The organism is Bradyrhizobium sp. Ec3.3, from assembly GCF_000472925.1.
GTDB lineage: Bacteria > Pseudomonadota > Alphaproteobacteria > Rhizobiales > Xanthobacteraceae > Bradyrhizobium.
The window spans coordinates 55809-110292 of the sequence record NZ_AXAS01000013.1 but is presented as its reverse complement, the minus strand read 5'-3'; the positions used below and the strand labels follow the sequence as shown (position 1 = coordinate 110292).

Sequence of the window (54484 nt, the reverse complement as noted above, 5' to 3'; positions counted from 1 at the left end):
CGAACGGCACCACGATCAGCGCCGCCAGCACCGGGCCCATCGACGTGCCGAAACTGCCCCCGAGCTGAAACACCGATTGCGCAAAGCCGTAGCGCCCGCCAGAGGCCAGCCGCGCGATGCGCGCCGACTCCGGGTGAAACACCGCCGAGCCGAGGCCAACCAGCGCGGCCGCAACCAGGATGATGAGGTACTGATGCGCGGCGCTGAGCAGCAGCAGGCCAAAGAACGTCGAGGCCATGCCGATCGACAGCGAGTAAGGCTGCGCCTTCTTGTCGGTGTAGTGCCCGACCACCGGCTGGAGCAGCGAGGCCGTGAACTGGAAGGCCAGCGTGATCATGCCGATCTGCGCGAAGTCGAGCGCGTAGGTGTCCTTCAGGATCGGATAGACCGAGGCGATCAACGACTGCATGGTGTCGTTGAGGAAATGCGAGAAGCTGATGCCGGCAAGCACGACATAGGCCGGGCCTGCGCTGGGCTTGCGCGCCGCAGCCGCCAATTCGGCCACGACGACGGGCTCGGTCAGCGTTTCCTCAGGTGCGACGACAGGCTTGTTCAAGGGATCGATTCCCGGCAGGCGCGGCGAACCGCCGCACCCGATCCCTACGATGGCAGGGATGCGGTGACCACTGTCAATCGCCGATGGCTGGGCTGCACTCGGTCACCTCTCCCATCGGGAGAGGTGGGGGCGTGCGCCAATGGCGTTGAGCTCAGGCCGCAGCCTGTCCGAGCGCGGAGACGATGGTGTCGACGACTTCCTCGACCAGGATGCGGTCCTCGCCCTCGCCCATCACGCGGATCACGGGCTCGGTGCCGGAGGAGCGGATCAGGAGCCGACCATGGCCGTTGAGCCGCTTCTCACCGTCGGAGATCGCCGACTTCACGTCGCTGTCGTCGAGCGGCTTGCCGCTCTTGTAGCGGACGTTCTTCAGGATCTGCGGCAGCGGATCGAAGCGATGGCAGACTTCGGAGACCGGACGGCGCAGCTTCTGCACCACCGCCAGCACCTGCAATGCTGCAACGAAGCCGTCGCCGGTGGTGGCGTAGTCGGACAGGATGATGTGACCGGACTGCTCGCCGCCAAGATTGTAGCCGCCACTCAGCATCTGCTCGAGCACGTATCGGTCGCCGACCGGCGTGCGCACGAGATCGAGCCCCTGCCCTTTCAGGAAACGTTCGAGCCCGAGATTGGACATCACGGTCGCGACGATGCCGGGCCGCGCCAGCCGTCCGTCTTCCTTCCAGCTCTGAGCGATCACCGCGAGCAGCTGGTCGCCATCGACGATATGGCCGCGCTCATCGACCAGGATGACGCGGTCGGCGTCACCGTCGAGCGCAATGCCGATGTCGGCGCGCATCTCGCGCACCTTCTTCGACAGCGCTTCCGGCGAGGTCGAGCCGCATTCCTTGTTGATGTTGAAGCCGTCTGGCTCGACGCCGATCGGCACGACGTCGGCGCCCAACTCCCACAGCGCTTCCGGCACCACCTTGTAGGCGGCGCCATTGGCGCAATCGACCACGACGCGCAGCCCGTCGAGCGACAGATCGCGCGGCAGCGTGCGCTTGGCGAATTCGATGTAGCGGTCATGCACGCCGTCGATGCGGCGGGCGCGGCCCAGGCTCGCACTTTGTGCGAGCTTCTTGTCGAGGGACTCGTCGAGCAGCTGCTCGATCTGCCTCTCGACGTCGTCGGACAGCTTGAAGCCCTGCGGGCCGAACAGCTTGATGCCGTTGTCCTCGAACAGATTGTGCGAGGCCGAGATCATGACGCCGAGATCGGCGCGCATCGACTTGGTCAGCATCGCGACCGCCGGCGTCGGCATCGGGCCGACCAGCAGCACGTCCATGCCGACAGAAGTGAAGCCCGCGACCATCGCATATTCGATCATGTAGCCGGACAGGCGCGTGTCCTTGCCGATCACGACCCGGTGGCGATGCTCACCGCGCTGAAACGCAAGGCCGGCAGCCTGGCCGACCTTGAGCGCGAGCTCCGGTGTGATCAGTCCGTTGGCACGACCTCGAATCCCATCGGTCCCGAAATATTTGCGGCTCATAATGAGTCCCCCACGCGGCAACCAGGATTCCCCAAAACAACTACCGGATGCCGTGCACGGCTCCGCCATTCCTGATTTCGCTGGCGTTCTTATAATGCCATCACAGCTAAGATGGCTTCAAGAAATATAATTAATCGTTACGGAACCCGGCCCGCCGCCGGCCTAACAACCTGTTGTTAACACTGGAACTCTTGCCCGAGAGGCCTCGAGAGGCTGGAACCTGCCCCTAATCGGAACGCTTCACGTGCTGGTCGCCGCGGGACGGAGGGGGCTGAGTGACGTTGACGGGATCGGAGGCAGGAAAAGTCTCCTCCAATCCTTCCTCGAGCGCCTCGTCGAGGCGATGCTTCTCATCGGCCTTGGTGGATTTCGGCGCGGATCGCGGTCTGGTCATGGCGGCCTCTTCGCAAACGATTTGGCTGTGCACCCATCCATGCTAGATGACCCCGAATTCCGTTGACGCAAGGACGGGCCGGGGAACGTCATGAAGCATATCACCTGCATCGAAGATCTACGTGCGCTGCACAAACAGCGCGTGCCGAAAGCGTTCTTCGACTATTGCGACCGCGGCTCCTATGCCGAGGAAACGCTGCGCGCCAATCGCGACGATCTCCAGCAGATCAAGTTTCGTCAGCGCATCCTGGTCGACGTCTCCAAGCGAGACACCTCGACCACGATCCTCGGCGAACCCTCGACCATGCCCCTGATCCTCGCGCCGGTCGGGCTGCTCGGCATGCAGCACGGCGATGGCGAGATCCACGCCTGCCGCGCCGCACAGGCTGCGGGCATCCCGTTCACGCAGTCGACGATGTCGATCTGCTCGATCGAGGATATCGCCGCCAATGTCGAGAAGCCGTTCTGGTTCCAGCTCTACGTGATGAAGGATCGCGGCTTCATCAAGGATCTGATCCAGCGCGCGATTGCCGCCAAGTGCAGCGCGCTGGTGCTCACCGTCGATCTCCAGGTGATCGGGCAGCGCCATGCCGACATCAAGAACGGCATGACGGTGCCGCCCGAGTGGTCGCTGTCGAAGCTGATCGATTTCGCGACCAAGCCGACCTGGGTCTCCGGCGTGCTGCGCGGCAAGCGCCGCACCTTCGGCAATATCGCCGGCCACGTGAAGAACACCGAGGATCTCAATCGCCTGGCGGAATGGACCGCCTCGCAGTTCGACACATCGCTGAACTGGAAGGACGTCGAGTGGGTCCGCGGCATCTGGCCGGGCAAGCTCATCATCAAGGGCATCCTCGACGTCGAGGATGCCGAGGAGGCCGCAAAGACCGGCGCGCAAGCCCTGGTCGTCTCCAACCATGGCGGCCGGCAGCTCGACGGCGCGCCGTCGTCGATCGAGGTGCTTCCCGAGATCGCGGATGCGGTCGGCGACAAGATGGAGATCATGTTCGACGGCGGCATCCGCTCCGGCCAGGACGTGATGCGCGCGCTCGCGCTCGGCGCAAAATCCTGCATGATCGGCCGCGCCTATGCCTATGGGCTGGGTGCCGGCGGCCAGGCCGGCGTCGCCAAGGCGATCGACATCATCCAGAAGGAGCTGCTGACGACGATGGGTCTGTGCGGCGTCAACAGGGTCGACGAGATCGACGATCACATCATCGCGGTCTAGGACCACCCGCGCCTGACGTACCGCGTCTTACCACCAGCCCTGTTGCGGCTGCCAGAACTGGCCGCCGCCGCGCCGGCGCGGATTGACGGGTTGCGGGTTCGGGTCACGCGGCTGGAAGAAGAAACCGAAGCCGCCGTTGTTGTCCCAACCATCACCACTCGCAACGGCCATGGGGGCCGTCGGCTTGCGCGTAATAAACCCGCCCTGTGGCTGGTTGTTCAGCACCGCGACGAACTCGGTGCGGTAGTTGGTCTCGCTGCTCAGCGGCTCGTCCGAGATGATGATCGAGGATCGCGGCACTGCGGTCGGCGCGACACGGTCGAGCACGTCCTGCGGGATGGTGATGCGGTCGAGCGCGTCCTTGGCGTCGTCGCCGTTGTCGATCGTGACGACGCTCCAGCGCAGGCCTGAATCGCTCTTCGCCATCGCCGTGAAAATATGAGTGCCGATCGGCCGCTCAGGATTGCGGATCGAGACGGGAACCTCGATGCTCGTATCGAACACCTCGCCGCCGCCGTCCGGCGCGGGCTTATGCGTATTGCGCCGCACGTAGAGCTTCTGCGTCGACCGGCTGATATAGACCGAGACCGGCTCGAGCGCGAGTTTCGCCTCGGTCGCCGCCTTGACGGCGTCGGCCTTTTTGGTCGCCGCCGCCTTGGCGGCATCCTTGGCGGCAGCGGCGGCGTCGCGCTTCGGCTGCGCGTTCGCCTTGGCGGTGTCGAGCTGCGTTGCCGCGTCAGCGGCCTTGGTGGCGGCTTTTTGCTTCAAATCCTCGGCCTTCGCCTTGGCCTGATCCGTCTTGGCGGCGGCGAGCACCTTGTCGGCGTAAGCGAGCTCGGCATCGGCGCTCTTCTTGAGCCGTTCCAGATTGCGCAGCGACGCCGGGAGCGACGCGGCCTCGCGTGCCGTCGACGTGGCAATTTTCTTTGTCTCGTCGGCCACCCTTATAGCCTCCTCGGCTTCGCGGGAGAGCGTATCGGCCCGCGCCGGGGCCGCCGCAATCGCCTCCTTCTTCGGCACGAACAGGGCCGGATGAGAGAAATCGACCGGGGTGGCGTCGTTCGGCGAGATGATCACCCGCATCCCGATGTTCGTCTTGTCGAACAGGTCCTCCGCAAAGCCGTACGGCATCCGCACGCAGCCGTGCGAGGCCGCATAGCCGGGCAGCGGCCCGCCATGCAGCGCGATGCCGTTCCAGGTGATGCGCTGCATGTTCGGCATCCAGGCATCGTCATACATGGTCGAGTGATGGTCCTTGTCCTTCTCGATGACGGCAAAGACGCCGGCCGGCGTCTCGCGTCCCGTGGTGCCGGTCGACACCGGCGCGCGCAGGATCCAGCCGTCAGCGTCGTAGAAAGTGACCTGCTGGCTCTTGATCGACACGATCGCCATGATCGGCTCGCCTGCCGCGCGCGGCGCAACCGCTTCGGCAGCAGGGCGCGCCTGCTTCGCCGCGGCGGCGTCGGTGGTCAGCGCCGTCAGCGCGGCCATCGCCGCGATCGTTACAAGGCCGGCAGGCCGCCAACGCCGCATCGCCACAGTGGATTGCGCCGTCGTCAATCGATTTGCCATGCCGTACCCCGGTTGAAACAGGCGCCTGCCCTCAGCGTCGACTTAAGGCCAGATTGCGATCTTCGGATTAAATAACTGTCGCCATCGCAATTGGCTCCCGAGCATTATCGGCAGCTTCGATGGCAAATCTCTGATATACGACGGCCCGCGCGGGCGGAAGGGTCGCTTTGGGCCAAAATGGACCGGCCGGGCAGCGCGCAAGGCTGCCGGCGCGCCCGCGGCCTTGCGGGCGACCCGGGCGTGGTTCGGCTTAGACGGCTCGCGGATGCCCGAACCCGGACACGAGCCGTGCCGCCCCGGAAATTGACGCCGGCAGTCACATCGGCGGCGTCACCCCGTCGCGGCCGACGTTGACGCGGCCAGCTTCGAGCGAACCGTCCTCCTTCTTCGCCGCGCCGAAGATGATGAGCCTGGCGCCCGGCTTCACCTCGGATTTATCGCTGGCGACGAAGGTGACGATCGGCGTGTCCGGCGGCACCACGATCTTCTTCTCGCCGTCCTTGTACTTGAGCAGGATGTTCTGGCCGTCGGTGCCCTTGACCGTCTCGGCCACTGTCGCATTCGTCATGGTCGAATTGGCGCGCGCATCCCAGGGACGGAAACCTTCGGCCGCGCCGCGCTGGTTCTCCGGGAAGATGTGCACGGCAATCGCCCGCTGCGACCCGTCGGGCTCGGGCATGCCGGTGACGCCGATATAGGAGCCCTCCCTGATCTCCGACAGCGCGGTCTTCACGACGGCGAACACGGCGACGTTGTCGGTCATGCGCACCTCTACGTCGCTGCCTTCGCGGGTCTTGATGCCGAGCATGTTGCCATCGACGGTCTCGATGGTCCCGCGGATACGGACCGTCGGCGCCTGCTGCGCCGACGCGACCGAAGACAGAATCGCAGACGACAGAATGATAGAAGACACAATGGCAATGGTAGCGAGCGAGGCCACGAGCACGCGTGGCCTCCAGGCGTTCAGTTCCTGCATGGCCTGTCCCTCCAGGGCGGTTGCGCCGGTCAATCATCGCAACCCCGGAGCTGGATCCCTATTCCGCTGTCCTGCGCTTTGTTGCGATCACGAAAATCGACGCGCGCATTGGGGGCGCCTCACATCGGCGGCGTCAGGCCATCGCGGCCGACGCTGACGCGGCTGGTCTCGAACGATCCGTCCGCAAGCTGCTTGACGAAGGCGATGATCTTGGCGCCCTCTTTCAGATCCGATTTCTCACCGGGCACGTAGGTGACGACCGGCGTCTCCGAGGAGACGAACACCTTCTTCTCGCCGTCCTTGTATTTGACCAGCAGCGTGTGACCGTCATTGCCGACCACGCTCTCGGCGACCGTCGCATTGGTCATGCTGGAGTTCGGCTTTAGGTCCCAGGGGCGCGAGCCTTCGCCGGTGCCGCGCATGCTTTCCGGAAAGACATGGACTTCGACGGCGTTCTGGCCGCCGTCCGGTCCCGGCACCGTGGTCGCGCCGACGAAGGAGCCGACCTTGATGTCAGAGAGTGCGATCTTGGTGATCCCCGCTACACGAAGATCGGAAGCAACACGCAGCTTGACGTCCTCACCGCTGCGCGACTTCACTGACAGCAGATCGCCGTCGACTTTTTCGATCGTTCCACGCACCCGCGTCGGAACAGGCGCCTGCTGCGCGACGGCATAGAGCGTGGATAGGCCCACCATCGCGACAGCGACAAGCGGACGTGTGAAAGTTGCACGTTGAACAGGCATGACAGTCTCCAAATTGTCCCACGAGGACAGGACCCCGGAGGCCGCGCCCTATTCTCTCAAGATTTTGTGAGATCGGTTTCGACCAGCGCGCGCAACTCCGCCGTCACCTGCGGCCGCTTGCCGAACCACAGCTCGAACCCGCGCACCGCTTGGTGCAAGAGCATGCCGAGCCCGTCGGCGGTCTTCAGCCCGCGCGCCTGCGCGGCCGCAAGCAGTGGCGTGATCAGCGGAACATAGACGAGGTCGGCAACGACCGCCTGTTGCGGCAGGCGCGCGATGTCGAGTTCGAGCGCCGGCTGGCCGCGCATGCCGAGGGAGGTCGTGTTGACGAGCAGCCTTGCCCGCGGCAGCACGTCACCGATTGCGTCCCAGGCCAGGGGCTGCACGCGCGAACCGAACGCCGTTGCAAGCACCTCGGCACGCGCAATGGTGCGGTTGGCGAGATGGACGCGACTGACGCCGCGTTCGAGCAGGCCGAACACGACCGCGCGCGACGAGCCGCCGGCACCGAGCACCAGAGCCTCCTCGGCTGCGTCCCACCCCGGTGCGCTGGCGTCGAGATTGTTGATGAAGCCTTCGACGTCGGTGTTGGTCGAACGCAGCTCACTTCCCGCAAGCCACAGCGTGTTGGCGGCACCGATCGCCTTGGCGCGCGCATCCGGCGTCGAGAGCGCGAGCACGTCTTCCTTGTGCGGGATCGTGACGTTGGCGCCAACGAAACCGTGCAACGACAGCCGCAGCACGAAGTCGCGCAGATCCTCCGGCGGCACCGCCTCGATCACATAGCCGCCCTCGATGCCGAGCGTGCGCAGCCAGTAGCGATGGATCAGCGGTGAGCGCGAATGCGCCGCCGGCCATCCGATCAGGCAGGCTACGGGCGTCTTAGACACGGTTTTCCTCGAAGGCGCAGGTTCGCAACGGTCCCTCCCGGGAGTTTCCCGGCGATCCATTTCGCGTCCGGCCCGCGCTGTCAAGCACGCGAGCGTCGCGCGCGGGCGCCAGCGCGGCGCCTGCGGCAAACTTGCGCCCAGGAAGGGGGGCACCAAGTCCAATGATTTGCAAAGAGGAACGCTGACGGCCGGCCTCGAGGCCGGCCGTCAAGTGAGTGCCACCATCACGCCGCGTCGCGATGTGCGGCGATGATCTGGTCGGCGGCGCGCCCCGTCACCTCGGCCATGTGGTCGAACTGGCGGGTGAAGCTGCCGGAGCCGGCGGTTGCGGAGCGCAGTTCGACGATCAGCTCGCCGATCTCGGCCTCCGGCATCATGGCGCGCACGCAGTCCCAGCCGCTCCAGCCGTCGCGGGTGTCGAAGCCGAGGATCTGGCCGCGCCGCGCCGATAAGATCGCGTTGATCTTGGCGGTCGCATCCGTCGGGCAGACGATCTCGACGACATGGATCGGCTCCAGCAGCACCGGCTGGCATTGCGGCAGGCCCTCGTTGAGCCCGATCCGCGCCGCCGTGCGGAACGCGAGATCGGAGGAATCGACGCTGTGATAGGAGCCGTCGGTCAGCGTCACCGCGACGTCGGTGACGGGGAAGCCGAGCGGGCCGCGCGTCAGGCCGTCGACGACGCCCTCCTCCACCGCCGGGATGTAGTTGCGCGGCACAGCGCCGCCGACCACCTTCTCGGCGAACTTGAACCCTTCTCCACGCGCGAGCGGCTTGATGTCGAGCACCACGTCGCCGAACTGGCCGTGGCCGCCGGACTGCTTCTTGTGCCGGCCGCGCTGGACGATCGGCTTGCGGATGGTCTCCTGGTAACCGATCGCCGGCGGATGAGACTTGACGTTGACGCCGAAGCGGTCACGCAGCCGCTCGCTGGCAACGCGCAAGTGCATCTCGCCCTGCCCCCACAGCACGGTATCGTGGGTCTGGGCGTTCATCACAATGACGAGCGAGGGGTCTTCCTCGTGCAGCCGGGCGAGCGCCTGGCCGAGCTTGACGTCATCCTTGCGGTCGGTGGCCGCGACCGATATCGCAAGCACCGGCGGCGTCGGCTCGACCGCGATCAGCTGAGACGGCTGGGTCTTACCGGTCGAGATCGTGTCGCCGGTCTTGATCGGATCGAGCTTGCCGAGCGCGATCGTGTCGCCGATCTCCGCCGACGGGCGCTTGGTATCATAGGCACCGTTGACGGCAAGAATGCCGGAGATGCGCCCCGCGCCGCCCGAGGCAGATTGCAGCGTGGCGCCGTCGTCGAGATGGCCGGCGAGCAGCCGCGTCAGCGACAGCTTTCCGCCATGCTGCGAATGCAGCGTCTTGAAGACGTAGCCGAGCGCATCCTTGCTGTCGGCCGCGCCAAGCCGCTTGGCGGTCTCGGCGATGCCGGGCGCCTCATGGCGCAGCGCCTTCATCAGCCGGAGCACGCCGTTCTCGCGTGCGGCGGCGCCGAGCAGCACCGGGCAGATCAGGCCCTCGCGCAGCTCGCGAGAGAGATCGTCGAACACGGAATCGCGCGGCGGCTGGATGTCTTCGAGCAATTGCTCCATCAGCGCGTCGTCGTGATCGGCGAGCTTCTCCAGCATCGAGAAGCGGGCTTCCTTCTCGCGGTCGAGATTGCCACCTTCGAGCGCGATGACCTCTGAGGCCTTATGCTCGCGATAGACGAAGGCGCGCTCGAGCGCGAGATCGACGAAGCCCTCGATCAGCTCGCCATTCCAGATCGGAATCTGGCGCAGCACCAGCGGCACGCGGGAGGCCGGCTGCAATGTCTCGAGCGTCTCGCGGATGCGCTTGTTGGCGCGATCGATCTTGTTGAGAAACAGGAAGCGCGGGATCTTCATCTCCTCCAGCTCGCGCAGGATGATCTGAAGCTGCGGCAGCTTCTTCTCGTCAGCCTCGCAGACCACGACCGCAGCGTCGACCGCGGGAAGCGCCGCGCGCATGTCGTGGGCGAACTCAACGGAACCCGGACAATCGAGGAAAGTGTAGCTGTCCCCCATGAAACTCGTGGTGGCAGCCGTCAGGCCCACAGTCATCTTGTGATGGCGGGCCTCTGGCGTGGCGTCGCCCACCGAAGTACCGGCGTCGACGCTGCCGGCACGCGGGACCGCGCCCGTTCGTGCCAAAATCGCTTCGAGAAGAGTGGTTTTACCGCTTTGGAAAGGGCCCACAAGCGCAATGCACCGTGGACCTCGGGGACTTCTGACGTCTTGTCCCATTCGCCGCCTCCTTCATGTGGAGCTCGGCCCGTGATTGGGTCGGCAAAGGTCGATGCTCTGCCGGTCCCTTCGTTTTGGCAAGCGCGAAACGTCGCTGCGGTGCGTCGTCGCTGAAACGTGTCTGACTGTTAGCGACCCGGCCGCAGTTCCAGGCTTTCGAGGCCCGCGGCGATGTTGAGTCCGACCTGGCCCTGCACGCTGAGCGGCTGAAGCGCGATCGAATTGTTGGAGCCGCCGACCAGTACGTTGCCTCCTAAGCCGACGCCGACCGACGCGCTGCCTTGCGCGCCGGCATAGTTGCCCGAGAGGTCGCCAGGCCCGAGGCGGTCGACCGGCGCGAACACACCCCACGCCAGCGCCGTCTCCTGGGTGATGCCGAGGTCGAGACCGACTTTGCGAATGGTCGCGACGTAGCGATCCTCGGGCAAGCCCTCGGCCCGCAGCACGCAGCCGAGATTGGTCACTGATCCAACCACGAAGCCGATGCTGGCGCCGCCGCGGCATTCGAGCACGCCGACCCGTACCATCCGCTGCTGCGCGCTCGCACCTGTGACAGACGCGACGAGGCCAAGCGCGGCAAGCCCGGCGAGGAGGAGTGAACGGCGCATGAAAGGTCTCCGGCTATGATGTGATGCGAGCAGAGAAGGCGCCGCACCCGCGGCGCGCGAAGCGTCTATGCCACAATAATCTTGGTGGTTCCAGATCGGACACATCTAAAACCGAATTCGCGGAGGGAGCCCCTCACCCCACCCTCTCCCCGTAAGAACGGGGCGAGGGAGCGAGAGAACCGTGCGCCCCTTACGGTGGAGAATAAGTAGAACGCGCCATCGGGCGCGACTTAATCTCTCCCCGCCCTTCAGCGGGGAGAGGTCGGATTGCGAAGCAATCCGGGTGAGGGGCAAGGCGCAATGCTGACCCAAGCAAGGATCCATCCGACTCGCATGCGAGCATTCGCCCTATCGTTCGAAGCACATAAAAAGGCCCGCCGAAGCGGGCCTTTTCTATTCTTGTCGCGATAGGCTTAGCGCAGGTTGCCGCAGAAGCGCTGGATGCGTTTGCAGGCGTCTTCGAGATCGGAGGTCTTGGTCGCGTAGGAGATGCGGAAGGCCGGACCGAGGCCGAAGGCCGAGCCCTGCACGACCGCGACGCCTTCGCTCTCGAGGAGCTCAGTGACGAACGCCTCGTCGTTTCCGATCACCTTGCCCGACGGTGCGGTCTTGCCGATCGTGCCGGCGCAGGACGGATAGACGTAGAACGCACCCTCGGGGCGCGGGCACTCGATGCCGTTCGCCTGGTTGAGCATGGAGACGACGAGGTCGCGGCGCTCCTTGAACACCTTGTTGTTCGCGGGGATGAAATCCTGCGGACCGTTCAACGCTTCCACCGAGGCCCACTGCGCAATCGAGCACGGGTTCGAGGTCGACTGCGACTGGATGGTCGACATCGCCTTGATGAGCTGCGCCGGACCGCCGGCATAGCCGATGCGCCAGCCGGTCATGCAGTAGGCTTTCGAGACGCCGTTCACGGTGAGCGTGCGCTCGTAGAGCTTCGGCTCGACCTGCGCGACGGTGGTGAACTGGAAGTCGTCATAGACGAGGTGCTCGTACATGTCGTCGGTCATCACCCAGACATGCGGATGCCTCACCAGCACGTCGGTGAGCGCCTTCAGCTCGGCCTTGGTGTAGGCCGCGCCGGTCGGGTTCGACGGCGAGCACAGGATGACCCATTTGGTCTTCGGCGTGATCGCACGCTCGAGCGCTTCGGCCTGGAGCTTGAAGCCGGCCGCGGCGGTGCAGACCACCGGCACCGGCTCGCCGCCGGCGAGCGCGACCATCTCGGGATAGCTGACCCAATAGGGCGCCGGGATGATCACCTCGTCGCCCGGATTGATGGTCGCCATCAGCGCGTTGTAGAGCACCTGCTTGCCGCCGGTGCCGACGATCACCTGGTTCGGCTTGTAGCTGACGCCGTTCTCGCGCTGAAATTTCGCGATGATCGCTTCCTTCAGCTCGGGGATGCCGTCGACCGCGGTGTACTTGGTCTTGCCGGCTTCGATGGCGCGGATCGCGGCCAACTTGATGTTGGCGGGCGTATCGAAGTCGGGCTCGCCGGCGCCGAGGCCGATGACGTTGCGGCCCGCCGCTTTCAGCGCGCGTGCTTTATCCGTGACCGCGATGGTCGCGGACGGCTTCACACGGTCGAGCGCAGCGGCAAGGAAGGACATCATCATCTCCTGGCGAGCGTCGTGAGCTCTTGGGCGTCACGACTCTGATTGTGGGAATGGATGTACCCTAGGACGGGTGCCGCTGCACCGCAAGAAACTTCGGCCCAATCCGGCAAAAGTTTACGGATCCGAGCCGGAGAGGCCCCGAATTTGGGCAATATTCCTAAACTTTGCTGCCGGAATCGCTTATATCCGGCAAGAATTGTCCTCCGAGCAATTTTGCTCTTTGCCGAACTGCAAGCTGCCATTTCGGCAAGGCCGTGCAACTTGACGATGCGAGGCATCCCGGATCGATTGCGCGGCTGATAACGCAACCATTCGATCCCGGCATGTCATCGCCGGCGCGCAGCGATCGCGGTCTGACGCAAGCGTGATGCGAATTGTTCTGTCGTGTTGAAATGATTTTTTGCGGCGTTGCAGTGCAGTAGCGATTTCAAGTTTTTCTAGCACGCGGCCCTTGCGGCGGATTCGCAACGGCATCATTGTTTAGCCGCGCTGCAGGGCAACAAGCGGCGCATCTTCCCGTCACCGGATCAGAACCTCTCGAATGTACAAGCTCTATTCGATGCAACGCTCCGGCAACAGCTACAAGGTCCGCCTTGCATTGGCGCTGTTGAACGTGCCCTACCAGGCAATCGAGATCGACATTCTGCGCGGAGAGAGCCGCACGCCGGATTTTCTTGCAAAGAATCCTTCCGGCCAGGTGCCGCTGCTCGAGGTCGGCGACGACCGCTACCTCGCCGAGTCCAACGCCATCCTCTGGTACGTGGCCGGCGGCACGCCGCTCGCGCCCGAGCAACGCATCGACCGCGCCGAGGCGCTGCAATGGATGTTCTTCGAGCAGCACGCGCTCGAGCCCAACATCGGCGCAGCCTATTTCTGGTTGTCGCTGGTCAAGGGCGGCCGCGACCTCCAGACCCACGCGCTGGAGGACTGGATGGAGCGTGGCTATGGCGCGCTCCAGGTGATGGAAAACCACCTCAAGACCGCCGAGTATTTTGCTGCGCGTCAGCTCACCGTCGCCGACATCGCGCTCTACGGCTACACCCATCTTGCCGACCGCTGCGACTTCGACCTCTCGACCTTCCCGGCGATCCGGGCCTGGCTGAAGCGGGTCGAGCAGGCGCCCGGCTTCGTGTCGATGGACTGGCGGCCGGCCGATGTCGACGATCCCGCGAGCATCGCCGCGAGCGCCTGAGCGGACTTTAGAATACCGGGCACAACGTTAACTTTTGCCACGATCTCGCCATGTTCGGCGCGATCGCTGCCCAAATGTTGCCGGTTGAAATTGTGACATTGGTTTGCGTCGCGGGTGATTCGCTCGCGCGTTGAAGGATTTAGACCATGGCTCGGGCGTCCGGCATGGTCGGCTTTCAGGGCCGACCTGCCCCCGTCGTCTCTTCCCGGCTGACAGGTGCCGTCGCGGCATCACTCGCGATCGCGGCGCTGTCGCTGTGCGTGATCGTCGCCCTGACGGTAATGACGACCCGGGCGACCATGGCGATGGGGCTTGCGGGCTGACCCTCGTTCCATCCCGGGCCACCACTCGGCACTTTCGTTGCCGGCCTGCGCAGACCGGCACCGCGACAGGACATTGATGAAGTCACCGGTGATCATCGTTGCAGCGACCCTGACCGCGGCCATCCTGGTCGCGGCATCGCTGTTGATTTTCGCCGGCACGCGCAAGAACACGGGCTCCTCGACGCTGAACATTCCGGCCGTGCACGGTCAGGTGGTGGCGTGAGGCGCGCACGCCAGCGTAGCGCTTGGTCAAACACGCGGCGACTTGGCTTAAAATCCGCAGAAAGCTCTGCGCGCCGCCGCAGCTACGCCTTAAGCATCGCAAGCGAAATCACACCGCAACGATGCAACGATCGGCCAATCTCCGCACGTTAGCTCGTCAGGGAGCAAGACAGGGCCATGCGGTTCGGATGGCGTACGATACCCGGTCCGGCGCTGACGGCAGCGACGGCGCTGCTGGCGCTCCTGCTCGATCGTTATCTTCCCGTCCCCGCACCCGCACCCCTGTTCGTCTGCATCGTTGCCTTTGCCGGCTCGCTCTCCGGCTTCGCCTCCGCCATGGTCAGTGCGACTGTTGCGGTGATAGGCACGGCGCTGTTCTTGCTCAATCACGGTGGCGTGCCGGGCTACACCACGACCGATCTCGTCCGGCTCGGCCTGCTGGCAATCACGGTAGCCGCCACCGCAGGGATTACCGGGCTGATGCGCGAGCGCCTGCTCGACGCCTTTGCGCTGGAGCGCCGGCACTACGCCACGGCGGCGCGCCTGTCGGCGGCGCTCGACCAGGTCGATATCGGCATTGTTTTGCTCGATGCAGAAACCCGCGCCGAGTTCATCAACCGCGCCTTCCGCGACTATTTCTCGCTGCCCGACGAGAAGGCCGAGAGCCGGCCGCCCTTCATCGCGCTGATGTATCACGGCCGCGATACGGGCGCCTTCGAGCTACCGGAAGACGAACTGAGCGCCTTCATCGCCGAGCGCATGGAGATGGTCAGGATCGGCGACGCCACGCCCATCAATATCAAGCTCCGCAATGGCGAGGTGCTGCGCTTCGTCTGCGCCGCGCTGCCCGATGGCGGGCGCATGCTGAGCTACACGCCGGTGACCGACCTCGTCCGCCACACCGATACGCCATCGCGCGCCGATTACTATCGCTCGCTGCGCGATCCCACCGGCCGCAACCTGATCCGTTATTTGCGCGTCGCTGAATAGCGCGATTGATCAGCGCGGCGAACATCCCGTATGAATGAAGGTACTGGCTTTTCGCCTCGCATTCCTCGATCGCGGAATTTTCTCATGTCCCTCACCATTCGGGCCGTCACCCAGCAAGATTACGATCAATGGCTGCCGCTGTGGGACGGTTACAACGCGTTCTACGGCCGCTCGGGTACGACCGCGCTCGCGGGCGAGATCACGCGCATGACGTGGGCGCGCTTCTTCGATGCCTATGAGCCCGTGCATGCGCTGGTCGCCGACAAGGACGGACAGTTGCTCGGCCTCACGCATTATTTGTTTCACCGCAGCACGACGGCGATCGAGCCGTCCTGCTATCTCCAGGACCTGTTCACGGCGGAAGCCGCGCGCGGCCAGGGCGTCGCCTCGGCGCTGATCTACGCCGTGTACGAGCGCGCGAAGGCCGCGGGCTCGCCCCGCGTCTACTGGCAGACGCATGAGACCAACCTCACCGCGCAGCGCCTCTACGACAAGGTGGCGGAGCGCTCCGGTTTCATCGTCTATCGCAAGATCTTCTGACCCGGGAATTTTGCAACCTGTGGATAAGTGAGGCTGTCACCCGCACGTAACATTGCGGGACTAGGCTCCCGCTTGCGCCTGATCAGGCCCCCCGTCACCGATCAAGCGCCCAAGCGGTCCCCGTCAGTCGCCGCGTCTGACCGGGGCCGCATTTTTTTGTGCGCATGGCAGCACCGCGGCCGTCGCCTTGCTGGTCGAGCGCACGGCCGTCAGAATGGGGCCTCGCCCGCACGTTCCTCTGACAGGACCTCTCATGGAAATCCGCAATCTCGGCGCCTCCGGCCTGCGCGTCTCCGCCGTCGGCATCGGCTGCAACAATTTCGGCCAGCGCACCGATCTGGAGACCTCGCGCAAGGTGATCCACCGCGCGCTCGATCTCGGCATCACCCTGTTCGACACCGCCGACATCTATGCCGGCATGGGCGGCTCGGAGACGGTCTTGGGCAACGTGCTCGGCGACCGCCGCAAGAACATCGTGCTTGCGACCAAGTTTTCCAAGCCCATGGCGAGCGACGGCACCAAGCAGGGTGCCTCGCGCCGCTACATCATGAGCGCCGTCGAGGCGAGCCTGAAGCGGCTGAAGACCGACTATATCGACCTCTACCAGCAGCATGATTACGACCCGCTGACGCCGCTGGAGGAGACGCTGCGCGCGCTCGACGATCTCGTGCGCCAAGGCAAGGTCCGCTATATCGGCAATTCGAACTTCCCGGCCTGGCGTATCGCAGAGGCTGAGTTCACCGCGCGTGCGATGAACGTCGGCCGCTTCATCTCTTGCCAGGACGAATACAGCCTCGTGGTGCGCGACATCGAGAAGGACCTGCTGCCGGCCGCGCAGGAGTACAAGCTTGGCCTCCTGCCGTTCTTCCCGCTGGCGAGCGGTCTTCTGACCGGAAAATACCAGCGCGGCGCGGCGGCGCCTGCCGATACGCGCTTTGCCAAGGCGCCGGCGTTGCGCGACCGCTACGTCACGCCGCGCAACGAGGATATCGTCGAGAAACTCCAGGCCTTCGCCAAGGCGCGCGGCCATACCATGGTCGAGCTCGCCTTCTCCTGGCTGGCGGCGCGTCCGCAGGTGGCCAGCGTGATCGCAGGCGCTACCCGCGTCGAGCAGGTCGAGGAGAACGTCAAGGCGATCACCTGGAAGCTTAGCACGGACGAGCTCGCCGAGATCGACGGGATCACCAAACGCTGACGCTTGGCACCGCGGCGCGCTAAAGCGCGATGAGATTAGGTTGAATCGTCATCGCGCTTTAGATTGTTGTTTGAGCGTTGATCTCCGCGCAAACGCGTACCGCGTTTGTCGCGAGGGAAAACCGCTCCACACTTCTCCGGATTATGTTCTATTTCGCGCCGCGCCCCACGGTCTGCATTACCTCAAAGCCTTCGAACTGGGGATGGCCGAGATAGAGCGGCTTGTTGTCGCCGGCTTTGTGATGCGCGGCGCGAAACGCCTCCGACTTGGTCCAGGCCTCGAACGCCGCATAATTCGCCCACACGGTATGCGAGGCATAGAGCGTGTGATCCTCGGCTTCCGGCCCTCTCAGCAGATGAAACTCGATGAAGCCCGGCACCTTGTCCAGATGCGTGTCGCGTGACAGCCACACCTGCTCGAAGGCCTTTTCCGACCCCTTGGCGACACGGAAGCGATTCATGGCGATGTACATTTTTTGATTTCTCCTGACGTAAGCGGAATTCGGCTCTCTCACTCCCTCTCCCCGTTCTTACGGGGAGAGGGTGGGGTGAGGGGCTGCATCCGCAAGTTCGGTCTGAATTGTACGCAGAACGCCGTCGATATTGCCGAGGACGTCGTTGTTCCAGAAGCGAAGAATCTTGTAGCCCTTCTCTCTCAGCCGTTCATCTCGGACGGCATCTGCTGCAGATTCATTGTGCTGCCCGCCGTCCACTTCGATGATGAGCCGCTTCTCGCGGCAGACGAAGTCGCAGATGAAGCCGATGATCGGCTCTTGCCGCACAAACTTGTTGCCGTCGATGCGGCGGCTGCGGATACGATTCCAGAGGACTGTCTCTGCGTCGGTCTGATCGACGCGTAGTCGACGTGCGAGTCGGATGGACTTCTGATCGTTGCTACGCATTGCCTTGCCCCTCACCCGGATCGCTGCGCGATCCGACCTCTCCCCGCGAAAGAGCGGGGAGAGGTTAAGAAACCAGCCCCCTCATCGGTCTTGCGCTGGCGCTGTCCGGGAACACGGTCTCGGCGAGCACGCGATCGTTCAGGCCGAACTGGTCTTGCAGCACGCCCTTGATCACGGCGCGCAGGTCGGTCGTCGGCTTGAGGTCGCGGCCCTCATAGAGGTTGGCGAGCTTCAGTCCCGGCCAGTCGGAGATCACACGGCCGCCTTTCACGGCGCCGCCGGCGAGCAGCGCGATGGTGCCGGTGCCGTGGTCGGTGCCGTCGGTGCCGTTGATGCGGGCGGTACGGCCGAATTCGGTTGCGACCACCACGACCGTGTCGCGCCAGCGATCCCCCAGGCCGCTTTCGAACTCGGCGAGCGCGCCGTCGAGGCCGCCGAGCAGGAATGCGAGCCGCCCAACCGCACCGCCTTCGTTGGCGTGCGTATCCCAGCCGTCGAACGCGAGTGCGGCGATGCGCGGGCCATCATCGGCCGCCATCAATTTTGCGGCGCCCTTCGCGACCAGGCGCATTTGCGCGACCGCGTTGCCTCCCTTCGGCTTCATGTCGTCGCCGCTTGCGGCCTTCTCGAGCTGCAAGCCTTGCGACAGCACGGATGCAAGCGCAGGATCGCGGTGACGATAGAGATCGACGAGCCGCATCGCGGTGTCGTCATCGGCCTGCGGCAGCGCGACCGGCGCCCAGCCGACGGTTGGCGCAGCCCCGCGCAGCACCAGCGGCGTGGTCGGTCCAACCGCGAGCCCGCTGGAGACGCGCTCGCCGCGCGGCAGCGCTTCCAGCGCGCGATTGAGCCAGCCGGACTGCACGCGGCCGGGCCCCGCATAGCCGCTTTCGAGCACGTCCTGGCCGTCGAAATGCGAGCGCTCGCGGTAGGGCGTCGACACTGCGTGGATGACCGCGGCATGCTTGTCGCGATACATGCGCGCGAATTCCGGCATCGACGGATGCAGCGCGAAGAACGAATCCAGCAGGAGTGCAGGGTGCTCGCCGTCGCGAGTCAGCGCGATCGAGCCGTGCAGGCCGGCATAATCGGGATCGCCGACCGGCGCGACGGTCGCAAGGCCGTCGAGCGCGCCGCGCAGGATCACTACGATCAGGCGGGGATCGCGACCGTCGGCCGCGCGCGCGAATTTCGGCAAGTAGGCCCAGGCGGCGAAGGAGGCGCCGCCAAGCAGTAGCGCGCGGCGCGAGGGGAGGAGCCGGTTCTCGGCACAATCCATCGTCATCTCCTCTGCAGTTCCGGCGACATCAGGAGCAGCGCCAGTGCCTGCTGGCGCGATTCCGCGCGCTCGATGGTCCGCCGCGTCTCGGTCGAAGCCGCATCCGCCGCGGCAAATTCCAGCAGATCGAGCGGGTCCATGTTGTTGCTGAGCCGCGAGCCGATCTGGACGGCGATGTCGAGGCGGAGCTTCATGCCCTCGGGCGCAGCCCAGGCGGCGTTGGTGTCGGGAAATCCGTTCGGCCCGGCCGGCGACCACAGCGGCTGTCCGAGCAGATTGAGGCTATTGAGATATTGTCCGGGATCTTCCGGCACGCGCGCGAGCAGCCTGCCGCTGGCGACCAGGAATTCGTAAGGGCTGCGCATCTTGGTCAGCGGCGCAGTCCACGCCTCGTTGGAATCGACGAGCGCCGTCGCAAGCGCCTTGAGGTCGCCGTCGGTCTTCGTGAATACGTCGCGCAGGCGCGCCACGAGCGCGGGCGGCGGATCGTCCGCAACGAAGTGCCGGGCGAACTTCGTGGCGATGAAGTTCGCGGTCGAGGGATGGCGCGCGATATCGGCGAGCGCCGCTTCGCCCTGCGCGAGCCCCGCCGCGTCATAGGTCTTGCCGAGCAGCCCCTGCGGTCCCGGCTGATGGGCATTGGCGTTGAACACGAAATTGCCGGGCTCGCCCAACCGGCCCTGCCGGCCCGCAAAAGTCCACCCCGTGATGATGCGCGCGAGCGAGGTGACGTCCTCCTGCGTGTAGCCGCCATTCACGCCGAGCGTATGCAGCTCCATGATCTCGCGCGCGAGATTTTCGTTGAGCCCGCGCTTGCGATTCTGGCCCGCGCGTGAATCCGGCCCCAGCGATTGCTGGTTGTCGAGGAAGAACAGCATCGCCGGATGCTGTTCGACAGCCTTCAGCATGTCGGCGAAACGGCCGAGCACATGGGGGCGGATCGCCTCGCGCTCGAACGAGCCGGCCCAGATCCGCGCCAGCTCGCCCTTGGCTGCCGAGATGCAGAAATGGTTGGACCAGAACGCAACCAGGCGCTCGGTGAAGCCGCAATCGGCGAGCGTGGCGCGTTGCAGCCGCGCCAAGGCCTCGGCGCGAAACGTCTTCTGGATCACATTCAGCGGCTGCGGCGCAGGCTTTGCGGCGGGCGGCGCCGCATTGGGCTGCATGGCATCAGCGGGTTTTGCCGCCGCATCAGACGCCTTCATCTGCGGCGACTGGCCGGCGATATCCATCGCAACCGCGTTGAGCGACAGGTTGCGGCGCGCTGCGGGCTTCTGATCGGCTGGCGTCGGCGGCGCGCCCTGGGTTTGCGGCGGCGGCCCTTCACCTGGTTTCGCTTCGCCAGGTTTCGATTCACCTGGTTTCGATTCACCTGGCGTGCCGGACTTGGCGGCGGCCTCGCGCGCCGCTTTCACCTGCGCCTGATATTCGAACACGGCCTGGCCGAGTTGCGGCGTCGATTGCAGGCCCGGCGCTTCCAGCCGCACGCCATTCGGCCGGCCCAGCTCCGACTTCACGAAACCGCGCGGGTCGGAGGCCGCATTGATGAAATCGCCGGATGCACCGCCGCGCGCGCCGAAACCGAACCGGTTGAGTGCAACGAGTGCGGCTTGCGAATCGCGGGCCATTGTTCTGTCCTTGCACTTCCTTGCGGCATGCGCGCCGACTACTATACCGCCGACAATGATGAACCCGGCATGAAAATGTCAGCGAAGCTTCGGCGCCAACGATGACAAATCGGAAAGAAATCCTCACCGCCCCCGCCGCACCTTTGCGTCAAATCGTGTGTTCCCGCTGCGGCACGGCGTTTTCATGCGCACTCTCGGGCTCTTGCTGGTGCGCCGAGGAGACGGCGCGGCTGCCGATGCCGACCGACGCCGAAGATTGCCTGTGCCGCGATTGTCTGCGCAAGGCAGTCAGTGAGACGGCGAAGGATTCTGGTCGCGAAAACTGATGTGGCCGCCTTAGAACTCCCTTTACCTTCGCCGGCTGGAACCCGCAGCTTCATGCATCTCTTAACCAGACACGGCTAGGTTGTGCGACGTCAATTCGAGTACGCCGCATGAGTCGTTTCATCCTGTTCACCTGCATGGCCTTCGTCACCGCCTTCGTCGGCGTCTCCTGGGCATTGCGTGGATTTCCCACCACCTCCTATTCGCCGATCGGCGAGTTGAAGCCGACGCTCACCGCAACATTCGGCGACGAGAGCGCGAAAGCGTATGAGCGCAAGGCGTGGGAGGCGGAGCACACCGCAATGAGCGACAAGGACCCGAAGCTCGACGCGCTGCGCATGGACGCCTTGCAGGCCGGCACCGCCTACGCCATGTCGCCTTGCGACAGGACGATGAAGGCCAATTTGATCGCGGCCACGTCGGCCTATGCGCGCGGCTACATGAAGATCTACGACTGCCCGAACCCGGCCATGGGTATGTTCTGTAGCGAACAGAAGCGCGACCAGGCCAACGCGGCGTATTCGACGCCGCTCGACGTGCGCGTCAAGGCGGCGCTCGCGGAAGCCTTCGAGCAGAAGGGCGTGGTCGAGGAGGATTTCCCGGAGGACATCCGTTTTGCTGTACTGGCATTCGCCGGCCCCGGCCTGTGGTCTGATCCCTCGCCCGTATGCCTGCCGCGGCAGCGCATGACAGCGAGCCCCAGATGAGCCGCATCTGGTTCGTCGTCTGGGCGATCGTCGTTGTGCAGGTCGCGGCGTGGGCGTTTGCGCCGGAGCCGAAGGCCCCGCAAGCACCCGCAAGCGACGGTCCAGGGTATGGCAGCAGCGAGAAATATTCGGTTGACGCCAGAGTGAGCCAGCGTGCCGACGCAATCGCTGCGCTGGAACGTCCCTATGGGGCTCGCTGCACAGACGACGGCCGCAAGCAGTTCATCGGCGGCCTCAACGAATACTACTATCAGCGCCAGAACCAGATGGAGCGCTATCCCGAAACATTCGGCAAGCCCGGCGCTGACTACATCGCCAGGCAATGGTCGACGGGAGAGGACCAGCGCATCGATCGACTGACCCAGGAAGCCTATGCGCAAGGCTATCTGAAGCTGTCGGACCTGAACAACGTCGCACGCAAGATGGTCGAAGCTGTCGTCAGGAACGAGCGCGTGATCGCGAAAGCCTGCGCGGGGTGACCGGCGCGGGTTCTACACCGGGTGGCCCGGCGAGTTGCGCGCCATGCCGTCGAACGCGTCGAGCAGCTTTTCGCGCCAGGCGTAGACGGGATCGTCAATCTCCAGCAGCTTGAACGGGCTCACCACGCGCGCCCATTGGAATCCGCCGAACACGATGTAGTCGGCATAGTTCGGCGCGCTGCCGCCGAGGAAGGCTTGCGTCTTCAGGGTGAGACGCATGATGTCGAGCGATTTGCGGAAGGCAACGACGGCGGTGTCGCGGCTCGCCATGATCTCCTCCAGCGGCTTGCCGAAGCGCGCTTCACGCGTCCGGCGGAAATAATCCGCATCGACCTGTGCCAGGTTCTTCGAAATGTCGGCGATGATCAACGGAAAGATGCCGCCGACGATCGCGATGTCGCCCCATCCGTTCAGCATCCGCGCCATGGCGCGGCCGCCCTCCCCGCCGAACAGCGACGGACGATCGGGAAAGGTGTCTTCGAGATAGTTGGCAATGGTCCAGGAATCGACGACCGGCCTGTCGTCGTGCAGCAGCACCGGAACCCTTTCCGAGCCGTGCGCCGTGATCGCGGCTTTCTCGGTGAAGCGCCAGGGCAGCGTGTCGGCGGCGAGACCCTTATGCGCAAGCGCCATGCGCGTGCGCCAGCAATACGGACTGAAGGGCCGCCCGGCGTCGGTGCCGACGAGTTCGAAGAGTTTGAGTGACATGAGTGGCCCCGCTGCTGTGATTAGCGGAGAGAGTAACCGTCACCGCAAGGAGCGCAAGTGAAGTAGCAATCCAGATTGCCGCGGCAGCGAAATTCTTGCTTCGCTTTACTCACTGCGCCGGCGTCACTGTGATGGTTCTGACTTCGGTCTTCTGCATGCTCCGGCCGAGCGCGCGCGCCGAGGTCACGGACTTGTCGGTGATCTTGCGCGTCATGCCGTCCTCGACCTCGAGCACAGCGCGCTCGTCGAGCGAGAGCACCATCTGCTTGACGATGTCGTCGATCTGCTGCGGCGTCGCGCTGTTGCCGGCGGCGGCCATCAGCTTCTTCATCAGCGACTGCGTGAACTCCTTCAACGCTGCGGCGTCGTAAGAGGTGGTGTTGACATAGGTGCGCTTGCCGGTGGCAGCATCCGCCTCGGTCAGCTCGAAGCTGGCGTTGGATTTCATCGCACCGCCGCCGAGCGGACTATCGACCGTATCGGTCGAGCGCCTGACCTCGCCCCGCTTCATGCCGGTCACCTGCGCTTTTGCCAGTTGCGGCAAATCTTCGACGTAGCTGGTCGCGGCCTTGTCGGCGTCAACTTCAACGAAGCCCGCCATGATCTGGTTGAGCAGGGCGACAAGCTGCGGCTTGTCCTTGTACGGCTCAGTGAGGCTGCCGGCCATCCTGCGCACGGCGGCCTTGGCCTCATCGAGATTGTCGACACGCACCGGCCTGCCGTGCACATCGGTGGTGACCTTGATCGGGACATCGTCGAGCGCCTTCGCGACGGAACGCACCAGCGGCAGCGTCGGATCGTTGCCCTCCGCCGTGGTGCCGCGATGGACATAGGTGATGCGAAAACCGTCGGCGACCTTCGCATCGAAGGTCATCTCGGCACGCGACTTGAGCAGCGAATTCCGCGTGCCGCCCTCCGCCCTGGCCTCGTCGGTGCTGGTTTCGGTTTCGATGATCCAGCGGCTGCCGACCGGCGGATCGAAGGGACGCTCGGGCGGCTCTGCGGCGCAGGCGGTGTGAAGTGCGAGGGCGGCGAACGCGGCGGCGAACGTCCCGGCACGGCGGATGGTGTCAAACTGCGGGTGTATCATGCGTCCCTCCAGCCCTTGGTGGTGGTGTGGAGGGAATGGGTTCAATTACCGTCCGTTCGCGCGCAGCAACTTCTCGCCGTCCTCCGTCACTGCGATGATCAGGCCCATGCCGGGCAGCGTCTCCCGCGCGACATAGCCGCGGTCGGCGGCGTCTTCCCAGATCGTCAGGCGCGGGCAGGAGGTCTTCCAGGTCGAAATCACCTCGGCATAGGCGCGCGGCTCGCGCGCGATCCATTCGACGAAATCGAGCACCAGCGGGTCTGCGCCGTCAGTCATTGCACACCTCCGTTCTCAAAGGCCGCCATCACGGGCGTACGGACCAGCAGCCAGCTTCCATAGGCGATGTAGTAGCAGGCGATCGTGGTGATCAGCCGCGTCGCCCAGACGCGGTATTGCTGGTCGGTCATCGCCTCCAGGAGGCGCCGCGCCAGCGAGGTGCCGAGCATCGAGGCCGCGATCGCGACCCCCGCGAGCACCGGATCGAGCGTCGCCGCCTGATCGATGATGCCGCCGAAATAAAGCAGCTTCGTGAAATGGCTCGCGACCTGGCAGGTCGCTTTCGTCGCCACGATCTCGCGCCGGCCGAACTTGCCGCCGAGGAAGAAGGTGTCCATCAATGGACCCGAAACGCCGGTCATCAGCATCAGGCCCATGCAGATCGAGCCGTAGAACGTGCCCTGCCAGATGCTGTCGGGGTTGGGCTTGATGCCTGCCGGCATCATCCGCGCCATGAACGGCGTCACGCCGAGCAGCAGCAGCGCGACCGGCTTGTCCGGCACGTAGCGCGTGATCGACCAGAGCGCCAAGGCCAGCGCGCAGCCGATCAGATAGACGAACACCGGCCGCCAGCGGATATGCGCCCGCCACAGGAATGCGCGCCAGCCGTTCGAGGCCATCTGCGTGATCGCATGCAGCACCATCGCGGTCGGCAGCGGCATCAGCGCCAGCAGCACGCCGATCAGGATCAGCCCGCCCGCCATGCCGAACAGCCCCGACAGGAACGCCGTGGCGACCATCAGTAATCCGAGGGCAGCGATCATGATGGGCGTCACGAGAAAATCTCCAGCGTTGGGCTCTGCGAGTAAGGGACGCAAATTGCTAGTTCTCCCTTGCCCCGCTGTCGCGAGGAGAGGGTGGGGTGAGGGGCTGCTTCCGCGAATTCGGCGCGAGAAGGACTCGCGGAGACTCCCCTCACCCGATCGCTTCGCGATCGACCTCTCCCCGTAAGAACGGGGCGAGGTGAAGTGCAGCACGCGTCGCGAAAATCGCCTTCAATTCTTGTGCCTCGCTTGTGGAACTCACGCAAACTGAGTTATCTTGGCCTGGCATCAGCTTTCCTGAGGGTACGGCGCTTGCGACGGCTGCTCTTTCTCAACGGCATCAAGGCATTCGAGGCAACGGCGCGGACCGGCAGCTTTGCCGCGGCAGGCGTCGAGCTGAGCGTCTCCGCCGCCGCGGTCAGCCGCATGGTGCACCTGCTCGAGGAGCGCCTCGGCGTCGCGCTGTTCGAGCGCAAGGCCAACAAGCTCGTGCCGACGCAAGCGGGCCGCGCCTATCAGAGCGGGCTGACACCGATCTTCGATGCGCTGGCAAGCCTCACTGCGCAGGTGACGGCACCCTCCAGCGTGCGCGTGCTCACCATCGGCGTCGGCCACACCTTTGCAATGCGCTGGCTGATCCCGCGTCTTTCCGAGTTCCGCAGCGAGGAGCCGGATATCGAGGTGCGCTTCACCACCGGCGGCGCGGCGGTGCCGTTCGGCGAGGACTGGAGCTGCGGCATCAAGCTCGGCACCGGTGACTGGCCGGGACTGGTCGCCGAGCCGCTGTTCGCCGGCGACCTCACGCCGGTCTGCGTACCTCGCCTGGCCACATCCCTGAAGCGGCCGGCCGACCTCAAGGGCCCGAGCCTGATCCGCGTCGCGCATTCGCCGGAGGACTGGCCGCTTTGGCTGAAGGCGGCGAATGTCAGCCGCGTCACCGCGCGCGGGCCCGAGTTCGAGTTCTACGGCCAGGCCTTGCAGGCCGCCGTCGACGGGCTCGGCATCGCGATGGGCATCCGCCCCTATATCGACGACGATCTCGCCGCCGGCCGGCTGGTGGCACCGTTCGACCTCTCGGTGCCCAAGGGCATGCGCTGGTATCTGGTGTATCGCAGCTTCCAGACCGAGCAGCGCGACTTTGCCGCGTTCCGCCGCTGGATCATGCGCACCGCCGCGGAACCTGCCGTGCGCCCACGCAAGGGCGCGCGCCTCGCCGCGCGCGCCTGAGGCGAAAAAGCCGCCTCCGTGTGAACGGCTTCACACGCGCTTTCGCGCGGACGTGGTCTCCTAACCCTCCAACGAGAAATTGGGGACTACGAATGACGACGCTTTACGACGGCTTTGACATCGAATCGTTCGAGGCTGGCAAGGGCCTGTGGCATGCCCGCATCCGGCGAGCCGACTTAAGCCTTCTCGCCATCGACGGCGTGCTGTTTCCGGCAATGGAGGTCGGTTTCGCCTGGCCCGATCCGGAAGCCGCGATCGCCGATGCCAAGCACCATATCGACCGCTTCCGCCGGCGGACGGAGCACGACGACGAGGGATTTTGACCGGGATATTTTTGACACAGCGCGCTGGCGAAACGAGGACTGAAGTCATGTCGCAGATCGAGTTCGAAGAGACGCAACCGCTGGCCCAATCCTGTCACCGATCCGTGCTGTCGAGCTGCCCGGAATGCGCCGGCGAGCTCGCCGTGCTCCGGGTGATCAGCGGCCGCGCCGACTGCGAGTACTGGACCATGCGCTGCACCCATTGTGGCGGGATCCATCTCGACATCGTCCCACCGCAAGCGCTGAGCGAAGACGGCGGCTCGCTGCCGGCGGCGTGAGCCTGCTGCCAACCTGCTGTCAGCAGGCTGACCCGAGCAGGGGCATTCGCCCTTTCCTGTGCGGCGGACTCGTCCCATATTCGGAGGATGGCGAAGAAACCTGCTCCCCCCGAAAAATCCGTCAAAACCCCGAAATCCAAAGCACATCGGCCCGACGTGCAGCCGATCGCGCCGGCACTGGCCGAACTGCTCAATCCCGCGATCAATCGCGGCGAGAGCGGCATCGGCTCGTCCACGGGGCTGCAGCCGCCGCCGGACAATTCGCGCGACCGCCGCGCCGGCGGCGAGGCCGCCGCACATCGCGCACGAGCGTCGACGCCGAAGGATTTTCCGGCCGATCGCCCCGCGGGGTTGGAGGAAGCGCCGCAGGCTAATTATGGCACCGCCGCGACCGTGCCGTTCCTCGATCCGGAACTGGCCCGTCAGCTCGGACTGCCCACGGAGGAGGATGACGCGGAAGCCCTGGCGCGTCCCCCGCGCAGCAAGATGGAGGCGCTTGGCGTCAAGGCCACCGCGGACGCGCTGGAGACGCTGATCCGCGAGGGACGACCGGAGTTCCGCAAGGACGACGGCTCCACGAAGGTGTGGACGCCGCACCGGCCGCCGCGCCCGGAAAAGTCCGAAGGCGGCGTGCGCTTCGAGATCAAGTCGGAATACCAGCCCAAGGGCGATCAGCCGACCGCGATCGCCGAGCTCGTCGAAGGCGTCGAGCGCAACGATCGCTCGCAGGTGCTGCTCGGCGTCACCGGCTCGGGCAAGACCTACACGATGGCAAAGGTGATCGAGGCGACGCAGCGCCCTGCCCTGATACTGGCGCCGAACAAGACGCTCGCCGCCCAGCTCTATGGCGAGTTCAAGAATTTCTTCCCCGACAACGCGGTCGAATATTTCGTCTCGTATTACGACTATTACCAGCCCGAAGCCTACGTCCCGCGCACCGACACCTATATCGAGAAGGATTCGTCGATCAACGAGCAGATCGATCGCATGCGCCATTCGGCGACGCGCGCGCTGCTCGAACGCGACGACGTCATCATCGTCGCCTCGGTGTCCTGCATCTACGGTATCGGTTCGGTCGAGACCTATACCGCGATGACCTTCGCGCTGAAGAAGGGCGAGCGCATCGACCAGCGCCAGCTCATCGCCGACCTCGTCGCGCTGCAATACAAGCGCACGCAGGCCGACTTCACCCGCGGCACTTTTCGTGTTCGAGGTGATGTGATCGACATCTTCCCGGCGCACTATGAGGACCGCGCCTGGCGCGTGAATCTGTTCGGCGACACCATCGAGAACATCGAAGAGTTCGACCCGCTCACCGGCCACAAGCAGGACGAGCTCGAATTCATCAAGATGTACGCCAACTCGCATTATGTGACGCCGCGCCCGACGCTGGTGCAGGCAATCAAGTCGATCAAGTTCGAGCTGAAGCAGCGGCTCGACCAGCTCCACGACCAGGGGCGCCTGTTAGAAGCGCAGCGGCTGGAGCAGCGCACCACCTTCGATCTCGAGATGATGGAGGCGACGGGAAGCTGCGCCGGCATCGAGAACTATTCGCGCTACCTGACCGGCCGCCGTCCCGGCGAGCCGCCGCCGACGCTGTTCGAATACGTGCCCGACAACGCGCTGATCTTCGCCGACGAGAGCCACGTCACCATCCCGCAGATCGGCGCCATGTTCCGCGGCGACTTCCGCCGCAAGGCAACGCTCGCCGAATACGGCTTCCGTCTGCCCTCCTGCATGGACAACCGCCCCTTGCGGTTCGAGGAGTGGGACATGATGCGGCCGCAAACGGTCGCAGTCTCGGCGACGCCCTCGGGCTGGGAGCTGAACGAGAGCGGCGGCGTATTCGTCGAGCAGGTGATCCGTCCCACCGGCTTGATCGATCCGCCCGTCGACATCCGCCCGGCGCGCACGCAGGTCGACGACCTCGTCGGCGAGGTCCGCGCCACCGCGCAGGCCGGCTATCGCTCACTGATCACGGTGCTCACAAAACGCATGGCGGAGGACCTCACCGAATATTTGCACGAGCAGGGCATTCGCGTGCGCTACATGCACTCGGATATCGATACCATCGAGCGCATCGAGATCATCCGCGATTTGCGACTCGGCGCCTTCGACGCGCTGGTCGGCATCAACCTCTTGCGCGAGGGCCTCGACATTCCCGAATGCGCGCTGGTTGCGATCCTCGACGCCGACAAGGAAGGTTTTCTGCGCAGCGAGACCTCGCTGATCCAGACCATCGGCCGCGCCGCGCGCAACGTCGACGGCAAGGTGATCCTCTATGCCGACCAGATGACCGGCTCGATGGAGCGCGCCATCGCCGAGACCAACCGCCGCCGCGAAAAGCAGGTCGAGTACAACAACGCCAACGGCATCACGCCGGAGAGCGTGAAGAAACAGATCGGCGACATCCTCAACTCCGTCTATGAGCGCGACCACGTGCTGGTCGAGGTCGGCGGCCACGACATGACCGACGACGTCATCTCAATCGGCCACAACTTTGAAGCCGTGCTCGCTGACCTCGAAACCCGCATGCGCGAGGCCGCCGCCGACCTGAACTTCGAGGAGGCCGCGCGCCTGCGCGACGAGGTCAAGCGCCTGCGCGCCACCGAGCTTGCGGTGGTCGACGATCCCACCGCGAAGCAGCGCACAGTGCAGGGCAAGGCCGGCGCCTATGCCGGCACCAGGAAATATGGCGACGCCGCCAACCTCCCGGTCGGCGCCATGAAGAAGAGGACGGTGGGCTCCGCGCTCAAGGCCAGCGGCAGCAGCGGCTCAAAGGTCCACAAGCCGCATCTCGACGAGATGCACGGCCCGGAGTCGCTGCCTTATCGCGAGAGCCGCGCGCTGCCGTCAAAGCCGTTCGGCAGCACGAGCCGGATCATCCAGCCCACCGACTCGCGGCAGTCGGGCCCGGAGTTCGGGCCAGCGCCGAAGTCGACGGGAGGAGCGCCGGGGCGAAGGGGTGGGTGGAAGAAGAGGTAGGTTGGGCGCTCGCATTCTACCCAAGAAGCAAGAGACGCGATGGATTCCGGGCTCGCCGCTTTGCGGCGCCCCGGAATGAAGACGAGAGATTGCCGCCTCCCCGCACGCATTGCCGCGCCAAGCCGATAACGACACATCGTCTCCACTTTGCATGCGCTGCTTGCACACACGCTTGTGAAGCCAGAGTGTGACCAGTCGGCTTGCCGGTGTGACCTACTTCACCTGACGATTTCCACGTTTCAATTACGAATTGCCGGGGTGGACATTTTAGAGGAGTGATAGACATGGCAATGGCGGTGAAACGTGGTGCGATTCCGAGCCCGCGACACGAACTGGCAGCGGCGATGCCGCATGTGGCGCTGGCTCACGTCCCGACCCATCACCTGTTCTTCCCCAAGAAACTTTCGATCTGGCACAACGACGTCCATGGCGACTGCGTGACCGCCGAAGAAGCCTTCGCCAAGGCCTGCCACAAGCCGGAGATCTTCATCAGCGATGCCGAGGTGGAGAAATGGGCCAAGGCCCACGGCGTCTACGAGGGCGCGGTGCTCATCAACGTGCTGAAGGCCATGCAGAAGGAAGGCTTCAGCCAGAGCGATCACTCCTATGATGACGGCCACGCGAGCACGGTCGACTGGACCAACCCGGCGGTGCTGAAGAGTGCGCTGTATCACGGGCCGGTCAAGATCGGCGTCGCCGCCGACCAGCTCGAGACCACCTGCCGCGCGCACAATTTCAAGACCGGCTGGTTCGCCACCGGCTACACACAGGACAACAACGAGGATCATTGCGTGAGCCTGTGCGGCTACGGCACCATCAGTTGGCTGGCGCATCAGCTCGACGCCTCCGTGCCATCGGGCGTGGACGGCACCAAGCCCGGCTATGCCATGTTCACCTGGGGCAGCATCGGCATCATCGACGTGCCGTCGATGGTGGCGATCACCCACGAAGCATGGCTGCGGACGCCAACCACCGTCGTGGTCTGATTGAGCCACGGACTCGCCTTACCTCTCCCGCTTGCGGGGGAGGTCGCGGCGCAAAGCGGCGCGGGGCTCTCTCCACTCAGAGAATCCTGATTGCGGAAAAACCCTCTCCCCCGCCCTCTCCCGCAAGTGGGAGAGGGAGCGCGCCTGCAACGCTGTTTGCGGCCGCATCCAATCGCATCGTACCCTACCCGACGCTCGCTACCACCACGGCCAGCACCGACAGCATCAACATGATCGTCAGCAGTTGCAGCGAGGCCGCGGGCTGCGTGCGCCACTCCGTGATCTTGTCCGACAGCGACAAATGGCCGTCGAAGAATTTCGGCTCGTAGATCATCCGGAACAGGGTCGGCAGCTTCGGCCCCAGCGACACCGCGAGCAGCGCGCGGACCAGCGATGCGCCGACGACGAAGACGGCGACGCCGGCGTCGCCGACGAGGTCCTTGTTGCCGACGAGCTTGAGCATCAGCGCGGCGGCCGCAAAGGTCGGAAAGCTTTGCAGAATCGCGGTCAACGCAAAACCTTCGAGCAGGTTTTGCAGGCGGGATTTCCGGGCAGCGGCGGTCACAGCCATACGTGTTTCCCTGATGACACGCGTATGACACTAACCCCAGCCGGCGTCGCCTGATGTGAGCTGGCTCACGTGCCCGGCGTCGCGCGCCATCGACAAGCCTGCTGCGCCATTGCCCCATGGCCCTATCGCACACGAACCCGCGCAGGAAAATAGTCACACAATGTACAATTGCACACCATGAACCTGGTATTGCACCGCCGCGTCAAAACCTCTGCAATCCTCGGTGTTTTTGCGGATTGCTGGGATCGGGCAGGCCGCGATAGCGTTTGCTATGCGCGGGCAAATGAGGGGCGGCGGAGCATGACGGTTGAGAGCTTGAACAGGCAGCGCGTGCTGCATCTCCTCGAGACTTTTGCGCGCGGCGATCTCGATGCCGCGCTGGCATGCTGCACCGACGACGTCGACTTCCTCACTCACGCACCGATCGACGTGCTGCCGCACATGGTGCCGCGGCACGGCAAGGCCGAGCTGCGAAAACTCTGGCAGACGGTGTGGTCGCGCTATTCCGAGATCCGCCACGAGCCGGAGCGCGTCGTCGCCGAGGGCGATCAGGTCGCGACGTACTTGCGCACCTTCTTCAGGAAGCGGACCAACGAGCGCATCGTGCAGGTCGACATGGCCGTGTTCTATTCGCTGCGCGACGGGCTCGTATCGGAGATCCGCGAGATCATCGATTCCTACGACCTGGTGCAGCAGGTGCTCGAGCGCGAGATCGGCCCGCTGATCGTGGGGGAGCCGGTGGGAGGGTAGCGAGGCTTCTATCACCTTGTCATTGCGAGGAGCTCTTGCGCAATCCAGACTCCCTCCGCGGAGACAGTCTGGATTGCTTCGCTTCGCTCGCAATGACGCTGTGGATGAAGTGTCGCTCGATCACCGAGGCCCATGCTCATGAAAACACCCAACCCTCCCGCAAGCGAGAGTTAGAATTGAACCTCGCTCTTCCCTCCCCCGACCCACCTCGGGGCGTTGTGGACGCCGGCCAACTTGAGTCCGGGCCTATGAAGATCGCGTTGCTTGCCTTTTTGGGGCTGTTTCTGGGGTCGCTTGGCGGGGCTGCGCTGGGCATCGGAGCCGGGCTCGCCTGGGTCGAAATCTTCAAGACCACGAATTTCGAGGGCTATAGCGGCATGCTGGTGTTCTTCACCTTCATGCCCCTGGGGGCCGGGATCGGCGGGATCGCCGGCGGCGTGCTGTTCGGCCTGCTGGCGATGCGCGACGACGCGATCGCCGTCCAGCGGGAACCCGTGCCCCGGACCGACCGGTAAATTACGGGGTTCTATTGTAAATTTCACAAAGCGCACTCAATTGTGCATGGCGAAAACGTGAATTGCGTTTTCGCGTGCCAGGCTTATTTGTTTGCGTACGAACGAATTCAGCAACCCCGCGACGCCTACTGTGCATGGGGTTGTTTTCGTTTTTTGCTAGCCAGTTTCAGGAACGACCCAAATGACAGAGCATAGTCTCTGGCGTTTCTCGCGCGCGTTGCATGGCGCGATCAACGACCGGCAGTTTGAGGATCTCGAGACCCTGATCGACGAGGACGTCGACTGGGCGGTCTACGGCCCGATCGACATGTTTCCGTTTCTCGGCGCCCGCCAGGGCAAGGACGCCGTGCTCGACGTCATCCGCCAGATCGCGGACAATTTCCGCGTCCGCCGCTTCGACCGCGAGACCATCATGCTGGGCGTGGATTCCGCCTCGTCCATGCTGCGCTATTCGCTCACGGCGCTCGATTCGGACAAGCCGATCTCGCTGCGGGTGGCGCAGTTCGCGCAGTTCAAGGCCGGCAGGCTGCTCAACATGCGCGTGCTGATCGACACCTTTGATCTCGTCGAGCAGGCGCTCGGCCGTCCCATTCATCTGCCGAAGATGAGCCGGGTGGGGTGAGGGCACCAACGGGTCCCGTCATTCCCGGGCCCGATGACGTGCGCGTGAGCACCTGGCCGCCAGCCCCGCCGGGTCGCTTCCCATGTCGCCGGGCGCGCGCTTAGCGCGCGCGGCCCGTTGGTCTTCGCTGTGATGTGACGTTTCGCCCGCCCCTTGCCGCCACAATTTTGCGACGATATCTCCGCATCGTGGACGCGGAATGAAACGCATGATCGAGCCGGAAAACCCGCACAGTTTTCCCGATCATGCGCCGGGCTTGCGGGCAGGACGATGGAATTCTCGACAGGGTTGAGCTGGACCAGGCTGCCGCTGCTGGCGGCCGTGTTCGTGTTGGCGTCCATGACGGTGGCACCGGCGCAGATCGTACCGATGCAGCCCGACCAGGCCGCAGCCGCGCCCGAGGAGGCCGAGGAAGCGGCCGACGTCAACGATCCCGACGTGCTCAAGGGCATCGACGTCGACAAGCTCGACTGGAGCCAGCTCAATATCGACGCCGCCACGCTCAACGAGTTGATGGCGGCGAAGAAGCGCGCGCAGGCGACCGCCAATGGCGGGCCGAACTGGTCGAACGACCGGCGCGCCAACGGCACATCGGCGGTAACGGTGAAGCAATCGGTCACCCCGTTCTGGGACACCCAGGTCGGCGCCGACATGACGGTGACGCGCGAGCCCACCACGATGTCCGAGCTTTTGGCGGAGAAGGCCGCCAATGGCGGCAGCGTGCCGCAATCCTCCGGCAGCGCCTGGGCGACGGTGACCGCGCCGGGTGCGGGCTCGATCTGGGACAAGACCGCGGTGGAAGCCCGTGTCGATCCCGGCGCCGAAAGCAGCAAGCTCGGCGCCTCGCTCAGCAAATCGGTGCCGCTGTCGGACGAGCATTCCCTGACGCTGCAGAACGGGTACAGCGTCAACCAGCAAGGCACGACGCCGATCCCGGGCATTGCCGGCCGCACCACGCGCAACTACGAGACCGACCAGTCCGCCAAGGTCACCTTCGGCGAGACCGGAACGAGCCTCGTTGCCGGCCAGACCATGTCGACCACCGATGACAAATGGCTGCGCAAGGTCGGCGCCGAGCAGAAGCTGTTCGACAACGTCACCGTCTCCGGCTCCGTCGGCGAGACCGCGCAGGGCACCACGAACAAGAGCCTGACGGCCGGGTTCAAGAAGAGCTGGTGAGGTCTTCGCCTCTCCCCGCCTGCGGGGAGAGGCCGGAATGCGCGCGGAGCGCGTCCGACTGTCGCCGAATCTGCGGAAGCAGCCCCTCACCCCAACCCTCTCCCCGTAAGAACGGGGAGAGGTCGACAACACCGCCACGGCAAAGCCGCCGAATGGTCGATCCTTGCCGCATCTACGCCCATATGCGGTCAAAATCGGACGCCCTGATGCCCTTCGCCTTACAGACGTCGTCGTGCGGGGGACACTCGCGCTGCGCTCAACGCGAACAGGGGAACAACGATGAACGCCATTCGTTCGGAAAAGATTGAATCAACTGAGACCGAGGTCGCCGACAGCAACCTCGCCGCGGTCACGGAAGTCGAGGCCGGCATCCGCGACTTCGTGCGCAACGACATCGCCTATCTGCGCCGTCCGGCCGCGGGCAGCGAGCCGGCGCTCGATGCGTCGGCGGAAGCGACCGTCACCAACGTCAACTCGCTGATCCAGCGCGTCGCCGGCACTTCGCTCGCCGAAATCGAGAACCTGATCTCCGAGCTCGAGAGCCTGCGCGATCTCCTGCATGCCGAAGGCCAGCGCGTCCAGCGCGAGATATCCGGCTACGCCCAGCTCAGCCAGGCCGCGATGAAGTCGACCCGCATGATCTCCGACAACGTCGCGCAGTGGAAGCGCGCCGCCGACGGCCTGCGCAACAGCTGATCGCAGTCCACAACGCTTTGACCGCCGCGTTCCCAAGGGAGCGCGGCGGTTTTATTTTGGGAGATGCGCGTCCCCATTGCAGGCGTCATCACCCGCGAAGGCGGGTGATCCAATATTCCAGAGGCGGCGACGAATATGGATGGGCCTCGGCGTACTGGATGCCCCTCCTTCGCGGGGCATGACGACCGAGAATGTGGCAAGCTTTGCAGCTCCCACCCGCGAAATCTTGATTTGAACTTTCCACAGTCCCGCCGCGACCAAAGCCTAGCGCCGCATTCACGGGCCCCTTTTTTTCGGGCCTTGGCAGGGGACAGTTTCAGATGGAAAGCATTCGGCCCGAGACCACGGACCCCATCCCGCTGCGCCCTGCGCCGACGCAGTTCGGCACGATCATGATCCGCTTTGTCGGGCTGCTGGTGGTCGCGATTGTGATTCTGGCGCTGGTCTACAGCCGATGAAACGGCTCGCCTCGCGCCGGCGAATGATGGGTTAATGAACCGTTAGCGATCCGCCGCGACGGTCGAGGCTTCGAGCGTATAGCCGCCATCGGCATAGCCCCGCACCACCATGCCGGCAATCAGCATCACCGCGAGCGTCGCGGTGGCGAAGATGAATCCGACCAGCTTGAGTGCGCCGCGGTCTGCCATGGTCCTCGTTCCCTGTCCTATCCCGTTGGTTCAAATAGACAGCGACAGGTTCACAATTGGTTAGCAAATCAATGGTTCCGCGAAATGCTTCGCGACGAACCGCATGGCGAGGCTTATGGCAGCGAGCGCCAATTCCGTCCATAGCGCGCGGGCAACACTTGCCGCGCATTTTGGCCGTTCAGATTGGAACTGGTCTAACCGCCCTGCCCGCGCATCGGCACAAAGGCGGTCGTGGTGATCGCGTACACCTGTTCGCCGCGCTGGTTGGTACCGGTCGTGATGCCTTGCAGGATGCCCCAGCCGGGGCGCGAGGCGGAGACGCGCTTGTCGGTGACTTCGCTGACGAAGCTCACCACATCACCTGCGAGCACCGGCTTGATCCAGCGCAGGTCGCGAAACCCTGGTGACGGCCCCCACACCGCAATCTTCTCGCCACGTGCGGCAGCTTCCCTCGCAAGGCGCTGGCCATCAGCGACGAGCAGGCTCATGCAGGCGGAGCCGACATGCCAGCCGGACGCGGCGAGCCCGCCGAACAGCGAGTTCTTGCCCTCTTCCTCGTCGAGGTGAAAACGCTGCGGATCGAATTTCGCGGCGAAGGTCTTGATGGCTTCTGCGGTGAACGTGTAGGAGCCGATCTCGCGGCGCAGGCCGATCGGTATGTCTTCGAAGAACCGCATCACTTGAGCCCTTCGCGCCGCTTGATCAGGATCGGGGAGGTCATCTCGCACAGCGCTTCGCCGCGCGAATTGCGGGCGGTGCATTTGAACTTGACGATGCCGAGTTCGGGCCGGCTCTTCGAGGCGCGCGCCTCCAACACGTCGACGTCGAGAGTCAGTTCATCGCCGGGCCTTAAAGGAGAGAGCCAGCGCACCTCGTCGACGCCGGGCGAGCCGAGCGAGGCTGCGCGGGTGATGAAGCCGTCGGCCATCATTCGCATCATCAGCGAGCAGAGATGCCAGCCCGAGCCGGACAGGCCCTTGAGCATGCTCTTGCTGGCAGCTTCCTCGTCGAGGTGCATCGGCTGCGGATCGAACTCAGCGGCAAAGGCCAAAATCTCGTCGCGGCTGACATGGCGCGGGCCGAACGTGCCGAAACGGCCGGTGGGAAAGTCTTCGAAGGTCAGGGTCATCTTGGTGAGATCAGCGGGGATGACAGATTGTGGCCGCACTTTGCGGCAATCTCAACCCGCCCGCCCGCATGGCTCGTGCTACATTCGATGCGGCAGGGCTTGCCTGCCCTGAGTCGGATGGACGCGGGTCAGGCCCGATTTGCCGGGGGAGAGAGATGTTCACATTCAGCGACCTGTTTCAGTGGGACCGCTTCATCACGCCGACCATCATCAAGACCTTCTACTGGCTGGTGATGGCGCTGATCTGCCTGTTCGGCATCTCCGGCATCTTTTCTGGGCTCGCAGCGATGGCGATCAGCCCGTTCGGCGGCTTTCTCGTGGTGCTCTCGTCGATTGCGAGCGTCATCGTCGGCATCGTGTTCTCGCGCATTGTCGCGGAGTTCATCCTGATCGTGTTCCGCATCAACGAGCATCTCGGCGCCATCCGCGACCAGGGCGGGATGCGCTGAGGCAAGCGCAGATGCGTAGGGTGGGTTAGCCGAAGGCGTAACCCACCGCTTTCATCACCGCGGGAGAAGTGGTGGGTTACGCTTCGCTAACCCGCCCTACGAGTCCCACAGAATTTACGTATTAAACCTGAAATGCATCACGTCGCCGTCGGCGACGGTGTAGTCCTTGCCCTCGAGGCGCAGCTTGCCGGCATCGCGGGCGCCGGCTTCGCCGCCCAGCGCGACATAATCGTCATAGGCGATGGTCTCGGCGCGGATGAAACCCTTCTCGAAATCGGTGTGGATGACGCCGGCCGCCGCGGGCGCCTTGGTGCCGCGATGGATGGTCCAGGCGCGCGCCTCCTTCGGTCCCACCGTGAAATAGGTGATGAGATCGAGCAGCCGGTAGCCGGCGCGGATCAGGCGATCGAGGCCGGCTTCTTCCAGCCCCAGCGTCTCCAGGAAATCGACGCGCTCTTCTCTTGACAGCGTCGCGATCTCGGACTCGATTTTGGCGGAGATGACGACGGCGACAGCGTCCTCCTTCGCGGCCTGCTCCTCGACTGCCTTGGAGAAAGCGTTGCCGGTGGCGGCCGAGCCTTCCTCGACGTTGCAGACATAGAGCACGGGCTTCGACGACAAGAGGCCGAGCATCGAGAAGGCGCGCTCTTCCTCAGCCTTGCGCTCGACGAGGCGCGCGGGCTTGCCGTCGCGCAGCAGCACGAGCGTGCGGTTGACGAGGTCGAGCTGCTCCTTGGCGTCCTTGTCGTTGCCCTTGGCCTTCTTGGTGAGGTTGTCGACGCGCTTCTCGAGGCTGTCGAGGTCGGCGAGCATCAACTCGGTCTCGATGGTCTCGATGTCGGCGAGCGGGGCGATCTTGCCCTCGACATGGGTAATGTCGGAATCTTCAAAGCAGCGCACGACATGCGCGATCGCATCGACCTCGCGGATGTTGGCCAAAAACTGGTTGCCGAGGCCTTCGCCTTTGGAAGCGCCGCGCACGAGCCCTGCGATATCGACGAAGGTCAATCGCGTCGGGATGATCTGCCCTGACTTGGCAATCGCGGCGAGCTTCTCCAGCCGCGGATCCGGCACCGCGACCTCACCGACATTCGGCTCGATGGTGCAGAACGGATAGTTCGCCGCTTGCGCCGCAGCAGTCTCCGTCAGCGCATTGAACAAGGTCGACTTGCCGACATTGGGCAACCCGACAATCCCGCATTTGAATCCCATCGTGTCCTCTAACGCAGTGCGTAGGGTGGATTAGCGAAGCGTAACCCACCAACATTTTGCCGTGACATGGTGGGTTGCGCCGAGCGGACTGCGCTTCGCGCAGCCGCGGGGCTAACCCACCCTACTCTTTGCCGTTGTCGTCCTTGGTCAAAAATCCCTTCGCCTGCATGGCGAGATGCACCTTGTTGGCGAAGGTCGCGTCCGCGCCTTTGGCGAGCAGAGCAGCGTGCTCGGCAACGGCGTCGCAGAGCGTCGTCACCCATTCGTCGTCGGCCTTGGCGAAGTCCGCCAGCACATAGCTGTGGACCATCGCCTTGACGCCGGGATGACCGATGCCGAGCCGCACCCGGCGATACTCGTTGCCGATATGCGCGGAGATCGAGCGCAGACCATTATGGCCGGCGATGCCGCCGCCGATCTTCACCCGCACCTTGCCCGGCGGCAGCTCGAGCTCGTCCTGGAACACTGTGACGTCGCCGGGCGCGATCTTGAAGAAGCTGGAGGTTTCCTGAACGCTGCGGCCCGACTCGTTCATGTAGGTCGTGGGCTTGAGCAGAATGACGCGCTCGGTCCCCAACGTGCCCTCGGAGGTCTCGCCCTGAAATCTGCGGCGCCATGGTGCAAAGGCATGACGCCGCGCGATCTCGTCGACGGCCATGAAGCCGATATTGTGCCGGTTGCGTGCGTATCTCGCGCCGGGATTGCCGAGCCCAACAAAGAGTCGCATGACGCGGCGCGCCCCTCGCCTGGCGCGCGGTCAGAAACCGCGCGCCAGCGCCGTGAGAGATTACTTCTTCTTGTCGCCGCCGGCCGGAGCCTTGGCAGCCGCTGCCGGAGCAGCACCCGCTGCGGGAGCTGCCGCGCCAGCCGCCGGAGCCGCCGCAGCCGCAGCACCCGGAGCCGCAGCACCGGCTGCAGCCGCAGCCGCCGCCTTCTGCTCTTCGGCGTAGCCGGAGGGCGGCACGATGGTCACGAGGGTTGCGTCCTCACGCGTCAGCGCCTTCACGCCGGTCGGCAGCTTGACGTCGGACAGATGCAAGGAGTGACCGATCTCGAGCGAGCCGACGTCGGCCTCGATGAACTGCGGGATGTTCTCGACACCGCATTCGAGCTCGATCGCATGAGCGACGATGTTCACCGTGCCGCCGCGCTTCACGCCGGGCGAGCCTTCCGCCTTCACGACATGCAGTGGCACGCTGATGCGGATGGTGGCGCCTTCGCCGAGACGCATGAAGTCGACATGGATCGGGAAATCCTTGACCGGGTCGAGGTGGAAGTCGCGCGGAATCACGCGGTGCTTCTTGCCCTCGAGGTCGATGTCGACAAGGGTGGTGAGGAACCGGCCGGCCAGGATGCGCTGGCGCAGTTCGCGATCGTCAACCGAGATCGGGAGCGGGGGCTGGTTGTTGCCATAGATCACTCCGGGCACTCTCCCGGCGCGACGCTCAGCCCGGGCGGCCCCCTTGCCGCTCTTCGGACGTGCGGTCGCCTTCAATTCCTTGACGGTCGCCATAACGTTAAGTCCTTGTTTTTGCAAAAGTTAATGGGCCGCAACGCGGCCCATGGTTTTCGCCGCAGCAAGCCTCCAGGGGTGCGGGGGCCGCGGACGTGGCGGGCTTTTAGCCGGAAGCCGCGGAAATGACAAGGAGAATGGGCATCCGGCCAGAACCGGTTTTGCCGTCATTCCGGGCGATCGCGCCAGCGGGCGAACCCGGAATGACGCCTGCTAGGAGGACGGCGGCGTTCCGCCTAGCCTGGTTTCCAGAGCCGCGATCCGGGCCTTCAGCGCCTCGTTCTCCTCGCGGGCGAGGCGGGCCATATCCTTGACCGCCTCGAACTCCTCGCGCTTCACGAGGTCCATGTCGCGCAGGAATTTCTCGGCCTGGGTGCGCATCACCGTATCGAACTCGCGCTTGACGCCCTGGGCGGCACCGGCGGCGTCATTCATGAGGCGTCCGATCTCGTCGAAAAACCGGTTGGTGGTCTGTGTCATGGCGATCTCCGGATGCCTTTGCGCGAACCTTGAGCTTGGGAAGACAATGGCAATCCGGACCGGGCCGATCAAGGGCCCATACGCGCCTGAGCCGTCCTTGTCATGCCCTGGTTTCCTTGCAATCGTATTGATCGGCCGGGCATAACAAGAATCAGAAAGCGAAGCACGAGACCATGATCGACCAGCAGATCGAGATCCCGACCAAGGACGGCTCGACCACCACCTTCATCACCCATCCCGAGCGCGGCGGCCCGTTTCCCGTCATCATCTTCTACATGGATGCGCCGGCGATCCGCGAGGAGCTGCGCGACATGGCGCGCCGGCTCGGTACGTCCGGCTACTACGTGATGCTGCCGAACCTCTATTACCGCTCCGGCGTGATGGAGATCGGACCGGTGCCACCGGACCCGAATGCGCCGGAGCGCAAGCGCATGTACGAGCTGATGAACTCGATCAACATTCCCCTGATCATGGACGATACGCGCGCCCTGCTCGCCTATGCCGAGGGCCAGGCGGCCGCCAACACCAGGCTGGTCGGCACCGTCGGCTATTGCATGAGCGGCCGTTACGCCATCAACGCCGCCACGCATTTTGCCGATCGTGTGAAGGCTGCGGCCTCGATCTACGGCACGCATCTGGCGACGGAGGAATCCAATAGCCCGCATCTCGCGGCGAGCAAGACCAAAGCCGAGCTCTATTTCGCCTGCGCCGAGACCGACATCTACGCGCCGCAGGAGATCATCGACAAAGTAAAGGCAGCCATGGAAGGCGCCAAGGCCGAGGTCGAGATCTATCCCGGCACCCATCACGGCTTCGCCTTCCCCAAGCGCCCGGTCTATCACCGCGACGCCGCCGAGCGGCACTGGGAACGCCTGTTGGCGCTCTATCGCCGCAATCTTGTCTAGAACCTTGGCGCGATGCCGCTTCTTCTGATCAACTTCCCCTCCTTCGACCCGATCGCGATTGCAATCGGGCCGTTCGCCATCCGCTGGTATGCGCTCGCCTATATCGGCGGGATCGTGATCGGCTGGATCTACGCCCGCGCGCTGGTCAAGACCGACAGGCTGTGGAGCGGGCCCGCGCCGATCTCGCTGGTCCAGCTCGACGATTTCATCCTCTGGGTTACGCTCGGGATCATCCTAGGCGGCCGCACCGGCTACGTGCTGTTCTACAACCTGCCTTTCTTCATCGAGCACCCCTCGGAGATTCTCAAATTGTGGGAAGGCGGCATGTCCTTCCACGGCGGCTTCCTGGGCTGCGTCGTTGCGGTGATGTGGTTTGCGCGCCGGAACGGCATTTCGATCCTGTCGCTCGGCGACATCACGACCGCCGTGGGGCCGATCGGCCTGTTCCTGGGGCGGCTCGCCAATTTCATCAATGGCGAGCTGTGGGGCCGCGCCGCCGATCCGAGCCTGCCCTGGGCAATGATCTTTCCGACCGGCGGCAACGTCCCGCGCCATCCGAGCCAGCTCTATGAAGCCGGCATGGAAGGCATTCTGCTGTTCACCGTGCTCGCCGTGATGATCCGCTTCGGCGCCTTGAAGCGGCCGGGAATGATCCTCGGCAGCTTCATCCTGATCTACGGCCTGACCCGGATCATCGGCGAGCATTTTCGCGAGCCGGACGCGCAACTCGGATTTTTGTGGGGCGGGTTAACCATGGGCATGCTGTTGTCGATCCCCATGCTTATCGTCGGCGCCATACTTATTGTATTTGCAGTGCGGCGCGGTGCGCCCGAACCGCTCGAGGCCATTCGTTAATTCATTTCGAGAAGACAGGCTGTGACCGACTCGCCGCTGCTGAACGAGATCAAGGCCCTGATCAAATCCTCCGGCCCCATGCCGGTGTGGAGGTACATGGAGCTGTGCCTGATGCATCCGCGTCACGGCTACTACATCTCGCGCGATCCGCTCGGGCGTGAAGGCGACTTCACCACCGCGCCGGAAGTCAGCCAGATGTTCGGCGAGCTCCTGGGGCTGTGGACGGCATCGGTGTGGAAGCAGATGGGCTCGCCGCAGCTGTTGCGGCTGATCGAGCTCGGCCCCGGCCGCGGCACGATGATGGCGGACGCGCTACGCGCGCTGCGGGTGCTGCCGCCGCTCTACCAGGCACTCCAGGTCCACATGGTCGAAATCAATCCGGTGCTGCGCGAGCGGCAGAAGGCGACACTGTCGGGTGTGCGCAACATCAGCTGGCACGACACGATCGACGACGTGCCCGAAGGCCCCTCGATCATTCTCACCAACGAGTATTTCGACGTGCTGCCGATCCACCAGATGGTGAAGCGCGAAAACGGCTGGCACGAGCGCGTCGTCGACATTGATGCGAACGGCAAGCTCCAGTTCGGCGCCGCCGCTGATCCGACCCCGCGTTTCGACGTGCTGCTGCCGCCTTTGGTGCGGGCGGCGCCGGTTGGTGCGGTGTTCGAATGGCGGCCGGATGCCGAGATCATGAAGCTCGCAAGCCGCGTGCGCGACCAGGACGGCGCGGCGCTGATCATCGATTACGGCCACTTGCGCAGCGATGCCGGCGATACCTTCCAGGCGATCGCGCGCCACACCTTTGCCGATCCCCTGAAGGCGCCGGGCCAGGCCGACGTCACCGCCCATGTCGACTTCCAGGCGCTGTCGCGTGCCGCCGAGGACGTTGGCGCCCGCGTCCATGGACCGGTGACGCAGGGCGAGTTCTTGAAGCGCCTCGGCGTCGACACTCGCGCGGCAGCACTGATGCAGAAGGCGACGCCAGAAGTCGCCACCGACATCGCCACAGCGCTGAAGCGACTGACCGATACGGGCCGCGGCGGCATGGGCTCGATGTTCAAGGTGCTCGCCATCTCCGAGCCGCGGCTCACCTCGCTCGCGGCCCTGAGCGACCATGTTGAAGAAGGCGACGACGCGTCATGACTCTCGGCTCCTCGCTGCTCTCGGCCGTACCCGGCCTGCGCCACGCCTTCTTCACCCGCGAGGGCGGCGTCTCCAGCGGGATCTATGCCGCGCTCAACGGCGGGCTCGGCTCCAATGACGATCCGGCACTCGTCGCGGAAAACCGCCGCCGCATGGCCGAGCATGTTGGCGTTCGGCCTGAGCGTTTCATCAGCCTGCACCAGATCCACTCGCCCGACGTGCTCGTCGCCGACGGCGCCTGGCCAAGCGGTCCGCGGCCGAAGGGCGATGCGCTCGTCACCCGCACGCCCGGCCTTGCGCTCGGCGTCTCCACAGCGGATTGCGGGCCGGTGCTGTTCGTCGACCCGAACGCGCGGGTGATCGGCGGGGCACATGCCGGCTGGAAGGGCGCGCTGACGGGTGTGCTGGAGTCCACGATCTCGGCGATGGAAAAGTTAGGCGCCGAGCGCGGCCGCATCATCGCCGCGATCGGCCCTCTGATCCGCCAGGAAAGCTACGAGGTCGGCAACGAGTTCGTCGCGCGCTTCATCGAGGCGGACGCGAATAACGCGGTGTTCTTCATTCCATCCGTGCGCGAGGGCCATGCGATGTTCGATCTCGCCGGCTTCATCCGCATGCGACTGGAGGCCGCCGGCATCCTGATGATCGACGACCTCGGCCTCGACACTTATGCCGACGAGCGCTTCTTCAGCTACCGCCGCTCCGTGCACCGCAAGGAGCCGGACTACGGCCGCCACATCCACGCGATCGCGCTCGAAGCGTGAACACAACAGCAAGACTTTGATTTCCGTCATTCCGGGGCGGCTCGAAGAGCCGAACCACGAATCTCGCGCCACAACCTCCAGATTCCGGGCTCTCGCTACGCGAGCCCCGGAATGACTGCATTTGGGACTGTGGCTCCCCTGCCCTAGACCTTAACGCATTTTAACGATATCGCTGCCCTCCATAATGAGGGAAGCGTCATCATTCTTGCGCCGCGCGGGCACGCGCGTGCTGGTGGCCATGCTGCTGGCGGCATCGTGCGCACTTGGCGGCTGCGCCGGCGGCGGGGCGGCGAGCAACTCCTATGCGATGGCGCCGCCGAGCGGCGGCAGCGGGACGACGGTGGCCTTCGAATCGATCGATGGGCCGCCGCCGCAGGTGTTCGACCGCATGGTCGGCGTGCTCGACAGCGAATCGAAGCTGCGCAGCCTGACGGTGGTCTCGCGCGAGGGCACCGCTGCCTACCGTGTGCGCAGCTATCTCTCGGCTCAGGTCGTCCGCGGCAAGACCATGATCGCCTGGGTCTGGGACGTCTATGACGCCAACCAGCAGCGGGCGCTGCGCCTGTCCGGTGAGGAACCTGGCGGAAAGGGCGGCCGCGACCCCTGGTCGGCCGCCGACGACATGGTCCTCCGGAAGATCGCGCAGGCCGGATTCAGCGGACTTTCCAACATGATCAACGCAACGCCGGATGCGCCGAGCTCCGTTCCCGGCTTGCGGGGACCGGCAGTGGCAAGCGTGATGCCCGGCTCGCCCGCGCCCGACATGCCGGCTGCGGCACTCGGCTATGCCGAGCGATAACCAGCGCTAAACCACAGCCCCAATACCCAGCCAAACTGTTGGCCCGACTCAGGATTTTCGCAGGGAAAACGTAGCATCCCGGGTTGCCAGTGCGGCCTTGGGCCTGATATTTGCTCGCCCGTCGAAACCGTGCTCCATGGGTATCCGAGATGTTGAACGTCGTGTCCAGCAAGGCGCGGGAGGAAGCGACCATGTCGGCCAAAAACGGCTCAATCAAGCTGGTTGCCGGCAATTCCAATCCGGCGCTCGCGCAAGCGATCGCGCAAGGTCTGGACCTGCCGCTGACGAAAGCGGTCGTGCGGCGCTTCGCCGACATGGAGATCTTCGTCGAGATCCAGGAGAACGTCCGCGGCTCGGACGCCTTCATCATCCAATCGACCTCGTTCCCCGCGAACGACCATCTGATGGAACTCCTGATCATCACCGACGCGCTGCGCCGGTCGTCGGCGCGCCGCATCACCGCGGTGCTGCCCTATTTCGGCTACGCGCGGCAGGATCGTAAATCGGGATCGCGCACTCCGATCTCTGCAAAGCTCGTCGCCAACCTGATCACGCAGGCCGGCGTCGACCGCGTCATGACGCTCGACCTGCATGCCGGCCAGATCCAGGGCTTCTTCGACATTCCGACTGACAATCTCTACGCTGCGCCGCTGATGGTGCGCGACATCAAGGAGAAGTTCGACCTCTCCAAGGTGATGGTGATCTCCCCCGACGTCGGCGGCGTGGCGCGCGCGCGTGGGCTTGCGAAGCGCATCAACACCCCGCTAGCGATCGTCGACAAGCGGCGCGAGCGTCCCGGCGAGTCCGAGGTCATGAACGTGATCGGCGACGTTGCCGGCTACACCTGCATCCTGGTCGACGACATCGTCGATTCCGGCGGCACGCTCGTGAACGCCGCCGATGCGCTGATCGCCAAGGGCGCCAAGGACGTCTATGCCTATATCACTCACGGCGTCCTGTCAGGCGGCGCCGCCGCCCGTATCACCAATTCGAGGCTGAAAGAGCTCGTCATCACCGACTCGATCCTGCCGACCGATGCGGTGATCAAGGCGCCGAACATCCGCGCGCTGCCGATCGCCAGCCTGATCTCGGATGCGATCGCGCGCACGGCGTCGGAAGAATCGGTGTCGAGCCTGTTCGACTGATTTAAATTCCCGGTGCCCTAGGGTGGGTAAAGGCGCGACGCGCCGTGCCCACCTTTTTCTTTGCGGCGCAAACGGTGGGCACGCTTCGCTTTGCCCACCCTATGATCGGCGCGCTCTGACGCGCTGCAGCACGCCTCGCAGCTCTGCGGGTTGTTGCGGGCAGCGGCCCGTGACATCATCCAGATACCGAGTCATCGCTGCCTTCTGGATGCCTGATGCCACGCCGGAAATTTGCTTGGGAAAAGCTGTCGGATGAGCAGTTGCTCGAACTACGCCTGAGCAGTTTGAGGGTGACGGTCGAAGGCACCTGGCTCGAGGATTGTGTCAGCACGCTTCACGAGGAACTCGAAGAGCGGGGCATCCGGCTGCGGCCACACACATGGATATCAAGCGAATGGTTTAGCCCGGCAGATGTGCCAGGCATCGCCGTCCCGTTCTATCTCGCACATCCGCGGCTGATGAAGCTCGAGAAGAAAATGATGTTCGACGTCGAGGGCGGAACCTGGCGCGAATGCATGGCCATCCTCCGACACGAGGCCGGCCATGCCGTGCAGCACGGCTACCAGCTGCAGCGGCGCCGGCGTTGGCAGCAGCTGTTCGGTCCCTCATCGAAACACTACCCGCGCTACTACCGACCCAATCCCGCCAGCCGGCGTTACGTCCAGCATCTTAGGCTCTGGTACGCGCAGAGCCATCCGGACGAGGATTTCGCCGAAACTTTTGCGGTGTGGCTGCGGCCGCGTTCGAACTGGCGGACGCGATATGCCGGTTGGCCGGCGTTGAAGAAGCTCGAATATGTCGACGAGCTGATGGGCGAGATCGCGGGACAGCGACCGGCGATCACGACGCGGGAGCGCGTCGATCCATTGAGTCAGCTCAGCCAGACGCTCGAGGACCACTACAAGAAGAAGCAGGCGTTCTACGCCTTCACGCCGCCGAAGACCTACGACCGCGACCTCCGAAGGCTCTTTTCCGCCGCCTCACGGCATCAACGGTCAAAGCCGGCTTCGGTCCTGATCAGGCGGCACCGCGCAAAAATCAGGCAATTGGTAGCGCGATGGACCGGCGAGAACCAGCTTACGCTCGACGCCGTGCTTGACGACATGATCTCCCGCTGCCGCGAGCTAGATCTGCGTGCCGTTGGCCCTGAACAGAAGCTCGTTCTCGACTTCACCGTGCTCGTCACCGCCAAGACCATGCACGCGCTGTTCGGCCCATCACGACGCAAATGGATCGCGCTATGAGACGCCTCCGTATTCTCGTGCTCATGCATCCGGATTTCGTGCCTCCGGACTCGACCGACGGATACACCGCGCAGCAGATCAATGAATGGAAAACAGAATACGACGTCGTGAGCACCCTGCGCGCGGCCGGTCATGACGTTCGTCCACTCGGCGCGCAGGAGGAAATCAAGCCGGTGCGCGACGCGATCGAGGACTTCAAGCCGCACGTGGTTTTCACCTTGCTGGAGGAGTTCCACTACAACGTCGCATATGACCAGCACATCGCGAGCTATCTCGAGCTGATGAAGGTCGCCTATACCGGATGCAACCCGCGCGGCCTGATCCTGGCGCGCGGTAAGGACCTTTCCAAGACGCTGGTGCACCATCGCCGGATCGCGGTGCCGGCCTTCGCCGTTTTCCCGATGCGCCGCAAGGTCAAACGGCCACCGCGCCTCGCGCTGCCGCTGATCGTCAAGAGCCTCAACCTGGATGGATCCTTCGGGATCTCTCAGGCATCGATCGTCGATACCGACGAGAAGCTCGCCGAGCGGGTCGCCTTCATCCACGATCGGAGCGAGACCGCCGCCATCGCCGAGCAGTTTATCGAGGGACGGGAGCTCTATGTCGGCGTGCTCGGCAACAACCGCCTGCGCGTTTTACCGGTTTGGGAATTGAAATTCGGCAGCATGGGCGGTCACAGGTCACGGCACATCGCCACCGAGAAGGCCAAGCACGATCCAGATTATCAGGAGCGCGTCGGAATCGTCGACGGGCCAGCGAAAGACCTGGCGCCCGAGGTCACCGCACGCATTCAGCGAACTGCGAAACGCGTCTATCGGGCGCTTGGACTCGACGGATACGCGCGCATCGATTTTCGTCTCTCCGCCGACGGCACGCCGTATTTCATCGAAGCAAACCCAAATCCCGAAATCGCGAAGAGCCAAGAGTTCGCCACGGCAGCTCAGCACGACGGGCTCAAATATCCGGATCTCCTGGAGCGCATCCTGACTCTCGGGATAAGTCGTGCCAAGGCAGGCGTATCCCTGGGTTGATCCTTGCGGGGCGAGTCCGGAATCGTTCGCGTTGCCCAGCCAACCGTCCCACGCGCTAGGGTTGGAGCTTTCGCCGAAGAAACTGCACTGCATCGCTGATCGATCGCTCCCGAACAGCGGCATCGAAAACCATCGAATAGCCGGGCGCCTCGCCCATGCAAGCCGCGAAGAAGCCCGGGTCGAACGCCTTTGCTTGACCATCGATGAGGAACGCAGGTCCGTTTGATCCGAGCAGGATGAGCGGACATTTTTTTGTGCTGACGTAGTCAGGATAGAAGTGCAACGTCACCAGGCTGGGAACGGTCCATGCGTGGTAGGCTCCCCGGTAGATGACGGTTTCAATCGGCGCCGGATTCCCGGCAGCCCGGGCGTAGGCCAGATAGCTTTCGATCTTTGCCACCGGAAGATTGTCGTCTTTCTCGCCAAGCAGCATCAGCACCGGCGACCCGGTATAGGCACCGCTTTCGGCGATTACGCCGAAATTTCCGGCGGGATAGAAAGCAACATGCGCGGCGAAGCGACCTTGTCCGGGATCCAGCGCCGAACGAAGCCGCTCAAAGGCCGTCAGATGAGCCATCTCACCGCCATATGAGAAACCCATAATGGCAATTCGATCGGCGTCAATCCTGGGCTCGCTCGCCAGCCGCCGCAGCGCCGCGTAAGCGTCCGCCACACCGGCGGGCAGATAGGCCGGCGTCCCCGACAGAACCGCCCCCGTTGTCCCGCGCGCGGCAAAGCTGTCGTAGGTCAAGGTGGCGAAACCTGACTTGCGTAGTTCAGCAACGACATAGCCTTCATTGGCATCGCGATAGCCGCTGATCGTATGAACGACGATGATTGCGGGATAGTGATCCCTGGCTTCATCCGGAAAGCCCAGATTCGCACGGATAGTAACCGTTCCGGTCGGAGCCTCTCGCGTCAGAAGCTGACGAAAGTCGCTGTAGGTAGACGATTGAAACGTGATCGTGGTCGTTCCGGCCTGTGGTGCCTGACAATGTGCAGCCGCTGTTCCAAATACGACCATCGCCATGAGGACGCATAAAAACCGGTGCATGAGAGCCCCTTCTGTCTGACTCTGCGCGTTCGCAATTACACGAAGTTCGGCAACACGATCTCGGTCATGAGCGTGCGCATGACCGCGGTCTGCTCGGCGCCGGTCCGCCGGTAATTCCCGCAATGGATCACGATGACGAGATCACGCGCGGGAATGACGAAGAGATACTGGCCGCCCCAGCCGACACCGCCGAACCAGTGCAATGGCTGTGGAGTTGTGCCGGGGGCATAATCGCCCATGTACCAGTGATAGCCGTAGCTGCGGATGTTGCTGGTCGGGACCACAGGCGTCGTGACGCGTTTGACCCAGTCGGCGGGAACGATGGGTGTTCCGTTCCAGGTGCCGCCAGCGAGCATGAGCCGGCCGATCTTCAAGAGGTCGCGCGGGAGGAGCCGCAGGCCCGACGCGGCGCGCGGCTCGCCGTCGCGGCCGACGCTCCAGTCGGACGGACCAAAGCCCATGGGATCGAACAACACGCGGCGGCAATAGGCCGGCAACGCTTCCCCAGTGCCCTTGGCGATGAGGCGGCCGAGCAGCGCGGTGGCGCCGCCACAATAGGTCCACTTCACGCCGCGCTCACCAACGATCGGACGCTCGAGGATGAAGCGATAGCGGTCGGCGGCGGCTTCCATTGCCATCTCGCTGTTGCGCGGATCGCCATAGGGGATCGTCAGCTCGTCCCAGTCGAAGCCGAGCGTCATCGAGAGCACGTGATGGATCGTGATCTTGTCGCGGCCCGGCTGCCTGGCGAGATCGGCGTACTCCGGAAACTGGCCGTAGAGCTTGGCATCCGGCGGCGGGACCTTGCCTGCCGCAAGCGCAACACCATAGGCGAGCCCGACCACGCTCTTGGAGACCGAGCGCAGATCGTGCGCTACGTCCGGCCCGAACACGACATTATCGAGCAGCCGGTCCCAGGCCACGTCCACGCCCTGCCCGTAATGCTCGAACACGAACTTGCCGCCCTGGCTCACGAGCAGCGCATGTAGACCGAACACCTTGCCGTTGCGTTCGGCGTCCGCAAGCCGCTGCGCGATCGCTTCGGATGGTGCGGCTGCAAGCAATGTACGCGGCGCAGCGAGGCCGGCGCCAAGGACAGCGAGAAGGCGGCGACGATCAAGAAGGCTCATGGCTGCGTCTCCCATAAAAGCGCGCACCTGGAGGTGCATATTAACAGGTACCTTGTAATACACAGTACCTTGCTATATAAGTTCACTTCAAGGCAGTGTAGTCAAGTGGAGGAATGGCAGATTCCGCGAATCAAATTCAGCTCAAGAAGGGCGCGCTCGAACTCTGCGTGCTCGCTCTGCTCGCGCGCCGCGAGAGCTATGCCTATGAGATCGCCTCGACACTGGCGGCCAGCGTCGGCATGGGCGAAGGCACGATCTATCCACTGATGCGACGCATGCAGGATGACGGACTCGTCGACACCCGCCTCGCCGAATCCAGCAGCGGGCCGCCGCGAAAATACTACCGGCTCACGCCGGCGGGCCGCGCGGCCTTCACCGCGCAGAAGCGCGAGTGGCGCACATTCGCGGACGCCGTCAACGAGTTGCTCGGAGACACCAGATGAAGCGTGCCGACTTCCTCCACATCCTCGGTGACGGGCTCGCCGGACTTCCCAGAGACGATGTCGACGACATCCTCGCCGACTACGCCGCCCACTTCGATGAAGCCCGCGCCTCCGGCCGGCCCGAGGAGCAGGTCGCGGAAGCGCTCGGCGACCCGCGGCGACTGGCGCGCGAGCTGCGCGCCGAGACCGGGCTTCGCCGGTGGGAAAATCATCATTCCCTGCAAAACTCCACGGCCGCGCTGCTGGCACTCGGCGGCCTCGCCGTGGTCGATATCATCCTGCTGCTGCCGTTGCTGCTGGTGGTCGTGCTGATCCTGCTCGTGATAGCCTTCGTGATGCTCGTCCTCGGGATCGTCGGAATCGGATTGCTGCTCAGCCTCTACAAGCATGTAGGTGACGGACGGATCGTCGCGCTCATTTTGCGCGCTTTGGCGGGCATCACGCTGGTGACGACAGGCGTAGGTTTCGGTGCATTGCTGCTGCTTGGACTCAATGCTGCCGTCAGGTGGCTCGGCGGCTACGCGCGGCTGCATTACCGGCTGCTCAAGCCGGAGCAGCCGATCGCGTGAGTCAGGTGTCCGCCACCGCCCTGGCGCTGACAACCTCGGCAAATGACGCAAAGAACTCTCCGGCGAGCTTCGTTGCCGTGGAGTTGATCAACCGCGCCCCGAGCTGGGCCAGCTTGCCGCCGATCTGCGCGTCGACATCATAGTGCAGCACGGTGCTGTCGGCACCGTCCGACTCCAGCCGCACCATTGCGCCGCCTTTGGCGAAGCCGGCGACGCCGCCCGAGCCTTCACCCGAAATGCGATAGCTGTTCGGTGGCTGAAGATCGGAGAGCGTCACCTTGCCGCCGAAGGTTGCCTTCACCGGGCCGACCCTGAAGACGACGGTCGCGGTCATTTCGTTCGGGCCGGTGACCTCGAGCGACTGACAGCCCGGGATGCACTGCTTGAGCACATCGGGATCGTTGAGCGCTGCCCAGACCTTGTCACGGGATGCGGGAATGCGCTGGCTGTCGGTCATCTGCATGGTCGGTCTTCTCCTTGTCCGTGAGCGAGGTGGCGGCGCGCTGGCCGCGGCGGCGCGCTTGCGTGATCTCGGCGAGGATCGACATCGCGATCTCCTCCGGCGTGATGGCGCCGAGATCGAGCCCGGCCGGCGCCTTGACGCGATCGATCGCAACGGCATCCACGCCCTCCGCGATCAGCTTGGCGCGCAGCGCCGCCATCTTGCGGCGGCTGCCGACGAAGGCGTGATAGGCGGCTTCGGTTGCGACCGCGGCACGCAGCGCGGCCTCGTCACCCTTGCCTTGCGTCGAGACCACGACGAAGCGTTTTGCCTCAGTCAATTCGCCCAACCGGTAGCCGTCGATGAGCGTGTCGGCGTCGGGCTGCGAGGCGAGATCGGCCGATGGCGCCGCCAGCGTGACGTGAAAGCCTAGCGTGCGGGCTTGGGCTGCGAGCGACAGCGCAACCGGGCTCGCGCCGAGAATGACGACCGAAGGATGCGGCAGCACCGGCTCGACGAAAATGTCCATGGTTCCCTTGCTCGGGCACATGTTGCTGGCAAAGCGGATGCCGTCGCGGCTCTCACCCGGGCTGACGCCGAGCTCGGCGAGCAGATTCTCCGGCTGCACCGACACCATGCGCGGCACGCCATCGGCGAGCGCCTCGCGCGCCGCCTTCAGCACCGCACCCCGGGCGCAGCCGCCGCCAATCCAGCCCGCGACGATGCGCCCGTCGGCCGCGATGATCGCCTTTGCGCCAGCTTTGGCCGCTGTGACCGACACGGTGCGCACAACGGTGGCGAGCACGAAGGCACGCTCGGCGGCCTTCAGCTGCGCCACCAGATCCAGCACTTCGACATTCGCTGTCATTGGCGCCTCCGTCAGAGCTTCGCCAGATAGGGTTCGAGCGCGTGCAGGCTTTGCAGCGTATTGGCGGGCGCGTAGAGATCGACATGAGGCAGCACAGCCTTGATGCCCCTCGCCTCCGGCGCGTAGCCCGCCCACGCCATCATCGGATTGAGCCAGACGATGCGCCGGCAACGCCGCGACAGCGCCGCCATCTCCCGCCCGAGCAATACGGCGTCGCCGGTCTCGTAGCCGTCGGACACGATCATCACGCAACTGCGCGAATGGATCACGCGCTGCGCGTGCCAACGGTTGAAGCTTTGCAGGCTCTCGCCGATCTTCGTGCCGCCACCGGTGCCCTGCGCCATGATCGAGAGCCGGTCGAGCGCGCGGCCGGCATCCTTCTCCTTCAGCGCATCGGAAACGTAGGCGAGGCGCGTGTGGAACAGGAACGCCTCGGCCTCGTGGAATTCGTCGAGCACGCCGTGGATGAAGCGCAGGAACACGGATGTGTAGGCGCTCATCGAGCCCGACGCGTCGAGCAGAACGATAAGCCGCAGCGGCCTGTCCTTGCGCTGCCGCTTCACCAGGCTGATCGGCACGCCGCCATGGCTGATGTTGCGGTGGATGGTGCGGCGGAGATCGAGCCGGTATCCGCGCCTTCGCGCGAGATCACGCCGCGTCAGCCGCGTGCGCATCACTTTTGCGAGCTGCGCCGCGGCTTCGTGGGCCTGTGCGATCTGGTCGGGATCGCTGAGCTTGCGAAAATCGACCTCGGCGAGATTCTCGGCGCGCGAGGCGCCTTCCATCCGTCCCTCGCCGCCGCGCCCATCCGGTGCATCTTCGGATGACGGGATCTGGTCGGTGAGCGATTGCTTGCCGCCCTGCTCCATAGCCCCTTCCTGCAAGCTCTTGAGCGACGGGCTGTTCGCGCCTTGCGCCGAGCCGACCGTCCGCGAGCGCGAGCGCTTGCCGAGCCAGAATGCGTCGAACAGGCCGTCGAACTTGTCCCAGTCGGACTTGCGCGCCGAAAACAGATGTTTAAACGCCGAGCGCAGGAGGCCGGGACGCGCGACATAGCCCGCAGACATCAGCGCCGCCGCATCCAGCCCCTCGGCGAGCCCGACGCGGAAGCCGGCGTCACGCAATGTGCGCAGGAAAGCCGCGAGCCTTGCGGAGACAAGTCGGGAGACCTCGTTGAGATCGTCGAATTCGGGGCTCGCGCCGCAGCAGCTCATGCGACCCTCCCGAGCAGGCGCTGCGTCACCTCACGCGTGACGCGCGCGCGGTCCTCATGCGTCTTCAACAGGCAGATCAGCGTCTCGTGCACGGTCTCGGGCGCATCGTGGAGATCGCCTATGTCGAGGCCGACGAGCGCGGCCGCCCAGTCCAGCGTCTCCGCGACACCAGGCACTTTCCGCAATTCCTCCTTGCGGACGCCCTCGACCATGTGCGCGATCTGGAGCGACAGGGACGGGCTTGCGCCCGCGATCCGCGCCAGGATGATGCGCGTCTCGCGATCGACGTCGGGATAGTCGACATAGTGATAGAGGCAGCGCCGGCGCAGCGCGTCGGAG

General features: G+C 64.6%; 63 protein-coding genes (2 of these 63 only partly in view). 31 read left to right on the top strand and 32 right to left on the bottom strand.

What is annotated here, in order from left to right; genetic code table 11:
- The 3 genes from YUU_RS0115130 to YUU_RS60235 form a co-directional block, all read right to left on the bottom strand.
- Positions 1–556: the start of an MFS transporter gene (locus YUU_RS0115130; RefSeq protein ID WP_027523146.1), read on the bottom strand. 698 nt of this gene lie to the left of the window's left edge; the window shows 556 of its 1254 coding nt (coding positions 1–556); it begins with the start codon at positions 554–556; its stop codon lies off the left edge, out of view.
- A 151-nt stretch (positions 557–707) separates the two neighbouring features.
- The gene (glmM, locus tag YUU_RS0115125) at positions 708–2051 is read right to left on the bottom strand and encodes a phosphoglucosamine mutase (protein WP_027523145.1); all 1344 of its coding nucleotides are present in this window, start codon (positions 2049–2051) and stop codon (positions 708–710) included.
- A gap of 226 nt (positions 2052–2277) precedes the next feature.
- Entirely contained in the window at positions 2278–2445 is a 168-nt protein-coding gene (locus YUU_RS60235) for a hypothetical protein (RefSeq protein ID WP_198031760.1), read from the bottom strand.
- A gap of 90 nt (positions 2446–2535) precedes the next feature.
- On the opposite strand from YUU_RS60235, the gene YUU_RS0115115 reads away from it, so the two are divergent.
- A complete protein-coding gene (locus tag YUU_RS0115115) occupies positions 2536–3672 on the top strand; it encodes an alpha-hydroxy acid oxidase (RefSeq protein WP_027523144.1) in 1137 nt (378 codons plus the stop codon).
- 27 nt (positions 3673–3699) lie between these two features.
- On the opposite strand, the gene YUU_RS0115110 is transcribed toward YUU_RS0115115, so the two are convergent.
- From YUU_RS0115110 to YUU_RS0115080, 7 genes are all read right to left on the bottom strand, one after another.
- Positions 3700–5244 carry a L,D-transpeptidase gene (locus YUU_RS0115110; RefSeq protein ID WP_027523143.1) on the bottom strand — a complete coding sequence of 515 codons (1545 nt, stop codon included), beginning with the start codon at positions 5242–5244 and terminating at the stop codon, positions 3700–3702.
- Positions 5245–5560: 316 nt separating this feature from the next.
- Positions 5561–6220 (bottom strand): hypothetical protein, encoded by a 660-nt coding sequence (locus YUU_RS0115105; protein WP_156944304.1) that lies wholly within the window; start codon positions 6218–6220, stop codon positions 5561–5563.
- 119 nt (positions 6221–6339) lie between these two features.
- The gene (locus YUU_RS0115100; RefSeq protein WP_027523141.1) at positions 6340–6966 is read right to left on the bottom strand and encodes a hypothetical protein; all 627 of its coding nucleotides are present in this window, start codon (positions 6964–6966) and stop codon (positions 6340–6342) included.
- A gap of 56 nt (positions 6967–7022) precedes the next feature.
- Positions 7023–7856 (bottom strand): shikimate dehydrogenase, encoded by an 834-nt coding sequence (locus YUU_RS0115095; RefSeq protein WP_027523140.1) that lies wholly within the window; start codon positions 7854–7856, stop codon positions 7023–7025.
- Positions 7857–8080: 224 nt separating this feature from the next.
- Positions 8081–10129, bottom strand: coding sequence for an elongation factor G (locus tag YUU_RS0115090; protein ID WP_027523139.1), 2049 nt, complete (start codon positions 10127–10129; stop codon positions 8081–8083).
- 128 nt (positions 10130–10257) lie between these two features.
- Entirely contained in the window at positions 10258–10737 is a 480-nt protein-coding gene (locus tag YUU_RS0115085; RefSeq protein WP_027523138.1) for a DUF992 domain-containing protein, read from the bottom strand.
- Between the two features lie 413 nt (positions 10738–11150).
- Positions 11151–12353, bottom strand: a complete 1203-nt coding sequence (locus tag YUU_RS0115080) for a pyridoxal phosphate-dependent aminotransferase (RefSeq protein ID WP_027523137.1) — start codon at positions 12351–12353, stop codon at positions 11151–11153.
- A 547-nt stretch (positions 12354–12900) separates the two neighbouring features.
- Here YUU_RS0115080 and YUU_RS0115070 point away from each other — a divergent pair.
- The 6 genes from YUU_RS0115070 to YUU_RS0115045 all read left to right on the top strand — a co-directional run bounded on the left by YUU_RS0115070 (position 12901) and on the right by YUU_RS0115045 (position 16821).
- Positions 12901–13551, top strand: coding sequence for a glutathione S-transferase family protein (locus tag YUU_RS0115070; RefSeq protein ID WP_027523135.1), 651 nt, complete (start codon positions 12901–12903; stop codon positions 13549–13551).
- Between the two features lie 146 nt (positions 13552–13697).
- Positions 13698–13874 carry a hypothetical protein gene (locus YUU_RS60230; protein WP_198031759.1) on the top strand — a complete coding sequence of 59 codons (177 nt, stop codon included), beginning with the start codon at positions 13698–13700 and terminating at the stop codon, positions 13872–13874.
- Between the two features lie 76 nt (positions 13875–13950).
- Positions 13951–14097, top strand: coding sequence for a hypothetical protein (locus YUU_RS60225; protein ID WP_198031758.1), 147 nt, complete (start codon positions 13951–13953; stop codon positions 14095–14097).
- Between the two features lie 176 nt (positions 14098–14273).
- Complete coding sequence (locus tag YUU_RS0115055; protein WP_027523134.1) at positions 14274–15086, top strand: PAS-domain containing protein; 813 nt, start codon at positions 14274–14276, stop codon at positions 15084–15086.
- A gap of 84 nt (positions 15087–15170) precedes the next feature.
- Positions 15171–15626 (top strand): GNAT family N-acetyltransferase, encoded by a 456-nt coding sequence (locus YUU_RS0115050; RefSeq protein ID WP_027523133.1) that lies wholly within the window; start codon positions 15171–15173, stop codon positions 15624–15626.
- A gap of 253 nt (positions 15627–15879) precedes the next feature.
- Positions 15880–16821, top strand: a complete 942-nt coding sequence (locus YUU_RS0115045) for an aldo/keto reductase (RefSeq protein WP_027523132.1) — start codon at positions 15880–15882, stop codon at positions 16819–16821.
- Positions 16822–16969: 148 nt separating this feature from the next.
- On the opposite strand, the gene YUU_RS0115040 is transcribed toward YUU_RS0115045, so the two are convergent.
- From YUU_RS0115040 to YUU_RS0115025, 4 genes are all read right to left on the bottom strand, one after another.
- Positions 16970–17293 carry an antibiotic biosynthesis monooxygenase gene (locus YUU_RS0115040; RefSeq protein WP_027523131.1) on the bottom strand — a complete coding sequence of 108 codons (324 nt, stop codon included), beginning with the start codon at positions 17291–17293 and terminating at the stop codon, positions 16970–16972.
- Positions 17294–17350: 57 nt separating this feature from the next.
- Complete coding sequence (locus YUU_RS0115035) at positions 17351–17722, bottom strand: endonuclease domain-containing protein (protein ID WP_027523130.1); 372 nt, start codon at positions 17720–17722, stop codon at positions 17351–17353.
- Positions 17723–17786: 64 nt separating this feature from the next.
- Positions 17787–19007, bottom strand: a complete 1221-nt coding sequence (locus YUU_RS0115030) for a DUF1501 domain-containing protein (RefSeq protein ID WP_027523129.1) — start codon at positions 19005–19007, stop codon at positions 17787–17789.
- On the bottom strand, positions 19004–20629 hold the full coding sequence (locus YUU_RS0115025) for a DUF1800 domain-containing protein (protein ID WP_027523128.1): 1626 nt from the start codon (positions 20627–20629) through the stop codon (positions 19004–19006). Before YUU_RS0115025 ends, YUU_RS0115030 begins: the two co-directional genes overlap by 4 nt.
- 434 nt (positions 20630–21063) lie before the next feature.
- Between YUU_RS0115025 and YUU_RS0115020 the strand changes: the two genes are divergently transcribed.
- Positions 21064–21660, top strand: a complete 597-nt coding sequence (locus tag YUU_RS0115020; protein ID WP_051389749.1) for a hypothetical protein — start codon at positions 21064–21066, stop codon at positions 21658–21660.
- Positions 21657–22139 (top strand): hypothetical protein, encoded by a 483-nt coding sequence (locus tag YUU_RS0115015; RefSeq protein WP_027523126.1) that lies wholly within the window; start codon positions 21657–21659, stop codon positions 22137–22139. Before YUU_RS0115020 ends, YUU_RS0115015 begins: the two co-directional genes overlap by 4 nt.
- Positions 22140–22151: 12 nt before the next feature.
- On the opposite strand, the gene YUU_RS0115010 is transcribed toward YUU_RS0115015, so the two are convergent.
- From YUU_RS0115010 to YUU_RS0114995, 4 genes are all read right to left on the bottom strand, one after another.
- Entirely contained in the window at positions 22152–22847 is a 696-nt protein-coding gene (locus tag YUU_RS0115010; protein ID WP_027523125.1) for a glutathione S-transferase family protein, read from the bottom strand.
- Between the two features lie 109 nt (positions 22848–22956).
- Positions 22957–23937 carry a hypothetical protein gene (locus YUU_RS0115005; RefSeq protein WP_027523124.1) on the bottom strand — a complete coding sequence of 327 codons (981 nt, stop codon included), beginning with the start codon at positions 23935–23937 and terminating at the stop codon, positions 22957–22959.
- A gap of 45 nt (positions 23938–23982) precedes the next feature.
- Positions 23983–24213 (bottom strand): hypothetical protein, encoded by a 231-nt coding sequence (locus YUU_RS0115000; RefSeq protein ID WP_027523123.1) that lies wholly within the window; start codon positions 24211–24213, stop codon positions 23983–23985.
- The gene (locus YUU_RS0114995; protein ID WP_027523122.1) at positions 24210–24989 is read right to left on the bottom strand and encodes a sulfite exporter TauE/SafE family protein; all 780 of its coding nucleotides are present in this window, start codon (positions 24987–24989) and stop codon (positions 24210–24212) included. The genes YUU_RS0115000 and YUU_RS0114995 overlap by 4 nt, the downstream gene beginning before the upstream one ends.
- A gap of 300 nt (positions 24990–25289) precedes the next feature.
- On the opposite strand from YUU_RS0114995, the gene YUU_RS0114990 reads away from it, so the two are divergent.
- From YUU_RS0114990 to YUU_RS0114970, 5 genes are all read left to right on the top strand, one after another.
- Positions 25290–26204, top strand: coding sequence for a LysR substrate-binding domain-containing protein (locus tag YUU_RS0114990; protein ID WP_027523121.1), 915 nt, complete (start codon positions 25290–25292; stop codon positions 26202–26204).
- Between the two features lie 92 nt (positions 26205–26296).
- On the top strand, positions 26297–26527 hold the full coding sequence (locus tag YUU_RS0114985; RefSeq protein WP_027523120.1) for a hypothetical protein: 231 nt from the start codon (positions 26297–26299) through the stop codon (positions 26525–26527).
- 47 nt (positions 26528–26574) lie between these two features.
- Positions 26575–26805: a hypothetical protein gene (locus tag YUU_RS0114980; RefSeq protein WP_027523119.1), complete on the top strand. Its 231-nt coding sequence runs from the start codon at positions 26575–26577 to the stop codon at positions 26803–26805.
- 87 nt (positions 26806–26892) lie between these two features.
- Positions 26893–29790, top strand: a complete 2898-nt coding sequence (gene uvrB, locus YUU_RS0114975) for an excinuclease ABC subunit UvrB (RefSeq protein ID WP_027523118.1) — start codon at positions 26893–26895, stop codon at positions 29788–29790.
- Between the two features lie 284 nt (positions 29791–30074).
- Positions 30075–30776 (top strand): hypothetical protein, encoded by a 702-nt coding sequence (locus YUU_RS0114970; RefSeq protein ID WP_156944303.1) that lies wholly within the window; start codon positions 30075–30077, stop codon positions 30774–30776.
- Between the two features lie 184 nt (positions 30777–30960).
- Here the strand turns inward: YUU_RS0114970 and YUU_RS0114965 are convergent, their stop codons facing one another.
- Positions 30961–31347 carry a hypothetical protein gene (locus YUU_RS0114965; protein ID WP_027523116.1) on the bottom strand — a complete coding sequence of 129 codons (387 nt, stop codon included), beginning with the start codon at positions 31345–31347 and terminating at the stop codon, positions 30961–30963.
- A gap of 300 nt (positions 31348–31647) precedes the next feature.
- Between YUU_RS0114965 and YUU_RS0114960 the strand changes: the two genes are divergently transcribed.
- The 6 genes from YUU_RS0114960 to YUU_RS60220 all read left to right on the top strand — a co-directional run bounded on the left by YUU_RS0114960 (position 31648) and on the right by YUU_RS60220 (position 35567).
- Positions 31648–32097: a nuclear transport factor 2 family protein gene (locus YUU_RS0114960; RefSeq protein ID WP_027523115.1), complete on the top strand. Its 450-nt coding sequence runs from the start codon at positions 31648–31650 to the stop codon at positions 32095–32097.
- 248 nt (positions 32098–32345) lie between these two features.
- Entirely contained in the window at positions 32346–32612 is a 267-nt protein-coding gene (locus tag YUU_RS0114955) for a hypothetical protein (protein WP_027523114.1), read from the top strand.
- Positions 32613–32793: 181 nt separating this feature from the next.
- Positions 32794–33234, top strand: coding sequence for a nuclear transport factor 2 family protein (locus tag YUU_RS0114950; RefSeq protein WP_027523113.1), 441 nt, complete (start codon positions 32794–32796; stop codon positions 33232–33234).
- Between the two features lie 270 nt (positions 33235–33504).
- On the top strand, positions 33505–34413 hold the full coding sequence (locus YUU_RS0114945; protein WP_027523112.1) for a hypothetical protein: 909 nt from the start codon (positions 33505–33507) through the stop codon (positions 34411–34413).
- A gap of 279 nt (positions 34414–34692) precedes the next feature.
- The gene (locus YUU_RS0114940) at positions 34693–35109 is read left to right on the top strand and encodes a hypothetical protein (protein ID WP_027523111.1); all 417 of its coding nucleotides are present in this window, start codon (positions 34693–34695) and stop codon (positions 35107–35109) included.
- Between the two features lie 320 nt (positions 35110–35429).
- Positions 35430–35567, top strand: a complete 138-nt coding sequence (locus YUU_RS60220) for a hypothetical protein (protein WP_198031757.1) — start codon at positions 35430–35432, stop codon at positions 35565–35567.
- A gap of 42 nt (positions 35568–35609) precedes the next feature.
- Here YUU_RS60220 and YUU_RS60215 read toward each other — a convergent pair whose 3' ends face one another.
- The 3 genes from YUU_RS60215 to YUU_RS0114920 form a co-directional block, all read right to left on the bottom strand.
- Positions 35610–35756, bottom strand: a complete 147-nt coding sequence (locus YUU_RS60215) for a hypothetical protein (protein WP_027523110.1) — start codon at positions 35754–35756, stop codon at positions 35610–35612.
- A 194-nt stretch (positions 35757–35950) separates the two neighbouring features.
- Positions 35951–36433, bottom strand: a complete 483-nt coding sequence (locus tag YUU_RS0114925; protein WP_027523109.1) for a MaoC family dehydratase — start codon at positions 36431–36433, stop codon at positions 35951–35953.
- Positions 36433–36885 carry a MaoC family dehydratase gene (locus tag YUU_RS0114920; protein WP_027523108.1) on the bottom strand — a complete coding sequence of 151 codons (453 nt, stop codon included), beginning with the start codon at positions 36883–36885 and terminating at the stop codon, positions 36433–36435. Before YUU_RS0114920 ends, YUU_RS0114925 begins: the two co-directional genes overlap by 1 nt.
- Before the next feature lie 155 nt (positions 36886–37040).
- Here YUU_RS0114920 and YUU_RS0114915 point away from each other — a divergent pair, with 155 nt between their 5' ends.
- Positions 37041–37334: a DUF4282 domain-containing protein gene (locus YUU_RS0114915; RefSeq protein ID WP_027523107.1), complete on the top strand. Its 294-nt coding sequence runs from the start codon at positions 37041–37043 to the stop codon at positions 37332–37334.
- A gap of 114 nt (positions 37335–37448) precedes the next feature.
- Here YUU_RS0114915 and ychF read toward each other — a convergent pair whose 3' ends face one another.
- The 4 genes from ychF to YUU_RS0114895 all read right to left on the bottom strand — a co-directional run bounded on the left by ychF (position 37449) and on the right by YUU_RS0114895 (position 40539).
- On the bottom strand, positions 37449–38546 hold the full coding sequence (gene ychF, locus YUU_RS0114910; protein ID WP_027523106.1) for a redox-regulated ATPase YchF: 1098 nt from the start codon (positions 38544–38546) through the stop codon (positions 37449–37451).
- Between the two features lie 121 nt (positions 38547–38667).
- Positions 38668–39273 carry an aminoacyl-tRNA hydrolase gene (gene pth / locus YUU_RS0114905; RefSeq protein ID WP_027523105.1) on the bottom strand — a complete coding sequence of 202 codons (606 nt, stop codon included), beginning with the start codon at positions 39271–39273 and terminating at the stop codon, positions 38668–38670.
- 60 nt (positions 39274–39333) lie between these two features.
- Complete coding sequence (locus YUU_RS0114900; protein WP_027523104.1) at positions 39334–40059, bottom strand: 50S ribosomal protein L25/general stress protein Ctc; 726 nt, start codon at positions 40057–40059, stop codon at positions 39334–39336.
- Positions 40060–40272: 213 nt separating this feature from the next.
- A complete protein-coding gene (locus tag YUU_RS0114895) occupies positions 40273–40539 on the bottom strand; it encodes an accessory factor UbiK family protein (RefSeq protein WP_027523103.1) in 267 nt (88 codons plus the stop codon).
- 173 nt (positions 40540–40712) lie between these two features.
- Here YUU_RS0114895 and YUU_RS0114890 point away from each other — a divergent pair, with 173 nt between their 5' ends.
- The 8 genes from YUU_RS0114890 (at position 40713) to YUU_RS0114855 (ending at position 48425) form a co-directional block, all read left to right on the top strand.
- The gene (locus YUU_RS0114890) at positions 40713–41444 is read left to right on the top strand and encodes a dienelactone hydrolase family protein (RefSeq protein WP_027523102.1); all 732 of its coding nucleotides are present in this window, start codon (positions 40713–40715) and stop codon (positions 41442–41444) included.
- Between the two features lie 12 nt (positions 41445–41456).
- Positions 41457–42299, top strand: a complete 843-nt coding sequence (gene lgt, locus YUU_RS0114885) for a prolipoprotein diacylglyceryl transferase (RefSeq protein ID WP_027523101.1) — start codon at positions 41457–41459, stop codon at positions 42297–42299.
- A 21-nt stretch (positions 42300–42320) separates the two neighbouring features.
- Positions 42321–43442, top strand: a complete 1122-nt coding sequence (locus tag YUU_RS0114880) for a class I SAM-dependent methyltransferase (protein ID WP_027523100.1) — start codon at positions 42321–42323, stop codon at positions 43440–43442.
- A complete protein-coding gene (gene pgeF / locus YUU_RS0114875) occupies positions 43439–44206 on the top strand; it encodes a peptidoglycan editing factor PgeF (RefSeq protein ID WP_027523099.1) in 768 nt (255 codons plus the stop codon). The genes YUU_RS0114880 and pgeF overlap by 4 nt, the downstream gene beginning before the upstream one ends.
- Before the next feature lie 184 nt (positions 44207–44390).
- Positions 44391–45005 (top strand): hypothetical protein, encoded by a 615-nt coding sequence (locus tag YUU_RS0114870; RefSeq protein ID WP_027523098.1) that lies wholly within the window; start codon positions 44391–44393, stop codon positions 45003–45005.
- A gap of 191 nt (positions 45006–45196) precedes the next feature.
- Complete coding sequence (locus tag YUU_RS0114865; RefSeq protein ID WP_027523097.1) at positions 45197–46150, top strand: ribose-phosphate pyrophosphokinase; 954 nt, start codon at positions 45197–45199, stop codon at positions 46148–46150.
- Positions 46151–46365: 215 nt separating this feature from the next.
- Entirely contained in the window at positions 46366–47394 is a 1029-nt protein-coding gene (locus YUU_RS0114860) for a putative zinc-binding metallopeptidase (RefSeq protein WP_027523096.1), read from the top strand.
- Positions 47391–48425, top strand: a complete 1035-nt coding sequence (locus YUU_RS0114855) for an ATP-grasp domain-containing protein (RefSeq protein ID WP_027523095.1) — start codon at positions 47391–47393, stop codon at positions 48423–48425. The genes YUU_RS0114860 and YUU_RS0114855 overlap by 4 nt, the downstream gene beginning before the upstream one ends.
- A gap of 55 nt (positions 48426–48480) precedes the next feature.
- On the opposite strand, the gene YUU_RS55085 is transcribed toward YUU_RS0114855, so the two are convergent.
- Positions 48481–49455, bottom strand: a complete 975-nt coding sequence (locus YUU_RS55085; protein WP_027523094.1) for a dienelactone hydrolase family protein — start codon at positions 49453–49455, stop codon at positions 48481–48483.
- Positions 49456–49514: 59 nt separating this feature from the next.
- On the bottom strand, positions 49515–50609 hold the full coding sequence (locus YUU_RS0114845) for a serine hydrolase (RefSeq protein WP_051389748.1): 1095 nt from the start codon (positions 50607–50609) through the stop codon (positions 49515–49517).
- Between the two features lie 113 nt (positions 50610–50722).
- Here YUU_RS0114845 and YUU_RS0114840 point away from each other — a divergent pair, with 113 nt between their 5' ends.
- Positions 50723–51052 carry a PadR family transcriptional regulator gene (locus tag YUU_RS0114840; RefSeq protein ID WP_027523092.1) on the top strand — a complete coding sequence of 110 codons (330 nt, stop codon included), beginning with the start codon at positions 50723–50725 and terminating at the stop codon, positions 51050–51052.
- On the top strand, positions 51049–51621 hold the full coding sequence (locus YUU_RS0114835; RefSeq protein ID WP_027523091.1) for a DUF1700 domain-containing protein: 573 nt from the start codon (positions 51049–51051) through the stop codon (positions 51619–51621). Before YUU_RS0114840 ends, YUU_RS0114835 begins: the two co-directional genes overlap by 4 nt.
- Before the next feature lies 1 nt (position 51622).
- Here the strand turns inward: YUU_RS0114835 and YUU_RS0114830 are convergent, their stop codons facing one another.
- The 4 genes in view from YUU_RS0114830 to YUU_RS0114815 are tightly spaced (at most 11 nt apart) and all read right to left on the bottom strand, a layout consistent with a single transcriptional unit that may run on beyond the window.
- Positions 51623–52084: a carbon monoxide dehydrogenase subunit G gene (locus YUU_RS0114830; protein ID WP_027523090.1), complete on the bottom strand. Its 462-nt coding sequence runs from the start codon at positions 52082–52084 to the stop codon at positions 51623–51625.
- Complete coding sequence (locus YUU_RS50910; protein ID WP_051389747.1) at positions 52044–52931, bottom strand: XdhC family protein; 888 nt, start codon at positions 52929–52931, stop codon at positions 52044–52046. The genes YUU_RS0114830 and YUU_RS50910 overlap by 41 nt, the downstream gene beginning before the upstream one ends.
- 11 nt (positions 52932–52942) lie before the next feature.
- A complete protein-coding gene (locus tag YUU_RS0114820; protein ID WP_027523089.1) occupies positions 52943–54145 on the bottom strand; it encodes a VWA domain-containing protein in 1203 nt (400 codons plus the stop codon).
- A protein-coding gene (locus tag YUU_RS0114815) for a MoxR family ATPase (protein ID WP_027523088.1) crosses the window boundary here: on the bottom strand, positions 54142–54484 show its 3' end. It continues 524 nt past the right edge of the window; 343 of the gene's 867 nt are visible here — the last part of the coding sequence; its start codon lies beyond the right edge, outside the window; it ends in the stop codon at positions 54142–54144. Before YUU_RS0114815 ends, YUU_RS0114820 begins: the two co-directional genes overlap by 4 nt.

Coding starts and splice junctions, on each gene's coding strand:
- YUU_RS60215 (WP_027523110.1), bottom strand. CDS start 35,756: ATGGCAGACCGCGGCGCACTCAAGCTGGTCGGATTCATCTTCGCCACC.
- YUU_RS0114900 (WP_027523104.1), bottom strand. CDS start 40,059: ATGGCGACCGTCAAGGAATTGAAGGCGACCGCACGTCCGAAGAGCGGC.
- YUU_RS0115090 (WP_027523139.1), bottom strand. CDS start 10,129: ATGGGACAAGACGTCAGAAGTCCCCGAGGTCCACGGTGCATTGCGCTT.
- YUU_RS0114980 (WP_027523119.1), top strand. CDS start 26,575: ATGTCGCAGATCGAGTTCGAAGAGACGCAACCGCTGGCCCAATCCTGT.
- YUU_RS0114855 (WP_027523095.1), top strand. CDS start 47,391: ATGAGACGCCTCCGTATTCTCGTGCTCATGCATCCGGATTTCGTGCCT.
- glmM (WP_027523145.1), bottom strand. CDS start 2,051: ATGAGCCGCAAATATTTCGGGACCGATGGGATTCGAGGTCGTGCCAAC.
- YUU_RS0114940 (WP_027523111.1), top strand. CDS start 34,693: ATGAACGCCATTCGTTCGGAAAAGATTGAATCAACTGAGACCGAGGTC.
- YUU_RS0114860 (WP_027523096.1), top strand. CDS start 46,366: ATGCCACGCCGGAAATTTGCTTGGGAAAAGCTGTCGGATGAGCAGTTG.
- YUU_RS0114970 (WP_156944303.1), top strand. CDS start 30,075: ATGGCAATGGCGGTGAAACGTGGTGCGATTCCGAGCCCGCGACACGAA.
- YUU_RS0115005 (WP_027523124.1), bottom strand. CDS start 23,937: ATGATACACCCGCAGTTTGACACCATCCGCCGTGCCGGGACGTTCGCC.
- ychF (WP_027523106.1), bottom strand. CDS start 38,546: ATGGGATTCAAATGCGGGATTGTCGGGTTGCCCAATGTCGGCAAGTCG.
- YUU_RS0115070 (WP_027523135.1), top strand. CDS start 12,901: ATGTACAAGCTCTATTCGATGCAACGCTCCGGCAACAGCTACAAGGTC.
- pth (WP_027523105.1), bottom strand. CDS start 39,273: ATGCGACTCTTTGTTGGGCTCGGCAATCCCGGCGCGAGATACGCACGC.
- YUU_RS0115030 (WP_027523129.1), bottom strand. CDS start 19,007: ATGACGATGGATTGTGCCGAGAACCGGCTCCTCCCCTCGCGCCGCGCG.
- YUU_RS0114835 (WP_027523091.1), top strand. CDS start 51,049: ATGAAGCGTGCCGACTTCCTCCACATCCTCGGTGACGGGCTCGCCGGA.
- YUU_RS0114950 (WP_027523113.1), top strand. CDS start 32,794: ATGACAGAGCATAGTCTCTGGCGTTTCTCGCGCGCGTTGCATGGCGCG.
- YUU_RS0115080 (WP_027523137.1), bottom strand. CDS start 12,353: ATGTCCTTCCTTGCCGCTGCGCTCGACCGTGTGAAGCCGTCCGCGACC.
- YUU_RS0114870 (WP_027523098.1), top strand. CDS start 44,391: ATGAGGGAAGCGTCATCATTCTTGCGCCGCGCGGGCACGCGCGTGCTG.
- YUU_RS0114955 (WP_027523114.1), top strand. CDS start 32,346: ATGAAGATCGCGTTGCTTGCCTTTTTGGGGCTGTTTCTGGGGTCGCTT.
- YUU_RS0115105 (WP_156944304.1), bottom strand. CDS start 6,220: ATGCAGGAACTGAACGCCTGGAGGCCACGCGTGCTCGTGGCCTCGCTC.
- YUU_RS0115025 (WP_027523128.1), bottom strand. CDS start 20,629: ATGGCCCGCGATTCGCAAGCCGCACTCGTTGCACTCAACCGGTTCGGT.
- YUU_RS0115050 (WP_027523133.1), top strand. CDS start 15,171: ATGTCCCTCACCATTCGGGCCGTCACCCAGCAAGATTACGATCAATGG.
- YUU_RS0114945 (WP_027523112.1), top strand. CDS start 33,505: ATGGAATTCTCGACAGGGTTGAGCTGGACCAGGCTGCCGCTGCTGGCG.
- YUU_RS0115115 (WP_027523144.1), top strand. CDS start 2,536: ATGAAGCATATCACCTGCATCGAAGATCTACGTGCGCTGCACAAACAG.
- YUU_RS0114840 (WP_027523092.1), top strand. CDS start 50,723: ATGGCAGATTCCGCGAATCAAATTCAGCTCAAGAAGGGCGCGCTCGAA.
- YUU_RS0114895 (WP_027523103.1), bottom strand. CDS start 40,539: ATGACACAGACCACCAACCGGTTTTTCGACGAGATCGGACGCCTCATG.
- YUU_RS0115010 (WP_027523125.1), bottom strand. CDS start 22,847: ATGTCACTCAAACTCTTCGAACTCGTCGGCACCGACGCCGGGCGGCCC.
- YUU_RS60225 (WP_198031758.1), top strand. CDS start 13,951: ATGAAGTCACCGGTGATCATCGTTGCAGCGACCCTGACCGCGGCCATC.
- YUU_RS0115015 (WP_027523126.1), top strand. CDS start 21,657: ATGAGCCGCATCTGGTTCGTCGTCTGGGCGATCGTCGTTGTGCAGGTC.
- YUU_RS0114830 (WP_027523090.1), bottom strand. CDS start 52,084: ATGCAGATGACCGACAGCCAGCGCATTCCCGCATCCCGTGACAAGGTC.
- pgeF (WP_027523099.1), top strand. CDS start 43,439: ATGACTCTCGGCTCCTCGCTGCTCTCGGCCGTACCCGGCCTGCGCCAC.
- YUU_RS0115040 (WP_027523131.1), bottom strand. CDS start 17,293: ATGTACATCGCCATGAATCGCTTCCGTGTCGCCAAGGGGTCGGAAAAG.
- YUU_RS0115100 (WP_027523141.1), bottom strand. CDS start 6,966: ATGCCTGTTCAACGTGCAACTTTCACACGTCCGCTTGTCGCTGTCGCG.
- YUU_RS0115020 (WP_051389749.1), top strand. CDS start 21,064: ATGAGTCGTTTCATCCTGTTCACCTGCATGGCCTTCGTCACCGCCTTC.
- YUU_RS0114965 (WP_027523116.1), bottom strand. CDS start 31,347: ATGGCTGTGACCGCCGCTGCCCGGAAATCCCGCCTGCAAAACCTGCTC.
- YUU_RS0115035 (WP_027523130.1), bottom strand. CDS start 17,722: ATGCGTAGCAACGATCAGAAGTCCATCCGACTCGCACGTCGACTACGC.
- YUU_RS60235 (WP_198031760.1), bottom strand. CDS start 2,445: ATGACCAGACCGCGATCCGCGCCGAAATCCACCAAGGCCGATGAGAAG.
- YUU_RS0114925 (WP_027523109.1), bottom strand. CDS start 36,433: ATGCGGTTCTTCGAAGACATACCGATCGGCCTGCGCCGCGAGATCGGC.
- uvrB (WP_027523118.1), top strand. CDS start 26,893: ATGGCGAAGAAACCTGCTCCCCCCGAAAAATCCGTCAAAACCCCGAAA.
- YUU_RS0114865 (WP_027523097.1), top strand. CDS start 45,197: ATGTCGGCCAAAAACGGCTCAATCAAGCTGGTTGCCGGCAATTCCAAT.
- YUU_RS0115045 (WP_027523132.1), top strand. CDS start 15,880: ATGGAAATCCGCAATCTCGGCGCCTCCGGCCTGCGCGTCTCCGCCGTC.
- YUU_RS0114920 (WP_027523108.1), bottom strand. CDS start 36,885: ATGACCCTGACCTTCGAAGACTTTCCCACCGGCCGTTTCGGCACGTTC.
- YUU_RS0114820 (WP_027523089.1), bottom strand. CDS start 54,145: ATGAGCTGCTGCGGCGCGAGCCCCGAATTCGACGATCTCAACGAGGTC.
- YUU_RS0115000 (WP_027523123.1), bottom strand. CDS start 24,213: ATGACTGACGGCGCAGACCCGCTGGTGCTCGATTTCGTCGAATGGATC.
- YUU_RS55085 (WP_027523094.1), bottom strand. CDS start 49,455: ATGGCGATGGTCGTATTTGGAACAGCGGCTGCACATTGTCAGGCACCA.
- YUU_RS60220 (WP_198031757.1), top strand. CDS start 35,430: ATGGAAAGCATTCGGCCCGAGACCACGGACCCCATCCCGCTGCGCCCT.
- YUU_RS0114985 (WP_027523120.1), top strand. CDS start 26,297: ATGACGACGCTTTACGACGGCTTTGACATCGAATCGTTCGAGGCTGGC.
- YUU_RS0114915 (WP_027523107.1), top strand. CDS start 37,041: ATGTTCACATTCAGCGACCTGTTTCAGTGGGACCGCTTCATCACGCCG.
- lgt (WP_027523101.1), top strand. CDS start 41,457: ATGCCGCTTCTTCTGATCAACTTCCCCTCCTTCGACCCGATCGCGATT.
- YUU_RS0114960 (WP_027523115.1), top strand. CDS start 31,648: ATGACGGTTGAGAGCTTGAACAGGCAGCGCGTGCTGCATCTCCTCGAG.
- YUU_RS60230 (WP_198031759.1), top strand. CDS start 13,698: ATGGCTCGGGCGTCCGGCATGGTCGGCTTTCAGGGCCGACCTGCCCCC.
- YUU_RS0114845 (WP_051389748.1), bottom strand. CDS start 50,609: ATGAGCCTTCTTGATCGTCGCCGCCTTCTCGCTGTCCTTGGCGCCGGC.
- YUU_RS0115110 (WP_027523143.1), bottom strand. CDS start 5,244: ATGGCAAATCGATTGACGACGGCGCAATCCACTGTGGCGATGCGGCGT.
- YUU_RS0115085 (WP_027523138.1), bottom strand. CDS start 10,737: ATGCGCCGTTCACTCCTCCTCGCCGGGCTTGCCGCGCTTGGCCTCGTC.
- YUU_RS50910 (WP_051389747.1), bottom strand. CDS start 52,931: ATGACAGCGAATGTCGAAGTGCTGGATCTGGTGGCGCAGCTGAAGGCC.
- YUU_RS0114890 (WP_027523102.1), top strand. CDS start 40,713: ATGATCGACCAGCAGATCGAGATCCCGACCAAGGACGGCTCGACCACC.
- YUU_RS0115055 (WP_027523134.1), top strand. CDS start 14,274: ATGCGGTTCGGATGGCGTACGATACCCGGTCCGGCGCTGACGGCAGCG.